This is a genomic window from Sphingobium sp. Ant17 (genome assembly GCF_000588875.1).
GTDB lineage: Bacteria > Pseudomonadota > Alphaproteobacteria > Sphingomonadales > Sphingomonadaceae > Sphingobium.
The window spans coordinates 1-54,580 of sequence record NZ_JEMV01000033.1 but is presented as its reverse complement, the minus strand read 5'-3'; the positions used below and the strand labels follow the sequence as shown (position 1 = coordinate 54,580).

Annotated in this window: 56 protein-coding genes and 5 pseudogenes; 29 read left to right on the top strand and 32 right to left on the bottom strand. The window is 63.5% G+C overall.

Annotation, left to right across the window (positions count from 1 at the left end; genetic code table 11):
- The 11 genes and pseudogenes from BF95_RS15320 to BF95_RS15270 form a co-directional block, all read left to right on the top strand.
- A pseudogene (locus tag BF95_RS15320) lies at window positions 1–744 on the top strand (TraB/VirB10 family protein); the annotation flags it as partial.
- 35 nt (window positions 745–779) lie between these two features.
- Window positions 780–1,412 (top strand): TraV family lipoprotein, encoded by a 633-nt coding sequence (locus tag BF95_RS15315; protein WP_043152280.1) that lies wholly within the window; start codon window positions 780–782, stop codon window positions 1,410–1,412.
- Window positions 1,409–3,906, top strand: a pseudogene (locus tag BF95_RS15310) (TraC family protein). Before BF95_RS15315 ends, BF95_RS15310 begins: the two are co-directional and overlap by 4 nt.
- Window positions 3,907–3,911: 5 nt before the next feature.
- Window positions 3,912–4,238, top strand: a complete 327-nt coding sequence (locus tag BF95_RS15305) for a hypothetical protein (protein WP_043152278.1) — start codon at window positions 3,912–3,914, stop codon at window positions 4,236–4,238.
- Window positions 4,235–4,468, top strand: a complete 234-nt coding sequence (locus tag BF95_RS15300; protein WP_043152277.1) for a hypothetical protein — start codon at window positions 4,235–4,237, stop codon at window positions 4,466–4,468. Before BF95_RS15305 ends, BF95_RS15300 begins: the two co-directional genes overlap by 4 nt.
- Window positions 4,458–5,147, top strand: coding sequence for a conjugal transfer protein TraW (locus BF95_RS15295; protein WP_043152276.1), 690 nt, complete (start codon window positions 4,458–4,460; stop codon window positions 5,145–5,147). The genes BF95_RS15300 and BF95_RS15295 overlap by 11 nt, the downstream gene beginning before the upstream one ends.
- A complete protein-coding gene (locus BF95_RS15290) occupies window positions 5,144–6,160 on the top strand; it encodes a TraU family protein (RefSeq protein WP_043152274.1) in 1,017 nt (338 codons plus the stop codon). The genes BF95_RS15295 and BF95_RS15290 overlap by 4 nt, the downstream gene beginning before the upstream one ends.
- 249 nt (window positions 6,161–6,409) lie before the next feature.
- Complete coding sequence (locus tag BF95_RS15285) at window positions 6,410–8,266, top strand: hypothetical protein (RefSeq protein ID WP_043152273.1); 1,857 nt, start codon at window positions 6,410–6,412, stop codon at window positions 8,264–8,266.
- Window positions 8,263–9,387 carry a conjugal transfer protein TraN gene (traN, locus tag BF95_RS15280; protein WP_051520053.1) on the top strand — a complete coding sequence of 375 codons (1,125 nt, stop codon included), beginning with the start codon at window positions 8,263–8,265 and terminating at the stop codon, window positions 9,385–9,387. Before BF95_RS15285 ends, traN begins: the two co-directional genes overlap by 4 nt.
- A gap of 115 nt (window positions 9,388–9,502) precedes the next feature.
- Entirely contained in the window at window positions 9,503–10,240 is a 738-nt protein-coding gene (locus BF95_RS15275) for a type-F conjugative transfer system pilin assembly protein TrbC (RefSeq protein WP_235209777.1), read from the top strand.
- Window positions 10,212–10,817, top strand: a complete 606-nt coding sequence (locus BF95_RS15270; protein ID WP_043152270.1) for a S26 family signal peptidase — start codon at window positions 10,212–10,214, stop codon at window positions 10,815–10,817. Before BF95_RS15275 ends, BF95_RS15270 begins: the two co-directional genes overlap by 29 nt.
- Before the next feature lie 101 nt (window positions 10,818–10,918).
- Here BF95_RS15270 and BF95_RS15265 read toward each other — a convergent pair whose 3' ends face one another.
- Together BF95_RS15265 and BF95_RS15260 are read right to left on the bottom strand one after the other, a co-directional pair.
- The gene (locus BF95_RS15265; protein ID WP_043152269.1) at window positions 10,919–11,434 is read right to left on the bottom strand and encodes a GNAT family N-acetyltransferase; all 516 of its coding nucleotides are present in this window, start codon (window positions 11,432–11,434) and stop codon (window positions 10,919–10,921) included.
- A 21-nt stretch (window positions 11,435–11,455) separates the two neighbouring features.
- Window positions 11,456–11,758, bottom strand: a complete 303-nt coding sequence (locus BF95_RS15260) for a type II toxin-antitoxin system TacA family antitoxin (protein WP_043152267.1) — start codon at window positions 11,756–11,758, stop codon at window positions 11,456–11,458.
- Window positions 11,759–11,800: 42 nt separating this feature from the next.
- Between BF95_RS15260 and BF95_RS15255 the strand changes: the two genes are divergently transcribed.
- The 4 genes from BF95_RS15255 to BF95_RS15240 are packed head-to-tail and all read left to right on the top strand — an operon-like array spanning window position 11,801 to window position 18,551.
- Window positions 11,801–12,721 (top strand): conjugal transfer protein TraF, encoded by a 921-nt coding sequence (locus BF95_RS15255; RefSeq protein WP_081764181.1) that lies wholly within the window; start codon window positions 11,801–11,803, stop codon window positions 12,719–12,721.
- Window positions 12,721–13,296 (top strand): hypothetical protein, encoded by a 576-nt coding sequence (locus BF95_RS15250; RefSeq protein ID WP_043152300.1) that lies wholly within the window; start codon window positions 12,721–12,723, stop codon window positions 13,294–13,296. Before BF95_RS15255 ends, BF95_RS15250 begins: the two co-directional genes overlap by 1 nt.
- Before the next feature lie 53 nt (window positions 13,297–13,349).
- Window positions 13,350–14,774, top strand: a complete 1,425-nt coding sequence (locus BF95_RS15245; RefSeq protein WP_043152265.1) for a conjugal transfer protein TraH — start codon at window positions 13,350–13,352, stop codon at window positions 14,772–14,774.
- A gap of 9 nt (window positions 14,775–14,783) precedes the next feature.
- Complete coding sequence (locus BF95_RS15240; protein WP_043152264.1) at window positions 14,784–18,551, top strand: conjugal transfer protein TraG N-terminal domain-containing protein; 3,768 nt, start codon at window positions 14,784–14,786, stop codon at window positions 18,549–18,551.
- Here BF95_RS15240 and BF95_RS15235 read toward each other — a convergent pair.
- From BF95_RS15235 to BF95_RS15225, 3 genes are all read right to left on the bottom strand, one after another.
- Window positions 18,548–19,021 carry a hypothetical protein gene (locus BF95_RS15235; RefSeq protein ID WP_043152260.1) on the bottom strand — a complete coding sequence of 158 codons (474 nt, stop codon included), beginning with the start codon at window positions 19,019–19,021 and terminating at the stop codon, window positions 18,548–18,550. The genes BF95_RS15240 and BF95_RS15235 overlap by 4 nt on opposite strands.
- Window positions 19,022–19,125: 104 nt before the next feature.
- Window positions 19,126–19,416: a type II toxin-antitoxin system VapC family toxin gene (locus BF95_RS15230; protein ID WP_235209776.1), complete on the bottom strand. Its 291-nt coding sequence runs from the start codon at window positions 19,414–19,416 to the stop codon at window positions 19,126–19,128.
- Between the two features lie 88 nt (window positions 19,417–19,504).
- On the bottom strand, window positions 19,505–19,750 hold the full coding sequence (locus BF95_RS15225) for a type II toxin-antitoxin system Phd/YefM family antitoxin (protein WP_235209775.1): 246 nt from the start codon (window positions 19,748–19,750) through the stop codon (window positions 19,505–19,507).
- 560 nt (window positions 19,751–20,310) lie between these two features.
- On the opposite strand from BF95_RS15225, the gene BF95_RS15220 reads away from it, so the two are divergent.
- From BF95_RS15220 to BF95_RS15200, 5 genes are all read left to right on the top strand, one after another.
- Complete coding sequence (locus tag BF95_RS15220) at window positions 20,311–20,607, top strand: type II toxin-antitoxin system Phd/YefM family antitoxin (protein ID WP_043152257.1); 297 nt, start codon at window positions 20,311–20,313, stop codon at window positions 20,605–20,607.
- Window positions 20,604–21,056, top strand: coding sequence for a type II toxin-antitoxin system VapC family toxin (locus BF95_RS15215; RefSeq protein ID WP_043152255.1), 453 nt, complete (start codon window positions 20,604–20,606; stop codon window positions 21,054–21,056). The genes BF95_RS15220 and BF95_RS15215 overlap by 4 nt, the downstream gene beginning before the upstream one ends.
- 19 nt (window positions 21,057–21,075) lie before the next feature.
- Window positions 21,076–21,990 (top strand): HEPN domain-containing protein, encoded by a 915-nt coding sequence (locus tag BF95_RS15210; RefSeq protein ID WP_043152254.1) that lies wholly within the window; start codon window positions 21,076–21,078, stop codon window positions 21,988–21,990.
- A 43-nt stretch (window positions 21,991–22,033) separates the two neighbouring features.
- Window positions 22,034–22,309 carry an HU family DNA-binding protein gene (locus BF95_RS15205; RefSeq protein ID WP_043152252.1) on the top strand — a complete coding sequence of 92 codons (276 nt, stop codon included), beginning with the start codon at window positions 22,034–22,036 and terminating at the stop codon, window positions 22,307–22,309.
- Between the two features lie 197 nt (window positions 22,310–22,506).
- The gene (locus BF95_RS15200; protein WP_051520052.1) at window positions 22,507–22,890 is read left to right on the top strand and encodes a hypothetical protein; all 384 of its coding nucleotides are present in this window, start codon (window positions 22,507–22,509) and stop codon (window positions 22,888–22,890) included.
- 29 nt (window positions 22,891–22,919) lie between these two features.
- On the opposite strand, the gene BF95_RS15195 is transcribed toward BF95_RS15200, so the two are convergent.
- The 13 genes from BF95_RS15195 to BF95_RS15140 all read right to left on the bottom strand — a co-directional run bounded on the left by BF95_RS15195 (window position 22,920) and on the right by BF95_RS15140 (window position 33,906).
- On the bottom strand, window positions 22,920–23,252 hold the full coding sequence (locus BF95_RS15195) for a helix-turn-helix domain-containing protein (RefSeq protein ID WP_043152295.1): 333 nt from the start codon (window positions 23,250–23,252) through the stop codon (window positions 22,920–22,922).
- A gap of 520 nt (window positions 23,253–23,772) precedes the next feature.
- Entirely contained in the window at window positions 23,773–24,063 is a 291-nt protein-coding gene (locus tag BF95_RS31100) for a GFA family protein (protein ID WP_443018375.1), read from the bottom strand.
- A gap of 218 nt (window positions 24,064–24,281) precedes the next feature.
- Window positions 24,282–24,863: an RNA polymerase sigma factor gene (locus BF95_RS15190; protein ID WP_043152251.1), complete on the bottom strand. Its 582-nt coding sequence runs from the start codon at window positions 24,861–24,863 to the stop codon at window positions 24,282–24,284.
- 151 nt (window positions 24,864–25,014) lie between these two features.
- Complete coding sequence (locus BF95_RS15185) at window positions 25,015–25,356, bottom strand: chaperone modulator CbpM (RefSeq protein WP_051520051.1); 342 nt, start codon at window positions 25,354–25,356, stop codon at window positions 25,015–25,017.
- Window positions 25,353–26,252 carry a DnaJ C-terminal domain-containing protein gene (locus tag BF95_RS15180; RefSeq protein WP_043152248.1) on the bottom strand — a complete coding sequence of 300 codons (900 nt, stop codon included), beginning with the start codon at window positions 26,250–26,252 and terminating at the stop codon, window positions 25,353–25,355. The genes BF95_RS15185 and BF95_RS15180 overlap by 4 nt, the downstream gene beginning before the upstream one ends.
- A gap of 97 nt (window positions 26,253–26,349) precedes the next feature.
- Complete coding sequence (locus BF95_RS15175) at window positions 26,350–26,955, bottom strand: HdeD family acid-resistance protein (RefSeq protein WP_235209774.1); 606 nt, start codon at window positions 26,953–26,955, stop codon at window positions 26,350–26,352.
- Window positions 26,956–27,009: 54 nt separating this feature from the next.
- Window positions 27,010–29,589: an ATP-dependent chaperone ClpB gene (gene clpB / locus BF95_RS15170; protein WP_043152246.1), complete on the bottom strand. Its 2,580-nt coding sequence runs from the start codon at window positions 29,587–29,589 to the stop codon at window positions 27,010–27,012.
- A 577-nt stretch (window positions 29,590–30,166) separates the two neighbouring features.
- Entirely contained in the window at window positions 30,167–30,907 is a 741-nt protein-coding gene (gene arsH, locus BF95_RS15165) for an arsenical resistance protein ArsH (RefSeq protein WP_043152244.1), read from the bottom strand.
- The gene (arsB, locus tag BF95_RS15160) at window positions 30,907–31,980 is read right to left on the bottom strand and encodes an ACR3 family arsenite efflux transporter (RefSeq protein ID WP_043152243.1); all 1,074 of its coding nucleotides are present in this window, start codon (window positions 31,978–31,980) and stop codon (window positions 30,907–30,909) included. Before arsB ends, arsH begins: the two co-directional genes overlap by 1 nt.
- Window positions 31,977–32,411: an arsenate reductase (glutaredoxin) gene (gene arsC / locus BF95_RS15155; RefSeq protein WP_043152241.1), complete on the bottom strand. Its 435-nt coding sequence runs from the start codon at window positions 32,409–32,411 to the stop codon at window positions 31,977–31,979. The genes arsB and arsC overlap by 4 nt, the downstream gene beginning before the upstream one ends.
- Entirely contained in the window at window positions 32,408–32,935 is a 528-nt protein-coding gene (locus tag BF95_RS15150) for an arsenate reductase ArsC (protein ID WP_043152291.1), read from the bottom strand. Before BF95_RS15150 ends, arsC begins: the two co-directional genes overlap by 4 nt.
- Before the next feature lie 11 nt (window positions 32,936–32,946).
- The gene (locus BF95_RS15145) at window positions 32,947–33,279 is read right to left on the bottom strand and encodes an ArsR/SmtB family transcription factor (RefSeq protein ID WP_043152239.1); all 333 of its coding nucleotides are present in this window, start codon (window positions 33,277–33,279) and stop codon (window positions 32,947–32,949) included.
- A gap of 246 nt (window positions 33,280–33,525) precedes the next feature.
- Entirely contained in the window at window positions 33,526–33,906 is a 381-nt protein-coding gene (locus BF95_RS15140) for a hypothetical protein (RefSeq protein WP_235209772.1), read from the bottom strand.
- Between the two features lie 760 nt (window positions 33,907–34,666).
- Here BF95_RS15140 and BF95_RS15135 point away from each other — a divergent pair.
- Together BF95_RS15135 and BF95_RS25665 are read left to right on the top strand one after the other, a co-directional pair.
- Window positions 34,667–34,966 (top strand): DUF5132 domain-containing protein, encoded by a 300-nt coding sequence (locus tag BF95_RS15135; RefSeq protein ID WP_043152238.1) that lies wholly within the window; start codon window positions 34,667–34,669, stop codon window positions 34,964–34,966.
- On the top strand, window positions 34,944–35,444 hold the full coding sequence (locus tag BF95_RS25665) for a hypothetical protein (RefSeq protein WP_152542745.1): 501 nt from the start codon (window positions 34,944–34,946) through the stop codon (window positions 35,442–35,444). Before BF95_RS15135 ends, BF95_RS25665 begins: the two co-directional genes overlap by 23 nt.
- Here BF95_RS25665 and BF95_RS29300 read toward each other — a convergent pair.
- The 3 genes and pseudogenes from BF95_RS29300 to BF95_RS15125 all read right to left on the bottom strand — a co-directional run.
- Entirely contained in the window at window positions 35,393–36,214 is an 822-nt protein-coding gene (locus BF95_RS29300; protein WP_152542743.1) for a cation transporting ATPase C-terminal domain-containing protein, read from the bottom strand. The genes BF95_RS25665 and BF95_RS29300 overlap by 52 nt on opposite strands.
- A 15-nt stretch (window positions 36,215–36,229) precedes the next feature.
- A pseudogene (locus BF95_RS31095) lies at window positions 36,230–36,310 on the bottom strand (hypothetical protein); the annotation flags it as partial.
- Window positions 36,311–36,429: 119 nt separating this feature from the next.
- A pseudogene (locus BF95_RS15125) lies at window positions 36,430–38,184 on the bottom strand (cation-translocating P-type ATPase); the annotation flags it as partial.
- Between the two features lie 512 nt (window positions 38,185–38,696).
- Here BF95_RS15125 and BF95_RS15115 point away from each other — a divergent pair.
- Together BF95_RS15115 and BF95_RS15110 are read left to right on the top strand one after the other, a co-directional pair.
- Entirely contained in the window at window positions 38,697–39,155 is a 459-nt protein-coding gene (locus BF95_RS15115; RefSeq protein ID WP_327195471.1) for a response regulator, read from the top strand.
- Complete coding sequence (locus BF95_RS15110; protein ID WP_051520046.1) at window positions 39,112–39,831, top strand: Crp/Fnr family transcriptional regulator; 720 nt, start codon at window positions 39,112–39,114, stop codon at window positions 39,829–39,831. Before BF95_RS15115 ends, BF95_RS15110 begins: the two co-directional genes overlap by 44 nt.
- 194 nt (window positions 39,832–40,025) lie before the next feature.
- Here the strand turns inward: BF95_RS15110 and BF95_RS15105 are convergent, their stop codons facing one another.
- The 4 genes from BF95_RS15105 to BF95_RS15090 all read right to left on the bottom strand — a co-directional run bounded on the left by BF95_RS15105 (window position 40,026) and on the right by BF95_RS15090 (window position 43,772).
- Complete coding sequence (locus BF95_RS15105) at window positions 40,026–40,382, bottom strand: hypothetical protein (protein ID WP_043152234.1); 357 nt, start codon at window positions 40,380–40,382, stop codon at window positions 40,026–40,028.
- Window positions 40,383–40,466: 84 nt separating this feature from the next.
- Window positions 40,467–40,919 (bottom strand): potassium channel family protein, encoded by a 453-nt coding sequence (locus BF95_RS15100; RefSeq protein ID WP_043152232.1) that lies wholly within the window; start codon window positions 40,917–40,919, stop codon window positions 40,467–40,469.
- A gap of 130 nt (window positions 40,920–41,049) precedes the next feature.
- Entirely contained in the window at window positions 41,050–42,507 is a 1,458-nt protein-coding gene (locus BF95_RS15095) for a CYTH and CHAD domain-containing protein (RefSeq protein ID WP_043152231.1), read from the bottom strand.
- A gap of 122 nt (window positions 42,508–42,629) precedes the next feature.
- Window positions 42,630–43,772: a L,D-transpeptidase family protein gene (locus BF95_RS15090; RefSeq protein ID WP_081764178.1), complete on the bottom strand. Its 1,143-nt coding sequence runs from the start codon at window positions 43,770–43,772 to the stop codon at window positions 42,630–42,632.
- A 207-nt stretch (window positions 43,773–43,979) separates the two neighbouring features.
- Between BF95_RS15090 and BF95_RS15085 the strand changes: the two genes are divergently transcribed.
- From BF95_RS15085 to BF95_RS15080, 3 genes are all read left to right on the top strand, one after another.
- Window positions 43,980–44,645 carry a 1-phosphofructokinase family hexose kinase gene (locus BF95_RS15085; RefSeq protein WP_327195470.1) on the top strand — a complete coding sequence of 222 codons (666 nt, stop codon included), beginning with the start codon at window positions 43,980–43,982 and terminating at the stop codon, window positions 44,643–44,645.
- 2 nt (window positions 44,646–44,647) lie between these two features.
- On the top strand, window positions 44,648–44,977 hold the full coding sequence (locus BF95_RS30740) for a PfkB family carbohydrate kinase (RefSeq protein ID WP_443018374.1): 330 nt from the start codon (window positions 44,648–44,650) through the stop codon (window positions 44,975–44,977).
- Window positions 44,978–45,038: 61 nt separating this feature from the next.
- Entirely contained in the window at window positions 45,039–45,455 is a 417-nt protein-coding gene (locus BF95_RS15080) for a CBS domain-containing protein (protein WP_043152282.1), read from the top strand.
- Window positions 45,456–45,605: 150 nt separating this feature from the next.
- Here the strand turns inward: BF95_RS15080 and BF95_RS28310 are convergent, their stop codons facing one another.
- The 4 genes from BF95_RS28310 to BF95_RS15065 all read right to left on the bottom strand — a co-directional run bounded on the left by BF95_RS28310 (window position 45,606) and on the right by BF95_RS15065 (window position 47,533).
- Window positions 45,606–45,773, bottom strand: coding sequence for a hypothetical protein (locus BF95_RS28310; protein WP_200866976.1), 168 nt, complete (start codon window positions 45,771–45,773; stop codon window positions 45,606–45,608).
- Window positions 45,774–45,838: 65 nt separating this feature from the next.
- Window positions 45,839–46,753, bottom strand: coding sequence for a class I fructose-bisphosphate aldolase (locus BF95_RS15075; protein ID WP_043152230.1), 915 nt, complete (start codon window positions 46,751–46,753; stop codon window positions 45,839–45,841).
- Between the two features lie 149 nt (window positions 46,754–46,902).
- Window positions 46,903–47,136, bottom strand: coding sequence for a hypothetical protein (locus BF95_RS15070; RefSeq protein ID WP_152542740.1), 234 nt, complete (start codon window positions 47,134–47,136; stop codon window positions 46,903–46,905).
- 217 nt (window positions 47,137–47,353) lie between these two features.
- Window positions 47,354–47,533, bottom strand: coding sequence for a hypothetical protein (locus tag BF95_RS15065; protein ID WP_043152227.1), 180 nt, complete (start codon window positions 47,531–47,533; stop codon window positions 47,354–47,356).
- A 181-nt stretch (window positions 47,534–47,714) separates the two neighbouring features.
- On the opposite strand from BF95_RS15065, the gene BF95_RS15060 reads away from it, so the two are divergent.
- Together BF95_RS15060 and BF95_RS15055 are read left to right on the top strand one after the other, a co-directional pair.
- The gene (locus BF95_RS15060) at window positions 47,715–49,067 is read left to right on the top strand and encodes an IS1380 family transposase (protein ID WP_043152225.1); all 1,353 of its coding nucleotides are present in this window, start codon (window positions 47,715–47,717) and stop codon (window positions 49,065–49,067) included.
- Between the two features lie 517 nt (window positions 49,068–49,584).
- Window positions 49,585–50,680, top strand: a pseudogene (locus BF95_RS15055) (IS630 family transposase).
- Between the two features lie 123 nt (window positions 50,681–50,803).
- Here BF95_RS15055 and BF95_RS15050 read toward each other — a convergent pair.
- The 3 genes from BF95_RS15050 to BF95_RS15040 form a co-directional block, all read right to left on the bottom strand.
- Entirely contained in the window at window positions 50,804–52,303 is a 1,500-nt protein-coding gene (locus BF95_RS15050) for an efflux transporter outer membrane subunit (protein ID WP_051520044.1), read from the bottom strand.
- Window positions 52,304–52,310: 7 nt separating this feature from the next.
- On the bottom strand, window positions 52,311–53,867 hold the full coding sequence (locus BF95_RS15045; protein ID WP_043152223.1) for an MDR family MFS transporter: 1,557 nt from the start codon (window positions 53,865–53,867) through the stop codon (window positions 52,311–52,313).
- Between the two features lie 2 nt (window positions 53,868–53,869).
- The coding region (locus tag BF95_RS15040) for an HlyD family secretion protein (protein WP_043152222.1) at window positions 53,870–54,580 on the bottom strand (711 nt) is incomplete at its 5' end.

Genomic DNA, 54,580 nt, shown 5'->3' with positions numbered 1-54,580 from the left:
CGCCGCCCACGGAACGGCAGTTGGCGCGATCGGCGCGGCGACCGCCACGCAAGCGGCGGAGGGAGGCGCGGGCGGCGGGGCCGCGTCAAAAAAAGCGAAGCGGACGATCTATTTGCCACCTGGTTTCATGAAGGCGCGGCTGCTGACCGGTATCGACGCGCTGGCAAGCCGGGACGCGACCAGTAATCCCGAGCCGATCATCGCCCGGGTCCAGGCGCCCGCCGTGCTTCCGAATGAGGTGAAGGCCAATCTCGCCGGCTGCTTCGTCATCGGCAACGCGACCGGCAGCCTCGCCAAGGAGCGGGTCGAGATCCAGCTCGTCTCGATCTCGTGCGTCGATTTCGAGAGCCACGCGGTGGTCGACCAGGCGATCAAGGGCTTCTTCGTCGATGCCGATGGAAAGAAGGGGCTGTCCGGGAAGGTCGTGACCCGCGCGGCGCGACGCTCGCGCGCTCGTTCATCGCCGGGACGATCGCCGGCATTTCGCAGTCGGTCGAAGGTACGTTCGGGAGCCTCTCGACCTCGGCGCTTGGCAGCGTGCGCAGTCTCGACGCGGGCGATGCCGTCAAGTCGGGCGTTGCCGGCGGGCTCTCCAAATCGTCGGACAAGCTCACCGATTTTTATCTCGATCTCGCCCGCCAGGCCGGCCCGGTGGTCGAAGTCGGCGCGGCCAAGGATGTCGTGGTCGTCATCCAGGAAGGCCTCGCCCTCGAGATCAAGCCGTCGGTCGGAGCCAAATTCTGATGCGATGCTCCCCCCATCTTACAGGAGGTTCCGCCATGCTCTTGCTGGCCCACCAGTCTCTCCATCGGTCTCTGCTCTCGCTCAGCCTGCTCGCGGGCTTGAGCGGATGCGCGACGGTCGGCTCGATGATGTCGCCCTATTCGGAGAAGTTCGACTGCAAGAACAGCGACCACGGCCAATGCATCCATCCCGATCGGGCCTATGCGGATGCGGTTGCCGGCGTCACCTCGAAGTCGGACCCCAAGGTTACCAATGACCGTGCCATGCTGCGCGGGCAGGACGCCGACCGAGCAGGCTCCCGATCGCCGGGAGGAAGCGCGGGCAACGCCTATGGCAGCTATCGCGACAGTGTTTATCGTGAACTGAAAGGCCTGATCGAAGCACCGGTCACGCCGATGCTCAAGCCCGCGCAGACCGTCCGGACGCTGATCCTTCCCTATGCCGATCGGCAGCGCCCGGATCGGCTCTACATGCCGCGCTATGTTTATTCGGTGGTCGACAAGCCGGTCTGGGTCGTGGGCGGCGCACTTGTCGCCGCCCCGGATCGTGCGGCTCAGGCACCGATCCTCGGCCAGGTGCGCGATATCGCCACACCCGATGGCGAGCCCGCACCGGCAGGGACGACTCCACCCGCACCGGCCATCGTGCCGCCGGCGCCGCAGCCATGAGTGGCCTGACTTTTAGCCGGCTGCGCAATGCCGTGCGGCGCGACAGCTTCTCCGACTATCTGCCGCTTGTGGCTGGGAGGAGGAAACCAACGCGTTTCTCTGTATCGACGACACTTGGGGCCATGCCTGGGAGCTGGTGCCCACCGCCTATATGTTCGCGCATGTCCAGAGTGCGCTGCAGGGGTTGCTCAATATCCACTTCCCCGACGGGACAGTCCTGCAGCTCCATACCTTCGCGGATCCGCTGATCGACGACGCCCTCGACGCGTTTCTCGATCTGAAGACCCGCGACGATCCGCTCATTCAGGCTTCCGCGCGTCACACCCACGCGTATCTCAGCGAAGGGCGTCATGGCCTGAAGGCCCTGCACGGCATCCCGGTCCGCAATTTCCGCACGCTGCTGTCGATCAAGACACGCCGGCCGCTGGGCGAGGATCTGCGTCGGCAGGTCGAGGAACAATTGTCAAAGCTCGGCATCCGCCGGCTCCCGCCAGAGGAGATGGTCGCCTTCTACCGGCGCGTCTTCAACGGCGTCGCGACGCAGGCCCCTGGCGTCTTCGCCGACGGCACCGCGACAGGCGCGCCGCCGATCGCCAAGCAGATCATCGATGCAGGCCCCGATCTCGTGTTCGAGGGCGCGGAGGTTTTCCTCGGCAACCAGGTTGCACGCTGCCTGACGCCCAAGGCGCCGGCCCGGCGCATCACCGCGGAGCGCGCCAACCGTCTGATGGGCGGGATGCGCGGCGCCTCGGAGGATAGCGACCAGATCGGCGGCCCCTTCCTCTATACGCTCAATATCCTGTTCGATCATTCCCAATTCGAGATCCACAAACGGGCGCAGATCCTCTCGGCGCAGAAGGCGGCGGGCAGTTTCGCCGTCGAGGTCGGCAAGCAGATCGAGGAGATCGGCTGGATCCTCGACGAGGCGGGGAACAGCAAGTTCGTCCGGGTCATTCCCACCATCTGGGTGTTCGGTCGCGACCGTGCCCATGCCCGCGATCTCGCCGCGCGCGCCAAGCGACTATGGGAGGGCGAACCCCTGCCCTTCTCGATGCAGGAGGAGAGCTATCTCAACCCGACCCTGCTGGTGATGAGCCTGCCGTTCGGGCTCTATCCCGACCGCGCGACGCTGCGCCTGCTCGAGCGCGACTTCCGCATGCCGGTCAAAGCGGCGGTAATGCTGGCGCCGATCCAGACCGACTTTCGCGGCGGCGGGCGTCCGGCGCTTCTCTACACGGGGCGCAAGGGCCAGCTTGTCACGCTCGATCTTTTCGACCCCAGGATCAACAACTACAATTTCATCGTCTCGGCGGAGAGCGGCGCGGGCAAGAGCTTCCTGCTCAACAATCTCTGCCAGCAATATTATGCCTGCGGCGCGCTCATCCGTATCATCGATATCGGCGGCAGCTACCGGAAACTCTGCACGCTCTGCTCGGGCCGCTATATCGACATCGGCGAAGAGCATCTGGTGCTCAACCCCTTCGACATGGGGCTGGCGCTCGACGGCGACGACAAGCAGTCGGCCATCACCATGGCGGTCGCCATCGTCGCCGAGATGGCCAACGCCTCAACGCGCAAGGGCGTCACCACCTCGGAATGGAACCTCCTCAAGTCCGCCGTTCAATGGACGATCGACACAGGGAGGGCCGATCATGGCATTGATGCCGTGCGCGAGTGGCTCGGCACCTATCCCTCACTCGTCGAGACCGATCTCGATCGCGTCGACCACCTCGTGCCGACGTCACGCGAACTGGCTTTCAATCTGCGGGATTTCGGCTCGGGCGGCGCCTATGGCCATTATTTCAACGGGCCGTCGACCCTCGACATCCGCAATGACGAATTCGTGGTGCTCGAGCTCGAACGCCTCAAAGCGATGCCCGACCTCTTCAACGTCATCGTCATGGTGGTGGTGAACGCGGTCACGCAGGAACTCTACCTGTCCGCGCGCGACCGTCCCCGCTTCGTGCTATGCGACGAAGCCGCGCAGTTCATGACCCGGACTGACGGGCAGGATCTCTCGCGCCTCGCCGAGGCATTCGGCCAGGGCTATCGGCGCGCGCGCAAATATCGCGGTTCGTTCGGCATCGTGCTGCAGTCGATGAACGACCTGACGCTGTTCGGCGGGACGGGTCAGGTCATCCTCGAAAATGCCGCGACGCGGTTCCTGCTTCAGGGCTCGACCTATGATCGGGCGGTTGACAACAAGATCCTCGACTATTCGGGGTTCGTCCTCGATCTCCTGAAGTCGGTCCGCAACTCGAAGCCCAACTACAGCGAGGTGTTCATCGACTCGCCCCTGGGTCTTGGCATCGCCCGGCTCGTGGTCGATCCCTTCTCCTACTGGATCAACACGTCCGCGCCCGACGAGGTGGCTGCGTTCGAGGCGCTGATGCGCCAGGGCCTCTCCCCGCTCGAAGCCGTGTGCCGCCTGGCCGGTGTCGACCCCTCGGAAATCCTGGGTACGCCGGCCGTGTCCGGCCTCGTGGGGGTATGAGGGTCATGGGACGCCATACTCCGCACCCCGATCAATTGCCGCTCAAATGGTCCGACAACGAAGCCATCGAGATAATTGTCGAGCAGCGCCTCGCCGAACGGTTCGAAGCGGAATCCTTCCAGTGGCGCTTCCGGCTCGTGATGATCGAGACGGCGATGATGGGTCTGCTGGTGCTCGTCGCCGGGCTGTTGCTCAAGCAGCCGACGATGATGGTGCTCCGCGCTTCGCTCATCATTGCCGCGTCGTGCCTGGCGACCGGTCTCCTTTTGCTCAGCCTGTCGGCGGGCACCGCGAGGGTCATGAGCCGCCTGCGCAGGAGAAGGGGCAAATGAACGGCCTTACCTCTTCCGCGCCATCACAATCGGCGATCCGGCTCACCGTCAGCGGCTTCCTGCTCTTGGCTGTCCAGAGCACGATGCTGCTCGTGTCGCCGTCGCTCGGCGGCGATGCCGGCACGCTGATCTGGATTCTGACGCCGCTCGCATTTTCCGCCTTCGTCGCGGCCCTCATCGGCATTCCCGAGCCTCCCGAGAGGCATTGGAGGCAGCGCCATGGCCGCTGATCCGCTCCGCCGTGTTCGTCGCGGTCCTCTTCTTGTGCTCGTCACGGGCAGCATGCTGGCCGTCGCGGCAACGCTGCCTGCGGCCGCGCCGATCGCGGGCAGCGCCCAATCGCGCAGCACGATCGGGCGAACCTGGCCGATCGCGGAGCCCGACGCGCTCGCCGAGATCGAGGCCAAGGTCGCGACTCTGCCCAGCGACATGAGCAAGGCGTTCGGCCCGCGCGACAAATGGAGCGCTCTGAAGGCGGCGCCGCTCGGCGTCGCCGGCGCCGATCGCGTGCGCAGCGTCGTCCCCTTCTACACGCTCGACTTCGACATCACGCTCCCGGGCGGCAAGACGCTCTACCCGAAGGGCTTCCCCTTCAACCCGCTGACCTATGTGAAGCTGCCGCAGCGCCTTGTCGTCGTGCATCGCCAAGACCTTGGCTGGGCGCTCCGTAGTGCCCGGGCGAGCGACTTCATCCTGCTCGCCGCGCTTGGGGCACAGAATGGCGACGCGATCGATCTGAGCGAAAAGACCGGCCGCCCGATTTACATTCTCGAGGAGCGGGTCAAGCAGCGTCTGGGACTCACCGTGGCTCCGGTCATCGTCGAGCAGTCCGGCACGCGCCTCGTCCTCACCGAATATGGCCCCAAGAGCCGGGCTGCCGCGACCGCGGCGAAAGGAGCGACGCGATGATCGGGCGTCTTCCCGTCTTCGTCGCGGGCCTCGTCATCGGGTTGCTGATGACGCTCGCCTGGCCGAGTCAGGCCCATGCCTCCAAATGCGAGGCCGGCACGGTCTTCAACCCCATCACCAAGGTGCGCTGGACCTGCATCTTTCCGATCACGGTCGGCGGCATCCGGGTGGGGAGTTTCGACAAGCTCGACAAGGCGCTTGACGCACAATCCTCGTCCAAGCCTCTGTGCGCCTGCCGCAAGGGACTCCAGTTCTGGTTCGGTGTCAAGGTCTCCTATTGGTCGCCGAACCGGATGGTCGACATCGTGACCGAACCCGGCTGCATGATGGCGCTTGGCGCCGATCTCCTGCCGACCGGCGGCAAGCTGCAAGGCAGCCAGTCGTCGATTTCGGACGGGACAAACACCCGCAAGATGTTCGCGCAGATGCACTATTACATCTCGCCGGTCTGGGCGATGCTCGACATGTTCACCGACCTGCCGTGCCTCGAGAATGACGGCTTCGACGTCGCCATGATCACCGAGGTTCTGCCGACCTGGCAGTCGGGCACGCTCGGCGCGATCATCCAGCCCGAAGGCATTCTTTTCGGCAATCCCGCCGCCGGTCTCGCCTGCATGGGCGACAGCGCCGCGGCAGCGGCGGGCAAGGTGATCGACCCCTTGTTCTGGTGCATGGGCTCTTGGGGCGCGACCTATCCGATCGCCGGCGACATCCATTTCGACGACAGCGTCGAGGCCTGGGCGGGGCTCGCGGCGCGCGGGGTCTTCATGATGGGGCGGCTGGGCGCGCTCACCATCAGTTCGGCGGACGGCTGCTCCTTCATCCCCCAGCCCGTCTGGACCAAGTCCCGCTACAAGCTCCAGATCATGGAGCCGGTAAAGGGCAGCAAGTGCGTCAATATCGGCAGGCCCGGCGCGCTCTGGTCTTCAGCCAAGCACGCGCCGGGCAAGGACAACGCCCAGTTCATGCTCTTCGAAAAGGTGATCTGCTGCGCCGGGATACCCGTGCCATGAACAGGTCGCTTCCGCCGTGTTCCGCGCGAGACAGCCGTCCATTCCGGAGGTCTGTTCGCCAAGGCCCCTACGGCCGATGGCTTCCGTGCGGAACCGGAGCGGCGTCGCCATGCCCCCCTGGCGGCGCCGCTCCACCCCGCCAGCGCGGCCGCAACGCTCCCCCGATGGGATCGGCGCTTCCTCTCCGCCTGTTCCGTCCTAGCGACCGCGCTGGCCATCCCGCTCACCGCGCCCGCAGCGGCGCAGACGATGGAAGAGCGCGCCCGGGCCGCAGCCGAAGCGTCGCGCGCAAAGAGCGGCGATAGCGACGCGCTTCAGCAAAATTATGTGACGCCGGGCCTGGCCGGGCAGCAGATTTCGACGGTCGACAACAGTCGCACGTTCGCGCCCAACATCGCCTGCCAGAAAACCGCGTCGATGCTGGAGGTGCTGGTGCAACCGGCAGGGACTGGCGATCTCGGCAAGGTCACGATCGCCCGCGACACCGATCTCGACGGAACGGTCGACAGCACGGCGAACCTTCCCGTCCCGGTATCGGGCATTTGCGCGAACGGGATCGTCTCCTGCCAGCCCGGCACCTGGAATGGGTGCAGCTTCTTCCGCTGGGATGTCGACGGGGGGCGAGCGCTCAAGCTGACCTCGGTCGACATGCCCAAGCTCGCCGGATGCTATTGCCTCAACAATAGCTGCGGCACCAACCTCGCCTGGGGCAATATGGCCTCGGTGCTGCGCGACCTTGGCGGCGGGATGATTGGCGCGCTCACCACCGCCGACCCGCGCTACGGCGTTGCCGAGGCTGTGATCGACGGCCCCTCCATCCGCTATGTGGGCGCCAGGTCGACCGCCTGCTCCGCCAATCCCGACCTTCCCCAGACCGCCTATCGCGCCAATCCCGCGACGATCGCGTCGGACGCCTATGCCGCGTCCACAAGCAATTCCGTGTTCCAGGCGCTCAAGGGGTCGGCGACCGGTACGGGCACCGCGCTCCAATATCGCCATTGCTCGATCGAGCGGCGGGTGACCGTGTTGAAGCCCGGCGCGGAGGATATCATCAGCCGAACCTCGGGCGGCTATTCCACGATACAGAACGGCTCGTCCTTCGATTTCCTGATGGGCTCACCGGCGGATAACAGCCTCGCCGGCGGAAGCTGCACGCTCATCGACTTCCGCATGACGTTGCATGTGAACGACCCCGACCGCATCGTCGACGCACGGCTTGCTCAGTTCTTTGCCGACGATTGGGCGCAGGTGCGGATCGATGGGCAGTTCATCGGCTCGGGCCCCTCCGCTTGGACTAGCCTTGGCCTTCCTCCGGGCAAATGCGAACTCAAGAAAACCTTCTACGCCTATCCGAACCTCGATCTGCGGCCTTATCTTACCGCAGGCGATCATGAGATCTGGCTGCGCGTCGCGGTCGCGGAGGGCGGCGAAGGCTTCGCGCAGGTCCATGTCGAGGTCGACAACAGCTGCAAGACGCTGGAGCAGGTCGTCGATGGTTGCGGCGCGATCGCTTCCGATCCGCAATGCAAACTCGACAGCGAGCTGGTCGATGGTGTCCAGACCTGGATCAACGGCGTCGTGACCGGGCTACGCCCCCTCCCCCAGACCCGTATATTGGGCGGGCCGAGCTGCCCGACACAACTCACGCGCGACTTCTTCCTGAAGGACCGCACCTATCGCTGCGCGGTCGATGACATCGCGAAACCCGACACGAGCCGCGGCGCCTATATCATCGACCATTCGACCGAGACGATGCTGGCCGACCGGACGCGCCAGAGCGACGGAAGCTATGCGACATCGACGCGCGCCTTCAGCCTTCCCGACCGGGGCTCGGTCGCGGCCTGCGAGCCCGTGTGCAAGACCCGCGCGGCCAAGGCCAACAGCGAGGCGGCGCCCGATGGCGTCGTGGGTGCGAAACAGAATGTGCCGACCGGCTACGACACCTTCTTCCACGCCTGCACTGCGGACAATCAATGCCCGGCAGGCCCCGGTGAGGAGGTCGTCTCCGCCTGCGGTTGCCTCGACGATTTTCCCGAAGCGGTCGTGATGATGCAGACCGTGCGCCTCGCCGGCGCCGACATGGTCTGCACGGGGAGCGTGCAATGAACGGCCTCCCGACAACGAGATATTGGTATCTCGATCCGCGCGGCGCCGCGCTCGCGCTGGTGCTCGGCATTGGTTTCGTTCTCGTCTGCCCCAGTGCCGCCAGGGCGCAGCAGATCTGCGCGGCGGATCTCAACAATAACGGCGATGCGGCCGATGAAGGTGAGCAGGCGAGCTGCCGTTCCACCACCAGCGGCGCTTGGGCTTGCCCGATCCAGGAGGTCGCCTGCGTCGCGGATGCGATGGGCCAATATAGCTGCCCGGTCGGCCCGCAATATGCTTGCCTCGTAAAGACTGAGGGTGGCGCGCCGGCCTGCTCGCCCAATCAGTGTGCCGATCTCGCGACCAATCCCATCGTGGATGAGCCGCCGATGGACGATCCAGGCACCGCGCCGGACGGCGGCGTCGATGCCGACGGCAATTGCCTGGGAAAGATCGAGATATTCTCGGGACGCGGAGTGCGGTGCCGGCCCGCCGGGCTTTCGACCACCTTCGCGAACTGCTGCAAGGACAAGGGCAAGATCGTGAAGGACGGGATGGGTTCTTCCATCTCGTCGATCGGTACCAAGATCGCGGTCGCGAAGGGCGTGTTCACGGGCATGAAGGCTGCCTATGTCGCCTTCAAGGCCGGTGCGACCGCGAGCCAGGCCGCGAGTGCCGGCGCCAACGCCCTGATCGTCGGCCTCGACCCCACCTCGATCGCCGTCAGCCTGGCGATCAACTTCATGATGGAGTTCCTGTTCGCGGGTTGCGACCAGCAGGACATGGAGACGGCGATGCTGCGCTCGTCAGGCATGTGCCACGAGATCGGCAGCTACTGCACCTCGAGCTTCCTTGGCGTCTGCCTGCAGCAGGCCCGTGGCCATTGCTGCTTCAACACCAAGCTCGGCCGAATCATCCAGGAACAGGGCCGTCCCCAGCTCAAGGCCTTCAACGGCAACCTGTGGGGCACGGCCAAGAAGCCGATGTGTCGCGGGTTCACGCCGGAGGAGTTCCAGGCGCTCGATTTCAGCAAGATGGATCTCTCCGAATATTATGCGGACATCGAAGCCCGCGCCCAATCCGAAATCCAAATCGACATGGGGGAGCGCATCGATGCGTATCTCAAAGCGGTCAATCCATAGCGCCTGCATGGGCCTGCTGTTGGGCGTGGCGACGGCCGCGCTCGCGCAGAGCGTCGCGAGTGACGCCCCTCGCGGCGCTGCGAGGCAGTCCGCCGCGGACCAAGGCCAAGCGAGCATGAACCGGCTGGAGCGCGCGGTCTCCCGCGGCAAGAACGATGCGGCGCAACTTCCCGAGCCCAGGCTTCCGCGGACCGACGACCCCGCCGATCGAAGGCGCGCGTTCGACGGCCTGCACAAGCGACTTCCCGAGCCGGACATGGAAGCACGCGCTCGCGCAGCGCAGGCGCGCGGCGAGGCAAGTCTCGCGGCCGAGCGTGAGCGGCAGGCCAAGGCGCTGCGTCGGGCGCTCGGGCTAGAGCCGGCGGAAGAGCTGGCGCTCGCCAAAGCTGCGCCGCCGGTGGCCGCAGCGGGATGGGTGCCGGTCCTGTTTGTGTCCTCGTCCATGCCGATTTCGACACTGCGCAATTATGCCGTCCAGCTCGAAAAGGTTCGAGGCGTCATGGCATTCCGCGGGGTGCCCGGCGGTCTCAGGAAGATGGGCCCGATGGCGAAGCTGACGGCGCAAATCCTTAGGCTTGACCCGGGTTGCGAGGGCCCGAACTGCGTGATGCGCGACGTGCAGATCATCATCGATCCGATCGTGTTTCGCCAACATGGGATCGCCCAGGTTCCGGCGCTCGCGATGATCCCGGGCGATCCGACCCAGGCCTATTGCGAGCGCGACGAGGAAAGCCCCCGCGCGACCCATGTCGTCTTCGGCGACAGCGCGCTTTCGGGAATGTTCGAAGAATATGCCCGTCTCGGGGGGAAGGAGGAGGTGAGCCATGCTCAGGCTCTTGCTCGCGCTCGCTAGGGCGATCGCCGGCCTGTGGCCGCGTCTGCGCCGATTGCCGCGCAAAGCGGCGGTGGCGCTGGGCGCACCCGGCCCTGACGCACCGGCGCGACCCGAACGCCTGTGGCTGGCAATGCTGGTCGTCCTGCCCCCTGCGCTGTTCGCGGCGCTCGTCGTCCCGCAGGTCACTCTGGTCATGTCGCCGTCGATCGAGGCTTTCGCGGTGCACAAGAGCCCGGGGCCGATTGCACGCGGCGACTATGTCATGTTCACGCTCCATCACCCGATCGCCGGGCCAAAGCCGGTGTCCGTCACCAAGCATGCACTCTGCATGGCCGGCGACCGGCTGACGATGTTCGAGACCCCCTCGCCCCTCATCCCTCGTAGCAGAGACGGTCATTATTATTGCAACGGCGTGCTCCTGGGCGTGAGCCTTCCGCAAGCCCATAACGGGATGAAGCTCGAGCATATGAGCTGGAGCGGAATCATTCCGCCCGGCATGGTCTATGTGGGTTCGACGCATCCGCGCGGATTCGACAGCCGTTATTTCGGATTGCTCCCGATCGCGCGTCTCACGCGCATGGAGCGCATCCTGTGACCGCGCGCGATCAACGGACGCTCGCCGAGCACATCCCGCAGCGGAGTGACTCTGGCGATCTTCAGGAGGCTGTGATCGCCCCTGCGCAATGCGGGGTGTCGTCAGTCTTGCAAGGCCCGGACGGCCTCGATGGGCATCAGGAGAACGCGCTCTCCCAACGGCGAGGCGATGAAACCATGCCGTTCGTAAAAGCCCACGGCATCGTCGTCGATCGCGTGTACGATGACGGCGCGAACGCCGGCGATCTCCGAGGCGGCCGCGCAGCGGCGGAGCGCGTCGGCGAGCAGATCGGGACCCAAGCCAAACCCCTGGAAGGCGGAATCGACGGCCAGCCTTGCAATGAGAAGGAGAGGCACCTTGTCCGGCATGCCCTTTCGCAGCTTTGCCGTGGGCAGCGCCGCACGCTCCTCCATCGCGGTCGTGATCGTATAATAGCCCACAACTTGACTGGGCCGGTCAGCACCGCACACGACGTAGGTGCGGGCCGAAGCGCCTTCACTGGCGAGCGCGCGCTCGTTGAGCCAAAGATCGAGCGAGGCGTGCCGTCCATTGCGGAACGCATCGACATCATGGTCGAAGTTCAATCGCTCAGGCGGCGTAACACGGCGCGTGGACATGGAAATGAGCGACGCGTCCGATCATCGATTCCAGAGCGGTTCGCGCTTCATCAGCTTTTCAAGGCTAGGCGACGGCACGGCCGGCGCATCGAGAAGGCTAAGAAACTGCTCATGGCTCTCGGCATCCAGAAAGAAGGTTCGCTGATCGAGGATGGCGGCCTCGGCTTCCCGCCGCGCGCTCGCAAGCATGAACTCGGACAGTTTCTGGCCTCGCAGAGAAGCGGCGCGGCTGAGCATCGCCTTGAGCTCGGCTGCAGCCCTGATCTGGATGACATCGTCCTTACGCGCAGAGGCGCTTCGGTCGGAACGGGCGTGCTGTGCCATATCGCTAAACTCCTTGCCGGCATTTGGCGATTTGCCACGACAATGTCAATACATTTGTACCTCCCTCGTCATCGGCTTCTCGTCGTGGGCTTGGCCGGAGCAGCCTTCTTCGCCGTTCCCCAATCTGTCGGTGCGCAAGGCGCGAGCCCGACTGCCGTGGCGTCCAAGCAGGGCTATTGGTGGTATCAGGCGCCGCCTGCGCCTCCCGAAAAGCCAGACGAGGCGGATGCGCTTGTGAAGCCGGTCATCCCGCCCATGGCGGAGCTGGCGACCTGGACGCCGCCGAAGATTCGCAAGCTCATCGAGCAGCAGCGGGACTATGCAGCGACGGTGCTGACGGTCGATGCCGTCGCGGATTTCTGGCGGCTTCAGGATTTTGCGCGGCGCAAGGCAAGAGCGTTCGCCGGCGTCACCCAGATCGCGATGCTGCAATATCCCGAACTCAACTCGAAGTCCGCTAATCCGATGGTGGGCGACGCGCGCTCCGAGCTGACCGCCGAGAAGGACGCCACTCGCCGGTCCTATCTGCGCGCCCATGCGGGCGAGTTCGCGCTCGTCATGTTCTCGCGTTCGACCTGCGGCTATTGCCGTGTCCAGTGGCCGATCATCCAGCGCTTCCAGGAAGAGATGGGCTGGCAGGTCACGCCCATGGATCTGGACAAGCGGCCCGACCTGAGGGAGCGGTTTGGAGTCGAGATCACACCGACGACGATGGTCATTCGCCGAGGAAGTCAGCAGCGCATGATCATCGCCTCGGGCGTCGAGGCTTATCCCAACCTCGCGCAGATGGCTTATCAAGCGGTCCGCCTGCTGCGCGGCGACATCCGGCCGGAACAGTTCATGACCGGTCCGGGGGAGGATGCGGGCTTCTTCGACGCGCTTGGCAACGGCCCGGTATCAGCGACCGATCCGCGAGCGCTCGGCGGCGATCTCGTGAAAACCTCCAGCGAGCCGAGGCCATGATGCGCGGTCTCATCCTCCTCGGCATCCCGGGCCTCGTCATCGGCATGGGCTCGGCATCCGCGCAGACCGTTAGCCGCGAGGACGCGATGCGAGCGGCGATCCACCCGGTCGACGATGCGAAGACCCTGCAGGCTTGGCTCTCGCGCGTTCCTGTCACGCGTGACTTTCCAGATGACTTCACGACAACGCTACGCGGACATGGCGCCGCCTTCATCATCGAGATGACGACAAGCCCCGGCTGCATACCGTGCGGCGACCTCTGGACAAAGCTGGCCGCGCTGGGCGCGCGCTATGGTTGGCAGGTACGCACCATCGGCAGTCAGGAGGCGATGATCCGGTCGGGACGCCTCGGTTTGCCCTGGGTCGGACATCCGGTCGCCTGGGTGCGGCCGATGGCGGACGATGCGCGTGTCGTGCCGGTGGCGATCGGCACCGACCATTCGCCCAATCTGGCCCGCAATCTCTATCTGGCCGCGAAGATGCTGACGGGGGTGAGGCCCGACGTCGGCGTCCGGGCCATGTCCAAGTTCACCGGCATCGTGGGGCTGTCGGCGAAGCGTGCAGGAAGGCGCTGAGCAATGGCGGCCTCGGTCCTTCCTTCGTCATCCCCAATCATCCGGAGTCCGCCATGTTCGCTTGCCACCGCGCCATCGTCCGTTCGCTGATCGCCCTTGCCCTCGCGACGATCGTTGCCGCAGTTCCCGCTCACGCGCAGAGCTGGGCCGAGAGCTGGTTTGACAATGTGACCTATACGTCGCCGGGCAGCTTCCAGGACCAGACGCGGGGCTACATCACGGCCGGTGGCATGTCGGGCCGCGTCGATGTCCACAACGACTATCTCATGTCGGTCAGCCTGCCCAAGGTCCGCGCCGGCTGCGGCGGGATCGACATGTTCCTTGGCGGTATGTCGTTCCTCGATCCGGACTATCTCGTCCAGAAGCTCGAAAGCATTCTCCAGGCAGCTCCCGCGGTCGCGTTCCAGTATCTCCTCGAGACGCTCGACGAGAAGATGGGGAACATCATCTCGAAGATGGAAGCGGCGACCAATTTCCTGAACTCGATCCAGGTCAACGATTGCCGGCTCGCCAACCGCATGGTGCAGATTGCCAAGGGCGACGACAATATGTCTGGGATCATCGAGGAGATGACCGGCTATCGCTCGGTCAAGCAAGGGTTCGCCAAGAGCTACCAGCAGAGCCGCGAGAAGATCGAGGCCAACAACAACAATCCCACCGAGGATTTGAAGGACGCGCTCGCCAACTGCCCGGCAGAGGTGACGGACATTTTCCGCACCGGCTCGCTCCTCGCCCACGCCGCGCAGCGGGTCGGCGCCGGCGACTGGGCGAGCGTGATGCGTGCCCGGGTCGGCGACGTGTACATGCGCTGGGACGATGGCGACCGAGTGCCGCTCTTCACGGCTATCCCCCAATGCCCCGCGCAGGACACGGAAAGCGCGCAGGATTTCCTGACGGGGCGCGTCCAGCGCCGCACGCTCAATTTCCCGCCCACCGGCGCCGACTGCGCGCAGGACGGCAGCGGACGCGGTGCGCTCGTCCTGGCGCGCGAGCGCATGCAGTCGATCGCCACCAAGATCCGCACGCGCGCTGCGCTGGCGGCCGAGGAACGGCAGTTCGTGGCCAATGTCCGGACGCTTCCCGTCTATCGCATGCTCGAATGGGGCGTGCGCCAGGGCGTCGTCGACTCGGTGATCGCCGACACGGACGAACTGGTCGCGCTCACCCTCGCCTACCAGATGCTCAACGATCTCACCCGCACCATCGACTTCACGGTGACCAATGCAGATCGAGGAGCCACGGTGGCGGGGTCGGCCGACAGCAACAACGCCAATGTCTGCCAGACGCGGATTCTGTCCAAGGGCATCGAGCAGCTACGGGATTTGAGAGACGAGGTGCTGCGCCAACGCGCGCAGATGCGCCAGAGCTATATGGCGGCCCTCAACCAGACCAACCTCTCCGCCAACTATGCCGGGCTCCTGCGCGAGCGCGATCGGGACGCCCGTGACGCCGCCGGCGCCGCGGCCCGCAACCAGTAGGATCCTGTCATGCGCCGGCTTCCAAGGCTTCTTGCCGCCCTTCCCGCCCTGCTCCTCGCTTCCCCCGCCCTGGCGGTCGACACGAGCTTCCACACCTATGACGGCTTTGCCGAGACGGTCGAGGCTTTCCGGCTGGTGTCGATGATCTTCGGCGATCCGCGTTACGAGACGCTGGTGATGATCGTCGCGACGGTCGGGATCGGCCTCGGCGCGATCATCGCCAGCGTGCGCGGGACTGGCATGGGGCTGGTCGCCTTCGGCTTCCAGATCCTCATCGGCGTCGGCCTGTTCGTCGGACTCGTCGCCACGACGGGAACGGTCCATGTCTACGACCGGGTGCGCAACGCCTATCAGCCGGTCGGCGGCGTTCCCAACCTGCTCGTGCTCGTCGCCGGCGCGACCAACATGATCGAGCGCGCGATGGTCGAGACGATAGACGACAACACGCTCGATCCCAATGCCAAGATCGAGTTCGGGGCCGGCGGACACAGCTTCGACTTGTTCCTGAACGCCGTTTCGCCGCGCGGGCCAATGACCGACGTCTTCCTGGACGCGACAATCAAAGACTATGTCCGGCAATGCTATCCGGTGGCGCGGGTGTCGGCTGCCTATGGCGTGGACGATGACCAGCTCTTCCGGACTTCGACCGACTTGCCGGCTTCCTTCGCGGCGATGGCAGGCCCCGCTACCTTCTCAACGGTCTATACCGAAGCCGACAAGGGCGGCACGACGGTCAGTTGCAGCGATGCCTGGGCGTATATCTCGGATCGCCTGTCCGACCCGGTCCTGTTCGACGGCTATACGAAGCAAATTTGCGCGCGAACCGGCTATGACACGGACAATGTCCAGCAGATGACACGATGCCGGCAACAAGTCGGAGAGATGGGCCAGATGATGCTCGGCCGGCCGCTGAGTGCGCAGGCCTTCCTGACGCACATTCTGCTCGGCAACACGGTGGGCGACGTGCTGTTCGAGGATTCACCGGCGAGTGCGGCGAGAGTCATGGCCAATCGGGCAGTCATCTCCAACGGCCTCGCGACCATGTCGGTGGCGAACGAATGGATGCCGACGATCCGCGCCACCGTGTTCGGCATCATGCTGTTCATGATCCCGATCGCGCTCCTGTTCATCCTGACGCCGATCAATCTGCGGGTCGCGAGCTTTGCGCTCGGCATGTTCGTCTTTGTGGCGCTCTGGGGCGTTATCGATGCGGGCATCTATCAGCTCACGCTCGGTCGCGCGACGGCGACGCTCGCGGAGTTGCGCTCGAACGCGCTTGCGGCCAACGCCTGGCTGCTCGCGCCTTCGGCGGCGATGAAGGCGCTGGCGATCTTCGGCAGCTTTCGTACGGCCGCCGCCGGCTTGGCCGGCGCGTTCGTCTTTACCGTGTTCCGCTTCAGCGGCAATGTGTTCACCTCCTTCACGTCGGGCTCCCTCGGCGTGGCGAGCCAAGGCACGGCCGCCGCCGCGCCCATGGGTACGGCCGAGGGACAAGCGTCTGCGCTGGAAGCGCAGGCCTCGGCTTTGGGCACCCGCTCCCGCGCCGCTGCGTCATCGAGCTTCGGCGATTTCGGGGAACGATCGACCTTCGGCGCCAACCGCGTCTTCGGTGAGGCAGGTCATATCCTTGGCCAGCGACCCGGCACCCCGGGCGGGACGGCGATGGCGCTTGGCGGCATCGAGGGCTCTCGTCAGCTTGGCAGCCTTGCGCCGGCGTTGGCTGGCCGGGATCTCGCCGACCCGGCGGTTGCGCGCGCCGTTCAGGCCAATGCCGCGACCACTGCGATCCACCAATTTGCCGAGAAGGATGCGCTCAGGAGCCTCGGGACGGGCTATTTCGGCCAGGGTGAGGCCGGCGAGAGGACGTTCGCGGCCTTCAGCCAGAACCTGGTGCAATGGCGCGCGTTCGGCGACAGCCGAGCTTACGGCATGATGATGCAGGCGGCCACGCGCCATTTTGAGCGGGCCGGCTATTCGGCGAGCGATGCCGAGCTCAAAGCCTCGGGCGTGATCGGAGAGGCCCAGGCCGATCCGACTTTCGCCAAGCTGATCGCCAACACGTTCGACCAGGAGCAGATGCTGAGGAACGATCTCACGTCGGCGCAGATCCAGGTCGGTGCGATGGAAGGGCGCCGCGACTATGCCGGCGATAATGTCGCGGGCGTCGAGCGCACCAATGTCGCGACCGAGCAGGGCTGGCGCAGCGGCAGCAATCACGGCCAGCGAGAGGCGGCTTCGATGCTCGGTCTCTCCGTCGACGAGACGGCGCGTCGGGTCGGGTTCATCAATGCGCTGTCTGGCGAGGCGAGAAGCACCGCCGTTACGCAGCTCGGGCGCGCGACGGGAAGGAACGAGGCGCAGGTCATGGCGGCCCTTGAGCGCTACAATATGGCGGTGCAGGTCGGAACCGCTGATGGCGCCACTGCCGAAGCGCGCCGCGAGGGCACCAGCGTCTACGGACGGACGGCCGAGGCGGCTGGGTACGACTTTGCCGAGCGCTCCGGCAAGCTCGATGCGCAGCGGGAAGTCGGAACCGCAGGCACGCGCGGCGCGGCGCGGATCGGCGAGCAGCGGCGTCAGGCGGAAAATTTCGGCTTTGCCGAGGGCGCGGAGGCAGCCGGCGTATCGACGCGCGAGGCAGCGCGGCTCGACAGCTTCATCCAGGCATTGAGCCGGACCGCGGGCAACCAGGTCGACATGGCCGAGGGCGGCGCCGAGGGCGTGGCCGACCGCGCGCGTAACGAGCGGCTCACCTCGATCGTCGATCGGGAGCGGCTCACCCGCATGCAAAGGCTTCTGGGCGACAACGGCATCCAGCTGACCAAACGACAAATCGCGATGGACCAGAATGGCGACCTTGGCCTCAATCTCACGCCTGAGACGGCGGCGGCCATGTGGAGAGCGGGGCTCATCAACGAAAGCCAGCTGGGAGCGATCGCCAATGGCGGGCACGCCCGCTTCAGCTTCGCGCACAACGATCTCCTCGTCTCCAGCGGAACGGATTTCAGCCGGTCGGCGCGCAGCGACACCAGCACCCGGTTCGAGGCCGGCAAGCAGGCGGGACCGGATACGATTGAGCATTTCATGGGCGGCGGCGCCGAAGGCCAGGCCATGCTCGCCAACTGGCTGCGCGGCGGGTTCGAGATGGACCGCAAGGGCGAATGGCGCCTGAAGCCGCAGGTCGCCGACACGCTCCAGCGCGATGTCCAGGCGATCATGGCGCAGACCGGCTGGCAGAGAACGCTGTCACGTTCGGCCCAAGATCAGACGACGATGGGTACCAGTGTCAACGTGGAACTCGGCCGTTCAGTCGGCGTATCCGAAAACGAAGACATCGGTGAACGCGGGCAAGGGGCCGGAAGAAGAACACAGGGCCGGCGTACTCAAGCCCCACAGAAGATGCAATCAACGTCGGGGCGCGTTGGCGCAAGCGTTGGGTTTAGCAGCAGAGACACAGGTTCCACGAGTGAGGCTGCGGGGTCAACGCTTGATATCGTCAACTATGACGTTCGCGAATCCATCGCCGCCGCAGAGCGCGCAGCAGCCCGTTCCAGCGACCCGGAAGCAGCATTCTCCCGCGAATTGTCAAACCGCGTCCTCGGTGACGAAGGCATACGCAATCGCTACCTCAAAAATGCAGATAATGGGCGCGCTACCTTCGATATCACCGGGCCGCTGACGTCACTGGAACAGAACTCGGTTCTTGCGAAAGGGAGCTTCTCAACTGATATCGAAAGCAGTCCGGGTGACGGCGACACCAGCTTCAAGAAGCGTTAAGAGTGCTTACCTGTGTGCGGATTGATGTACCCCGCATTGAGGGGGTTCAACGGGTTGCCGATCCAGAGTACTCCCGACCGCGGGTCGAACATGTCAGTTGTGGCGGCCAGATCTTTCATCGCGCGATCATGCTCCGCCCAAATGCGTTTCGTCACAGTCGAAGCTTCCTCATCGGACAGCGGCGTTCCATCACCTTGCCCCACAAAGTGGCCCAGACGCTCTCGGACGTAGCCGACGCCCAGCACCATAAGCGCCGTCATCGGGAAGAATAGGACATTCAGATAGCCCGCGAGTGCCCCACGATAGAATGCCGCGAGAAAGTCAACGCGTGTCGCCACTGCCATCCCGAGCCACCAGACGGGAATGGCGGACCACCAAAGCTTGGCATACCAAGGCCGCCAGAGCCACTTCGACAGCTTCGGCTGGTCAGCGGCGCTTTCCACCTGATGTTTGTCGATGGTAGTGCCCATCGGGAAATCCCTTCCACTGCCCCATATCACTGATCGGGCCAGATTTCCACGGTCTACATAGTCGTCTCAAGGCGAGATTCGGGCGGAGCGTGACCTTTCGCCGACTATATTGCGCTCTCGACATCGGTCTTGGTGAAGTCGTCCCCTACGAAGAGGAGAGGACATCCATGCTCCCTGGCGACTTCATAGGCGAAGCAGTCGCCAAAGTTGAGCCCGGCTGCATGAACGCCCTTTCCCCACTTGGAATAGGCCGAGGCAACGCGGCGCGCAGCGGCTGGGGTCACACTCACGATCTCGAAGCCAAGCCCGTCGATCAGGCTCACCATTTCCTCGGCGACGTTCCGTCGGGCCGAGACGATCAGAGTCTCGGCCACGGTCCCGGCGGAGATGATCAATTCATCCGCAGCTCGATCGCATCGCTACAGGTAGCCGCATGCGGTTCATCAAGGACGATCGCCATCAGTGCAGACGTATCGACCGCGATCACGCGGGCAAACCATCGTCGCCATAGAGGAAATCCTGGCTATGCGCAGCGTCAGGACCGGTGGTTGCCTTCGCCGCCCCAGCTATCCGAGCGGCGTCCAGGAGCTTGCGGCGCGCCGTTCCATCGCTCGCCGGACGGACGGGGACCAACCTCACTGCCGGTTGTCCATGTCGCGTCAGGACAATCTCGTCTCCAGCTTCGGCCCGCCGCACCAACTCGGTCAGCTGCGCCTTGGCGTCGCTCACAGAGACTCGCATGTTGAACTCCCACTGGCCGTCGGCTACATGAACATTTTTGGACTATTGAATGGTCCATGTCAAGATGTTTGCCCAATGCCGTGGCCACGTCAGGGCATAGCTCCCTGGTCAGCGGGTACCCTGCGACTGTCTGGATCAAGGTTCGTCATGTGGGCGGCTGCGCAGCAGAATGCGCCATAATCGGGCAAGCAGATGACGTTTCGGTCCGCGACGGACCCGAATGTGAAAGCTGGCAGGTGGCGGGTCTGAAGACAAATCGCCTTGAGTATCGGATCGGGAGGCAAGGCTGTTGCGCCTGGGTGAGGGCAAATCGCCTTCGCGGAACAGCGAGCCTTGGTACGAATCGTTCTTCGTGGACATCGCCGGAGTATAGTGGATGGATGTGCCGATAGAACACCTCCGCAGACCGACGCTCCCTGGCTGACATGGGAGGTCCACGGGCGGAGCTTGGACTTAGTCATATCAGCCGTTTGCTCGCGAAGGGGCGATTGGTCTTGCGATAGCGGCTAGAGCAGTCTATATCTGACTAGCTAGTCAGGAGATAATCAATGGGCACGGCAGTTGGCAAGACGGAAGGTGAGAAATCCGGTCCCCGCAGTACGTGGAAACTCGAAGATGCCAAGGCCCGCTTCAGCGAAGTGGTCCGGCGCGCCCAGAGCGAGGGACCGCAGCGGGTCACGGTCCGCGGCCGGGAGGCCGTGGTGGTGATGAGCGTGGACGAACTCGACCGGCTTCTGCCCAGGGATGCGGGCAAACCTGCGTTCGTTCCGTTCCTCGAGGGCCTCGGACTCGATGGCCTCGACCTTGAGCGCGAGATCGACCGCGGGCGGGACGTCGCCTTGTGAAAGGCTGGCTGCTGGACACGCATATCGTATCTGCGTTGGCCAGCCCGAACGGTGCGCCAAGCGTCAAGGCATGGGCGACAGCGCAACCCGAGCACCGGATGTTCCTGAGCGTCCTGGCGCTCGCGGAATTCGATAAAGGCATCCACAATCTCGAGCCGGAACATCCGGATCGTTCGCGCTATATAGCGGCCCGCGACGCCCTCGCTGAACGCTTCAGCGACCGGCTCCTCTCCGTTCACGACGCCATCGTCTATCGCTGGGGCGCAATTTCGGGTGAGGTGAAGCGGCGCACGGGGCAGTCCCCGCCGGTGATCGATACGCTGCTCGCGGCAACCGCGATCGAGCACGACCTCTTCCTCGTGACGCGAAACATCAAGGATACTCGCCACAGCGGCGCCGTGATCTTCAACCCGTGGGAAGACGAGCCTTCGCGCTTCCCTCTCACATGACCCGAATGACGATGAGACGATGAAAACCGAACTCGACCATCTTCCGGTAAACAAGCGGCGCGAACTCGATCGGGTCATCCGGATCCTCTTTGAGGAGTTCGAGGACGCGCTTGGCCAGCCGACTGGGCCGCGCAAGCTTGGCCGCATCCTCAAGATCATCCTCTACGGCTCCTATGCGACCGGACGGTGGGTGCATGAGCCGCATACCGAGAGGGGCTATCGATCGGATTTCGACCTTCTCATCATCGTCAACCAGAAGGAGCTGACGGACAGAGCCGAATATTGGGAGAAAGCGGAAGAACGCCTCGACCGGGAAACCATGATCCTCAACCGCCTGCGCACGCCGGTCAATTTCATCGTTCACACGCTGCAGGAAGTGAACGATGGGCTGGCTCATGGCCGCTATTTCTTTATGGACATCGCGCGCGATGGCATTGCGCTGTATCAAGTCGACAACAGCGAACTGCACGAGCCCAAGCCCAAGACCCCGCAGCAAGCCTATGACATGGCGAAGGGTTATTTCGACCAGTGGTTCGGCCTCGCTATATCGTCGCGGATGCTTTATCAGTTTGCCTACGACAACAAGCAATTTCCCGACGCAGCCTATAATCTTCAACAGGCGTGCGAACGTCTCTATTACTGCGTTCTTCTCGTCTACACCTTCTACACGCCCTATAGCCACAATATCAAATTCCTTCGGACGCGCGCTGAAGCGATTTCTGCGCGCCTCGTCGAGGCCTGGCCAAGGGAGACCCGCAAGCAGGAAGCGCACTTCAACAAGCTCAAGGATGCCTATGTGAAAGCCCGGCATTCCGAGCATTTCAAGATGACGGAGGAGGAATTCGCGTACCTCTCCGAGCGTGTCGAGGTGCTTGGCACGATCGTCAACGAACTCTGCCAGGAGAGGCTGTCAGAGCTGCGCGCCGAGCTATAGGCGCTTTATCCCATATTCAGACGAGCCTTGCAGGAGGAAATGAATGAACAACAGCGACTTGGCCGAAAAGCTGGCAGCGGTGATCGGCGTCACAAAGGCTGATGCCCGCAAGGCGGTTGATACGGTCTTTGCCGCAATCGCGGAATCCGCCTCGAACGGCGAGGAAATCTCGCTCAACGGCTTTGGCAAGTTCAAGGTCAAAGACACGCTGGCGCGGGAGGGACGCAATCCGGCTACGGGCGCAACCATCCAGATCGCCGCGTCGAAAAAGCTCACCTTCGCGCCAGCCAAGGCGATCAGGGATAAGCTGAACGGCTGAATTCCTAACGACCGGCGATTGATGAATCGCCGGTCAAGCCGTCATACGACCTCATCGTCTCCACAAACCTTCAGCATTCGCCTCTCCGCGTCGTATCATGGTGAGCATGAAGCGGCATGGCAGGCGTCTATCGATTGCCGCCCACTCTGCCAATGTCCAGCGAAACGGCATAAAGGGTTTCTATCCGGGAGAAAGTTGTGGCAGCTGAAGATATATCCGATGCCGCTGCGCGGTGGCTCGCGCTGGCCCTCGTTGAGAATTGTGTACGCAATTCTCAACTGGAGGATCTCCATGCTGGCACGACCCCAGGAACAGCGGTCGGCGATTTTAGCGATGTGAAGGTGGTTACGCCCTTTGGTGACATCCCATGGAACCAGCTTTCGCGGATCTCCGATGCAGAAATGATGGCGTTGATGATCGACATCGTCAACAAGGTCTACACGTTTCTCACGCATCTTGAGGATGTGGTGGTTCTGCGGGATTCTGCACGCTGGAATCGGCCTGAGCATGACCCTGCCCTGCTCGCCTTCGCCAATCGCCGTGCGGCTTCTCGAGGAGCGGAAGGCGAAAGGAAGGACTGAGAGATCAGCCTTGCCCGCGCTATGAAAGCTCAGCACGCGCAAATCTGACGGCGCCATTTTGCAGGCGTTATGCCGGATGCCTTGGCAAACGCTTTGGTGAAGTGGGCCTGGTCGGAGAATCCGCACTCGAGAGCGACTTGCACCAGGGGTAGCGCGGTATCGGCCAAGAGGCGTTTTGCGCACACGATGCGCTGCTGAACAAACCAGGCATAGGGTGCGATCCCAACCGTGTTCGTGAAAGCTCGCACAAAATAGCAGAGCGACAATCGGCACAGAGACGCGATTTCGGAGATCGAGATTGCGTTGCTGAGATTACACCGCATCGTGCGCATGGCCAGACTGACCTGCCAGGGGGCAAGCATCGGCCGACTGCTCGTCTCTCCTCTGGGTCCCCCGAAACCCTTCTGCCGTCCGGTCGGCACAGATTGTGTTTTAGTCTGCGCCAACCGCGCGCACGACGTCGCGCTCGCGCCCACACTTCCAAAAGCCGCCATGGCGACCCCCAACGGGTTGCGAGGCAGATTGCTTGCGCCGGGGACCTCAGCGCCCTGCCTCATCGGCCACCACCAGGAGACGCTAGGGCGCAAGCCGAGGCGCGTTCGAAGGAGGAAGCCCTACTATTCCCAATGGGGGGACACATTGGCGATCCAAAATGCGCCCCACTTTTTTGTCCGAGTTCAGCGCCGGGCCTCCCGTAGCCATCCGGTGAAGACCGCAGGCCGCCACCGAATGGCGGCTTCAGCGGACGCCCAGAGGAGCAATGATGTCGTGGGGACCGGAAAATCTGCTTTCTGGCGCGGAAGGCAGGTTAACGGCCAGCGATCCGTCTTATGACGATATGGCCCAAATCATTACAGTTGCGGCCTTGGGAGTCACCATACCTCACCAACTCGCGCCGTCGATGAACCGGCGGGGCAGCCCATTCCACAACGCCGGGTCAAATAGTCTGAGATTGATGCCCATCCGGTCGTACGTCGGATCGCGGGGGCTCCAGTGGGTGGTGACGCCACATGTCGCGCAATGCCACAACGTCAGGGTGGCGTCGCCCTGTACATAGCCTACGCCCATGCCCGCGACTTTCACTTGGCTGGGCGAGCGGTAGGTCCACAGTGCTCCGGTTCGCCGGCAGATCGAGCAATTGCACTCACCGGCATCGACAGGATCATCCTCAATCGCAACGCGGATTGTCCCGCAGTGCAGCTTCCCTCATGCTTCATGCCAGCATCTCCTGCACTCAACCGGACAAGCCTTGGTTTGTTAGATCTGCAACAAATACGATGACAAGGGAACGCCATACCAGGTTAAACCGGTACGGTAATGTCGTCCCCGTGCAACCGTTCGGTGGCACGGACGTGGGCCTCGACTAGCCTTTCGAGCGGCATCAGCGCCAGTCAGACCGGCCGCTTGGGACGACGTAAGACCTTCCTCAGATATATCTCCGCTCGAGTGAGCTCCTTTTGAACCGTGCGCTTGTGCAACCCGAACTCGGCGGCAATCTCGCTTTGCGATTTCTCGTCGCGCCACTTGGCCAGGAATATTGCCTGCCGCCGAGGCGGGAGGGTATGAAGCGCCTGCAAAGCTCGCGTCATTTCGTCCGTGGCCAAGGTGGCGGCTTCCTGACTCGGCGCATTGTCCGGAATATCGAGAAGCCCAGCATCCTCCATGTTGATCGCGCGCCAGTCGCTCCGCCTCCTGTTCTTTGCGAGATTGATGGCCATCCGGTAGAGGTAGAAGCGTGGGTTATGGAGATCGCCGATAGACGGGTCCGCCCTCAGCTTGACATAGACGTCGTGGAGCGCCTCAGCTGCAGCCTCGGAGGAACGCAGATGCGCCGAGAGGCGCATTTGCAGCGCCCCATATTCAATCTCAAGAAGGGCAAGAAGTTGCTCAACCGGGCTCTGGTTGGTCGCTTGGAACGAAGCGTCGAATTCGCTCGCCTGCGCAGGCTGGAGTGGTTCCGAGTCGTCAATCATTGCCTTCCAGACTTTAGCAGGGATCGGTTCGCCAATTCCGACGTGAACTCGTTGTTTGCTCTCACCGCAGCTGACCGAGTTCGGTGCGGATAGAAGCTGTGGCGCAGATGTTGTGAGGAGCTAGGCCCTTTCACCAAGACTCATGGCCCGGTTACGACCTGCGCCGCGGAGCCAGAATCGGACCAGGTTTGCGGCCTCGCGATCGCCGGATATCCCGGCGCCGCGCCGCCTGCGTTTCCGTTCGCATCTGTGCGAGCACCTGGCGAAGGCCATGCAGTTGATCCACGAGGTGGAGCACGATGTCGACGCCTTCGTCGTTCACGCCGAAGTCTCGCTTCAGATCATGTATGAGGCGCGCGCGGGCCGCGTCCATGTCGGTCAGGACGATGGTCGTGGATCTGCGCTCGCCAAGGAGCCATTCGCGATCGATCCACTGCTCGAGCGAGTGGAGTTCGATCCCCGAGTGGGATAGAAATTCGTCCAAGTCTATCATCGCAAGGCCTCACGAGGATTGAAATTCTTGCCGGCTTCCCAGGTCGAAACGAATTGTATGAGTTCCGGATCGGCCGGCTTGGGCAGCACGATCCTGAGCTTCACGAATTGATCGCCACGACCGCCGCCCAGCCGAGGGGCACCCTTGCCTTTGAGGCGCAGCGTGCTGCCACTGTTCGAATTGGCCGGCACGGTCATCGTCACATCACCGGTTGGCGTGGGAACGCGGATCTTGCCGCCGAGGACGGCTTCCCTCAGCGAGATCGGAACGTCGATCGTGATGTCGTCGCCATTGCGGAGGAAGCGTGGGTCGGATCGAACCTCGATCTCGATATATGCGTCTCCTGGGCCGCCCTTGCCGGCGCCAGGTGCGCCCTTGCCCTTGAGGCGCAGCGATTGACCATCAACGACGCCCGCCGGGATCGTCACGTCGAGCGTGCCGCCCGCTGGCAGGGTTATCCGCTGTGAACCGCCGGTGATCGACTCCACGAAGCTGACCGAAAGGCGATAGTGCAGGTCTTGCCCGCGGCGATTGGCGCGCGCCTGTGCGCTGCGACGGAAGAGTTCGGCGAACGGATCGTCGCCTGCGGCAAAATCCGCAAAGCCAGCGTTACTCGAATAATGGCCGGGGTCCGACCCGGCATAGTCACGATAATATTGCTGTTGGGGCCGCTCTGCGCCGGTCTCGTCGATCTCGCCCGTGTCGTAACGCCTGCGTTTCTCCGGGTTGCTCAGCAGATCGTAGGCGCCTGCGACTTGCTTGAACTTGTCCTCGGCCGACTTGTCGCCAGGGTTGAGGTCCGGATGGAGCTTCTTCGCGAGCTTGCGATACGCTTTCTGGATATCGTCCCCGCTCGCGGACGCGGCGACGCCGAGAACTTCATATGGATTGCTCACCTGCTACGCCTCCTGGCCGCGCTGAGGATCGGCGCGAACCCTTCCGCAGCATTCGCCGTCAGCCTCGGTATATCCATCTCCTGGCCGCATCCCCTCGTCACGCGGACTTCAGCCGCCTCAGGCCAAAGGCAAGTGAGATAAGGAAAACACCGCGGAAGAGAAAGCTGAAGCCGATGATCGCCGCCACGAAGGCAAGCCCTGCCAGCGGGCCGCTGATCACCAGATAGGTACCCAGCCCGATATCGACGACGCCGAGCAACAGCCTCCATCCCTTGTCATGCGTACCTTTCAGTCCATAGAAAAGCTGGGAAAATCCTGAGACGAACAGCCACAGCCCGATCGCCCAAGCGAGCGATGCGGCACCCTGGAATGGATCGAACAGCACGAAGAGGCCTGCGAGTACCGCCACGACGCCGAGGAGCAACTCCAGCACCTTCGATCGGGTGGAAAAGGCTGACAGTCCAGCGACTATCGCGATGACGCCATAGGCAAGCAATATCGCTCCGAAGATCACGCCGGCGGCAAAGCCCGTCGCGAGCGGGTTCAGGAAAGCCAGGATCCCGCCCAGGATCAGGAGCACGCCATAGGTCAGAACCCATCCCCAACCGGTGGATGCCGGAAACGGCGAACCCCAGACCCCCTTATTTGCTTCGTGCGCGCTCATAAGCTTTCTCCCTAATTCGTTCGGGCAATCCTTCGTCAACTGCTGCTGTCGCCCAATTCAGTCCCACGCTATTCCAGGCGGCCATCGTAACTCTTAGCCTATATTCAGCACGAGTACTCCGTCACCCTCATCGATATGGACGGTCGATCCGTCGCGGATCTCGCCCTGGAGGATCAAGTCGGCGAGCGGATCCTGGAGAAAGCGTTGCACCGCGCGTTTCAATGGCCGCGCGCCGTAGACCGGATCATAGCCGGCGCGGCCGAGCCAGGCGCGGGCCGCATCGGTGAGGTCGAGCGTGATCTTGCGGTCCTGGAGCAGCTTGCCGACGCGGGCGACCTGAATATCGACGATGGGCGCCATATGGTCGGCGCCCAGCCTGTGGAACAGAATAATCTCGTCGAGGCGGTTGAGGAATTCCGGTCGGAAATGGCCGCGGACGATTTCCATCACCTGGTCCTCGACCTTCTCGACCGATTCGTCGTCGGCGAGGCCCGCAATATACTGGCTGCCCAGATTGCTGGTCAGCACGATGATGGTGTTGGTGAAGTCGACCGTGCGGCCCTGGCCGTCGGTCAGCCGCCCGTCGTCGAGCACCTGCAGGAGAATGTTGAACACGTCGCCATGCGCCTTCTCGACCTCGTCGAAGAGGACGACCTGATAGGGGCGGCGGCGAACCGCTTCGGTCAGCACGCCGCCCTCTTCATAGCCGACGTAGCCCGGAGGGGCGCCGATCAGCCTGGCGACCGAGTGTTTCTCCATGAACTCGCTCATATCGATGCGAACCATCGCGTTGTCGTCGTCGAACAGGAAGCCGGCGAGCGCCTTGGTGAGCTCGGTCTTGCCGACGCCTGTGGGCCCTAGGAACAGGAATGAGCCCAGGGGCCGATTGGGATCCTGCAGACCGGCACGCGCGCGGCGCACGGCGGTCGACACGGCGCGGACCGCATCGGCCTGGCCGATGACGCGCTTGCCAATCGTCTCTTCCATGGCGAGCAGCTTCTCGCGTTCGCCGGTCATCATTCGCTCGACCGGAATGCCGGTCCAGCGCGCGACGACGCCGGCGATGTCCTCCGCTGTCACCTCCTCGCGCAGCATTGCGCCTTCGGCTGCGCCCGCCGCATCGGCCAGCTGCTTTTCGAGCGTGGGAATGGTGCCGTATTGCAGTTCGCCTGCCTTGGCGAGGTCGCCCGAGCGCTGCGCCTGGTCGAGCTCGATGCGTGCAGCGTCGAGCTGTTCCTTGATACGGCTCTCACCCGCGATCTTTTCCTTCTCGGCCTGCCAGCGCGAGGTGAGTTCAGCCGATTGCTGCTCGAGATTGGCGAGATCCTGCTCCAGCGTCTCCAGTCGGTCCTTCGACGCCTTGTCGGTCTCCTTTTTCAGCGCCTCCCGCTCGATCTTGAGCTGGATGATGCGCCGATCGAGATTCTCGATCTCCTCGGGCTTGGATTCGACTTCCATACGCAGGCGCGAGGCCGCCTCATCCATGAGGTCGATCGCCTTGTCCGGCAGGAAGCGGTCGGTGATGTAGCGGTGGGACAAGGTCGCCGCCGAGACCAGCGCGCCATCGGTGATGCGCACGCCATGGTGCAGCTCATATTTTTCCTTCAGGCCGCGCAGGATCGAGATGGTATCTTCGACCGTGGGCTCACCGACGAAGACGGGCTGGAAGCGCCGCTGGAGGGCTGGATCCTTCTCGACATGCTTGCGATATTCATCGAGCGTGGTCGCGCCGATGCAATGGAGTTCGCCGCGCGCGAGCGCGGGCTTGAGCAGGTTGGATGCGTCCATCGCGCCTTCGCCCTTGCCGGCGCCGATTAGCGTATGCATCTCGTCGATGAACAGGACGATATGGCCCTCGGCGGCCTTCACCTCATCGAGCACACCCTTCAGCCGCTCCTCGAACTCGCCGCGATATTTGGCCCCGGCGATCAGGCTGCCCATGTCGAGCGCCATCAGCGCGCGGTCCTTGAGCGTATCGGGCACGTCGCCATTGGCGATGCGCAGGGCGAGCCCTTCGGCGATCGCGGTCTTGCCGACGCCGGGTTCGCCGATGAGGACGGGATTGTTCTTCGTGCGCCTGGCAAGGATCTGGATGGTGCGACGGATCTCCTCATCGCGGCCGATGACCGGATCGAGCTTGCCTTCGCGGGCCGCTTCGGTGAGGTCGCGTGCGAACTTCTTGAGCGCGTCGTAGCGATCCTCGGCCGAGGCCGTGTCCGCAGTCTTTCCCTTGCGCAGCGCGCTGATCGCCGCATTCAGCGCTTCTGCCTTCAAGCCCGCTGAGGCCAGGGACTTGCCGGCCGCGGTGTTTGAGGCCAGCGCTAGCGCAAGAAGCAGCCGCTCGACGGTGACATAGCTGTCGCCCGCCTTCTGCGCGACCTGCTCGGCCTGATCGAGCACCAGCATAGCATCATTATCGAGGCTCGGGGCCGATTGCGCGCCGCTGCCTGAAACCGATGGCACCTTGGCGAGCGCGGCGTCGGTCTGCCGCGTCGCCACGGCGGGATCGCCGCCTGCCGCGCGGATGAGGCCGCTTGCCATGCCCTGCTCATCCTCGAGCAAAGCTTTCAGAAGATGTTCCGGGCTTATCCGCTGATGGCTCATGCGGATCGCGACGGTTTGCGCGCTCTGGAGGAAGCCCTTGGCGCGATCGGTGAATTTTTCGAGATTCATTGATTCCTCGTTTTTCCGTTTGGCGTGAGTACCGATCGCGTCTCACCCCATTGTCGGTTCGACGTCGCACGTGATGGCCAAGGGTTATCGAACCGATTCCAACACGGCCGATGAAGGCCCTATCGATTGGTTCGGCAAAGTCGGAGATTTCTTGGCATAGCGTGTTCCCCCTCTCTCGTTCGCTCAGAATTCTTGGCGCTTATCTTTCAAGCCGAAGCCCAGAAATATACGGGATGTTCCGATGGGCGCGGAATTCAGCCAAGTCCGGACCGGCGATGTTCATGGCTATCTGCCGATCGGCTGCCGCCGGACATGGCTGGAGAGAAGAGCGCTTGTGCTGCCCACCTCTGGCGAAATGGCTGCGACATGGCCGTGCCTCCTTTCTATGTCGCTCCTTTCCCATTGATGCGGACGCGCCGCAGGTGAAACCGGCCCGGCCCGGCCCGATCTGATCGTCGTTCCGATTATGGCGACTCGCAGCATCGCCCGGGGGACGGGGGGCAAATCCAGCGTCCGGCTGGCGGGAATAGAACAGCCATAAGGCGCCAGACCCGGCGTTCTGGCCCAATTGCGGGCCTCACGCTATCGATCGTGACGTCAGGTCGTTCGCGGCATCGCGCTTGGCGGTCTCGGACTTGCGCTCAGAATATCGATCGACAAGCTGCTCGGCATGGCCTCGGATCAGAATGGTGAACCGGATCAACTCTTCCATCACGTCGACAATGCGGTCGTAGTAGCTGGAGGGTCTCAAGCGGCCTGCCTCATCGAACTCCTTGAATGCCATTGCGATGCTCGATTGGTTCGGGATCGTGAACATCCTCATCCAGCGGCCGAGCAGACGCAGCGTGTTGACCGCGTTGAAAGACTGCGAGCCGCCTGAGACCTGCATCACCGCGAGCGTCCTTCCCTGGGTCGGGCGCATACCGCCAAACTCCAGCGGCAGATGGTCGATCTGCGCCTTCATGATGCCAGTGATCTGGCCATGACGCTCGGGACTGCACCACACCATGCCCTCGGACCAGAGCGCGTGCTGACGAAGTTCATGGACCGCCGGATGGTCGTCCCCCCTGATCTGATCCGGCAGCGGCAGGTCGCTCGGATCGAAGATCCGCACCTCGGCGCCGAACAGGATCAACAGGCGCGCCGCCTCCTCGACCGCGAGTCGACTGAATGATCGCTCCCGCAGGGATCCGTAAAGCAGCAAGATGCGGGGCGGATGTTCGAGCGAACCGAGGCCGACGGCGGGACTAGGTCTAACGAGCGACCGATCGAGCGCCGGCAGGTCATCAGGGTCGGCAAGGGAACGAAGGCGCGACATCAGGCTACCCGACGCTCATACCAAGGGCGTGTCGCCTTCACGATTCTGACCACGGACAGCATGACCGGAACTTCGACCAGCACGCCGACGACGGTAGCAAGCGCTGCGCCGGAGTTGAGACCGAACAGACTGATCGCGGCAGCGACCGCCAGCTCGAAGAAGTTGGACGCGCCGATCAATGCGGCGGGGGCGGCAACGCACCATGCCACGCCGAACCGACGGCTCAACCAATAGGCGAGCCCTGCGTTGAAATAGACCTGGATGAGAATCGGCACGGCGATCAGCGCGATCACCAGCGGATGGGCTATGATCGCCTGCCCCTGGAATCCGAACAGCAGCACCAGAGTCGTCAGCAACGCGACCAAAGATACTGGGCCAAGACGGCTGAGCAGCCGGTCAAGCGCGGGGTGTCCGCCCGACGAGAGCACGGCACCCCGAATGACCTGCGCGACGATCACCGGCACGACGATGTAGAGTAGGACCGAGATCAGCAGCGTGTCCCAGGGTACGGTGATCGATGCGACGCCGAGGAGAAGGCCGACCAGCGGGGCGAACGCGAACACCATGATGGTGTCGTTGAGCGCGACCTGGCTCAGCGTGTAGGTCGGGTCACCATCGCAGAGATTGGACCAGACGAACACCATCGCCGTGCAGGGCGCTGCGGCAAGCAGGATCAGTCCGGCGATATAGGAGCTGATCTCAGCCTCCGGCAACAGCGGCCGAAACAGCCAGCCCAGGAACAGGGTGCCGAGCAGCGCCATCGAGAAGGGCTTTACCGCCCAGTTGATGAACAGCGTTATGCCGACACCCTTCCAATGCTGCCTGACCGAACCAAGCGCGCCAAGATCGATCTTGAGCAGCATCGGGACGATCATCAGCCAGATCAGAACCGCAACGATGAGGTTGACCCGCGCAACCTCGGTCGACGCAATCACGCCGAACAGGCCGGGCAGTGCATAGCCGAGTGCGATGCCGACGATGATGCAAAGCGCTACCCAGACGCTGAGATAGCGTTCGAATGTGCTGATCGCCGGCCTGCCCGGCGCCAACGTTCCAGCAGCGGTGGCGTTCATGATGCGACCCGCTGGCCGCGGTCATCGACAATGCGTTCGCCATCTTCCTTCGCGAAGGCGCCACGCTGATCGCTCGGCAGCAGATCGAGCACCTCCTCGGAAGGGCGGCAGAGCTTGACGCCGAGCGGTGACACTACGATCGGGCGGTTGATCAAGATTGGATGCGCCATCATCGCATCGACAAGCTGCCCATCACTCAGCGACGGGTTATCGAGCCCCAACTCAGCGAAAGGCGTGCCCTTCTCGCGCAGCAAAGAGCGCGTGGTAATACCCATGCGCTCGATCAGCCACATGAGCATCGACCGCGACGGAGGAGCCTTCAGATAGTCGATCACATGCGGTTCGATTCCAGCATTGCGGATCATCGCCAGCGTGTTGCGGGAGGTGCCGCACTCGGGATTGTGGTAGATTATGATATCGACCGGCGTCAGGCTGCGTCCCCGCGACGGCTGCTCGCGCCTTCGCCATGCCCGATCTCACGGACACGGGCCCGCAAAGCCATGGCGTCGAGCCTGTCGAAGGGCAACGCCGCGAAGAGCTTGATGCGGTTCTCAAGATAGCGCAGCGCTGTCACGAACGCGCGCTCCCGCTCGATCTGCGAACCCTGGACGTGGCTTGGATCCTCGATCCCCCAATGGGCGGTGACAGGATGACCCGGCCAGATCGGGCAGACCTCGCCCGCCGCGTCGTCGCAGACCGTGAACACGAAATCCATCACGGGCGCGCCAGGCACGGCGAACTCGTCCCAGCTCTTCGAACGGAGACCTTCTGTAGGATATTCAATCCGCTCGAGCAGAGCGAGCGCGTCAGGGTTGATCGCGCCCTTGGGGTAGCTCCCGGCCGAAAAGGCACGGAAGCGACCGCCGCCCAGCTTGGTAAGGGCGCTCTCCGCAAGAATCGAGCGGGCCGAGTTACCGGTGCACAGGAAGAGGACGTTGAAGATGCGGTCGGACATGGCAGACTCCATCAGCAGCAGGGGGCGAGTTCGGCGATCAATGGCGCGCACAGCGCCGCGTTGCCGCCACAGCAATCCTTCACGAGAAACAGGGTCAGCGTCTTCAACTGGTCCAGCTCGGCGCGATAGTTGATGACCCGGCTGCGCCGCTCGGAACGGATCAATCCGGCTCGTGAGAGCGTGGCCAGGTGAACCGACATGGTGTTCTGGGGAACAGCCAATGCCTTGGCGATCTCGCCGGCAGCGAGCCCGTCGGGCTCATGCCGGACCAGAAGCCGGAAGGCGTCAAGGCGGGTGCCCTGCGCGAGAGCGCCTAAAGTGGCGATGGCCGAATCATTATCCATGTATCTATATTAACGGATATATGGATAATGATCAACGACGACATTCACAGCGATTTACATGCTTTTCCAACATCCCCAGCCGGATCGCGGCCCAGCCGGGAGAGCCGCTCGGGTCGCTCAAGCGGCGCGAATCTCTTCAGCAGCGGCCTTCCCGACGGTACGGTCGTCGGCAACCGTCGGGAAGGAGACCTTCTTTAGGATCGGTCGCCGCGACGTCCAGCCTCTTGAGGACGCGTTCCCGGCGCCTCAGAGCGGCGGACGGCAGCCTCTTGCCTGGTGGATGCCGCGCAGGAAGCCCCGTCGCGCAAAACCCGCATCGATCGCGGTGTTGAGGCGACGCTGCGCCGGCGCCGCGCCGGTCGCCTCCCGCACCAGTCCCCGGAAGGGAATGAGCGAGTTCACCACCATCTGGCCGCCGGCCTCTGCAAATTTTCCGGCGCTGTTCTCTTGCTGTTTCGCACCGACAATGAAGTCCGGTCCAAGCACCGCGCTCAGTTCGGTTACCGCACGGGCCAGTTCGGTGCAGGCTCTAAGGCCGTCGAGGTTGTAGGGGTTCTCGCTCGCTCTTTCCAACACCGGCGGAATATTGGTCGCGGCCACACCGACGTCGCGAACCGGCTGGGTCACGATCTCGCCCGCCCTCCTGCCCGTCTGGTCTACCTTTGCTTTCCGGCTGCGCGACGGGTGGCGCGGCTGCGCCGGTCTTGGGCGGCGGGCTATGGGGAATGCAGCCGGCCAGCAGAAGCGAAGCGATCAGCAGGGCGCAGAGCGGAACCCCGGCGGCTGCCGTCGACTTGCGTGGGCTGTAAGTGGGCAAGACCGTCATATCCGAAATATAGGGTTTTAGATGCGTCAGGCAGGTCCCTCTGTAAGGAATTCCCCTAAGTCCCAAGCGATGGGAGATTTCTGCCCACGATGAGGACCGGGCCATCGGTCCTTGCCAGAACCACTTCGTGCAGGACGTCATGTGGCGTTGGACGCAGCCCTCGGCATCGCCTTCCTGCCGCGGCTGGCCACCGGCTTTGCTGCATCGGGATCATCGGCTATTCCGAGTTCCTCCTATATGTGCGGTACGGTTGACCAGATCGTTGGGCATGCTGCCGGTCCCCAAGCGCTTCCACCGCGGCAAGGAACCTTCCGCGTCGGCACCTGGGCTTCTGGCTGAAGGACGACCGCTGCGACAAGATTGTCGCTTCGCTTCCAGTGGAAGGACTATGAGGGACGGTGATCGCCGGGACCTACGTATGTATACGAATTCGTCCGGTTAAGAGCATGAGGCAGGCTCGGATCAGCCACAGATTTTCATATTGCTCGTGCAGAGTCGGCTCAAGCCGAGCGAAAGGCACGGCTCGATTTGCCATGGCGGCAGGAAAATACGGGAACGATCATGCGCGGCAGCTTCTTCTGGGGAATGGTGGTCGGAGCGGGTGGCGCCCTGGTGGCGTCGATCCCGTGGGAAACGACGAGGCCTGCGGCCAAACGGGCGCTGCGGGCCGGTCTTGCCGGCTATGCAGCAGTTCGCGGCGCGGCCGCGCGTTTCGCTGAAGATGTCGAGGATCTGGTCGCCGAGGTCGCCCATGAGATGAAGCAAACACCGGCGCCAGAGGCCGCTTCCGCAACCGCAGCCACGCAAGGAGCAGCCAGCCAGGAGAAGGACGCCGTCGATGGATCGCAGTCCAAAAGCTGAAACGACGCGAGGTCATCTCAAGCACCGTATGCCCGGACGCGTCCGGATCGTGCTCGATCGTCCCCTGCCCCACCTCGAGCGGCTTGAGTCGCTTGCTACGGCATTGGCCGCGATTCCGGGCATAGACTCCGCCGAGATCAGGCCGACAAGCGGCAGCATCGTTATCAGACACCGCGGCGATTTTGATGAGTTGCGGGAGTCGATCGCCAGAGAAGGCATCCAGTTTGCTTCGTCCATCACGCATCTTCAGCCGATTGATCCGATGGGCGCCGCCGCACGGCAGCTTGGTACGGTCGACGGAGCGATAGCGCGCCTGACGGACGGCCGTGCGGATCTGTGGAGCCTGGCTTTCGCGGGGCTTGTGGCCGGGGGTGTGATCCAGCTCGCAAGAGGCAGGGTTGCCGGACCGGCGCTGACCCTCCTCGGTCAGGCCGCCACCCTGACGATGGCCCGGCCACTGCGAACGTTCATTCGCTGAGACCGTCGCAGTTCGCCGATGCCGAAAGAGGTCGCCGCCAGCCCGGCGGAGAGCGCCAAGTCGCCCGGACCGGGCACACCCAGCCCGAGCAGCGTTCGCAGTGGCCGGATCAGGAAAGGCGCGGCAAGCAGTCCGCAAGCCGCTGCCAATGCGCCGCCAAGCCGTATCTCCGATACCACTCGACCTGCGACCGATCCGGGCGTCCGGTCACGCAGCCCCCAGGCGTGGGCAAACTGCGCCAGCGACAATGTTATGAAGGTCGCCGCGCGTGCCTGTGGTCCGGCGCCCTTGCGCGCCAACAGGATGAGATGGGCGGTCAACGCCGACGCAGCGAGGTGCGCGCCGTCGAATCCAAGATCCCGAAGCTCGTCGTGGCCGAACAGCGGCGCATCCGCAGTGCGCGGGGGGCGTGTCATCACGTCGCCTCGCGGCTCGGCCATCGCCAGCCCCAGACCTGGCATGATGTCCGTCACCAGATTGAGCCAGAACAACTCCATCGGCGTTTCGAGCCCGCCCCGGCCATGCAGGGTTTCGCCGAGCATGAGGAGCACCTCCGACAGGTTCGTCGACAGGAAATAGCGGGTGGCCGCGCCGATGCTGTCATCGGTCGCGCGCCCGCGGGCGATCGCCCGTGCCAACGCCCGTAAATCATCGTCGGCGATCACGATGTCCGCCACCTCGAGCGCGACATCGGTTCCCTGCCTTCCCATGGCGACGCCTACCGCAGCAGCCCTGAGCGCGGGACCGTCGTTGACGCCATCCCCGATCATCGCCACGCGCCGGCCCGCGCCCTGAAGCGCGCGGACGATGCGCAGCTTGTCACTAGGCTGATACGGGCGAAGACCGACGTCCGGAGCGCCAAAGCGCCAAGCGCCTGATCGTCGAGATCCGCAAGGTTCGCGCCGTCCACGACGGGGATGATGCCGGTCCGTGACACGGCGACCGCTTCGGCGACCGAAAGCGCGGTGGCCGGCTGATCTCCGGTGATAATGATCGTTCGAATGCCGGCGCGGTGAAAGATCTCGACCGCTTCCTGCGCCTCCGCGCGGACAGGGTCAGCGAGCGCCACGAGGCCCAGCCAGACGAGGTCGTCCGGCAATCCGTCGCGAAGATCACCTTCCTTCCTCGCAACGCCGAGCACCCGCAAGCCTTCCCGGGCGAGCGTCTCATTGGTGGCAAGGATCCGGTAACGCCGTTCCTCGTCGAGCGGCCGAAGCCCATCCTCCGTCAGTTCGTGGGCGGCAAGCGCGAGCAATTCGTCCGGCGCGCCCTTGACCGCGACATAATCCGCGCCGTTGCGGCGATGCGCTGTCGCCATCCATCGATGCGCCTGATCCCGGCTCTGGAGGCCCACTATCGGCGACTGTTGTTGAACGGCATCGGGGTCGATGCCGACGTCGCTGGAAAAGCGAAGAAGCGCCAGCTCGGTGGAGGATCCCGTCTGCATAGCCAGATTTGCCTCATTGCACAGCGCTACGGCCTCGGCGATGGCCCGCAGCAAATCTGTGTCCGAGCCATGGCCATGTCCGTCCGCCGAAGTCCGCCGAACCTCTTCTCCGATGGCGACCGCCACGACCGCCATCCTGTTCTCGGTCAGGGTTCCCGTCTTGTCGAGGCAGATGGTGTCGATGGTGCCCAGGGCCTCGACCGCGGGCAGCGCCCGAACAAAAGCCTGCTCGCGCTCCATCGCCCTTGCGCCCAGCGCAAGTGTCGTGGTCGCGATGGCCGGAAGACCCTCGGGAATGGCAGCGACGGCGAGCGCGACCGCGCTTCGCGCCATGGCCAGCAGTGGCTCGCCGCGCAGTAGCCCGACCAGGAACACAACGCTCGATGCGCCGACGCAGAGCAATGCGAGACGGCCGCTGAGGGAAGTGAGCTCCTCCTCGATGACGGGTCGGGGCGGACGCGCCAGATCGATCAAGGCGCGGGTTCGTGCGGCCTCCGTGCCGCTGCCTGTACGAAAGACGACTGCGCGCCCGTCTCCACCGCTGACGATCGTTCCATCGTGGACGATATTGTGCCGGTCGGCGACTCCGGCCGGCGCCTGGTCCAGCACCTTGGCGTGCTTTCGAACTGGCAGGCTCTCGCCCGTCAGCGTCGATTCATCCACCGTCAGATCCCGGCATTCGAGAATTCGGGCATCGGCGGGCACGAACTGGCCCGGCGCGAGGACGAGGATATCGCCGGGCACGATCGTCGCGGCGAGCACCGTAAGGCGATTGCCGTCACGCTGGACCTCCGCCATATGCTCCGTCGGCCGCGACAGGCGGCGGATAAGGCGCTCCGTGGCATTTTCCGAAGAGAAGCCGATGGCGGCGTTGGCGAGTACGACGCCGATCGTCAAAGCGGCGTCCAGCAGGCCACCGGTGGCGAAGGAAAGAACCGCCGATCCGAACAGCAGCGCCACCGGCAAGCCCGTGAACTGCGCCGCGACCATATCCCGCTGCGAGCGGCCGAGCGGCGGCGGAGTCTGGTTCGGCCCGTAGACGGCGAGCCGGCGGCGCGCCTCGTTCGCAGAAAGACCGTCCGCCCCGCTACGCAACAGCTCGAGGATATCCTCACCCCGCGAACGGAAAATGGCGTCACTCTCCAGTGGCGGTTCGTCCAAAAGCCTCGGTCGCCGCGGACCGGAGCGGGAAAGCCGGTCATCTGGCTCGGCGGCCGCCTCGATCGGCGCCGATTCCTCCAACCAGGAGACGATGGCGGCAATGGTCACTGCGGGATCATGTTCGACAAGCATGCTGCCCAAGAAGGCATTGCCCTCCCCTACACGGCAACCGCGAGCCACCAATCTGCTTCGGAAACGCCGTAACGCGTCATCGGCAGGCCATGGAGAAAACCGCAATCGCGTTCGACCCGGAATGTGATGATGTATCGAAATCGCCACTGGTATTCGCGATCCTTTCATTCTTCCGGACGCTGCCCGGAAAGCATGACCAATCATATGTCCGCAGGCGTTACATCATCGAGAGACCGCAGCAGATTGGTATGTTCCCTCAACGTCGTCGCTTTGCGAGCCAGAGTTCACTGGTCCGCAGCCCCCGGCACCGCGCGGTAGAGTGGCGCGAGCAGATCGCCGCGGTCACATCCCCGGGGACGTGACCGCAGCACAAATTCCGACACAAGCGAGGTGGTCGCGGGCCATCACGAACTGAGCGTCTGGCGCCTGTCCGAAGTGGTGCGCGGGACTGATGACGCCCCATCCGGGGCTTTACGTAACGCACCGCGTAGGTGGGCCCGGTATCGGGAGCGATGCAATATCTCCTCTCCGAACGGAACGACATGCCATACCGAAACACTGTTTCGGATTCGGGACAGCCGAAGATCCTGCTTGCAGAGGACGATCCCGCCGTCAGGCGATCGCTTCAGCTGGTCTTGCAGGCGCGGGGCTATGACGTGAGGGCGCACGCGAGCGGAAAGACGCTGCTCGACGATCCGTTTTGCATAAGCGCTGCCTGCCTGGTGGCGGACTATCGGCTCGACGAACTCGACGGCTTCGAGATTTTGTCGCGCCTGCGTTCGCGGGATTGGAATGGACCCGCCATACTGATTACCGCCTACTCCACCCCAGACCTTCAGGAGCGAGCTGCCAGCCTCGGCTTTGGGGCGGTGATCGAGAAGCCGTTTCGCGAAGGAGCCGTCGGTGACACTATCGACCGTCTCTTGCATGCGCACCGTCAGTCAGGCGGAGCGCGTCACGATGGTCAGTGAAAGGGAGCCAATCACCAACCGCCTTTTGCTCGCGCTGCCTCCGGCAACGCTCGCCCGGCTGACGCCCGAGATGGAGCTTATTCGGACGGAGTCGGGGGCCGTCATCGATCATGTTAACGGGTTGATCCAGCATCTCTATTTCGTAAACCGGGGCATCGTCTCGATGGTCAAGGTGATGCGCGACGGCCGCTCCGTCGAAGTGGGCGCGATCGGCCTCGAGGGCATCACCGATTCCAATGCGCTGTTCGGCGTCGATGTCGCGATCACCGAGACGATGGTGCAGGTGCCGGGCAGCGCGCTGAAGATCAGCCGAACTTTCCTTTCGCGCGAGCTCGAGCGGGATCGCGATCTGAGGCGGATGATGGAGCGGTACTGGCGCTTCGCCTTTGGCCAGCTCGCGCAGACTGCGGCTTGTAACCGACTGCATACGCTCGAGGAGCGCTGCTGTCGTTGGCTGCTGACGAGCCATGACAGTGCGCTTGCCGACACCTTTCCGCTCACCCACGAATTCCTCGCGACGATGCTTGGAACCACCCGCTCCAGCGTCTCGCTGACCGCCAAGGTGCTCCATCGGGCGGGATACATCGACTATGTACGCGGGATCATTACGATCGTCGACCGGGCGGGTCTCGAGGAGACTCATGCGAATGCTACGCCGAGACCACCGCAGAGATGAATCGATTGTTCGGTCCGGAAACGCAGCCGGGCGGCTGATTTTTCGGGAAAGGTTCGGAAACGCTCATGCTATGTTCGACATCGAACAGACGCGTGCGCGAACGATCATCACTCTGTGCACTCCGACACGCTGAGTCGATAGGATAGCCGCCAGCGGCGCTCCGCTCACCCGTAGGCAGGTCGCTAACGGGAGCGTTACAAATGGCGCGTGAGGGCGGGAACGGTCGGAGCGACTTCGAGAAGCAATCCTGGGCGCACAACCAGAATATCCTGCGCTTCCAGGCGCTTCTCCACAATGCCGCCCATCGCGACAGGCATGATGAAATCCGCAAACTCCTTCGCGATGAGGAAGAGAAGCTGCGGTCGCTTGAGAAAGAAAGGTGACTGCAAAAAGGGGCAACGCGCAATGCCCAACGTCTGGGAGATAGCAGCGCCGAGCCTGACGATGTTCATCGCTTCGACGCCGTCCATTTCGGCGTCAATGAAGATTTTCCGGAACCGGTCGCGATCCAGGCTGGGCGACGTTCTGGATGCGGATCGGGTGGGAAGCATGACGGCCCGCTGGCGCCATGATGATGATGAGCGCCGACTTTGCGTCCCTTTCCATCAGGCGCGACCACGAATGACTGACCAAGGCTATTCTGCCCGATCATGCTCGAACCCTCGTTCAAGCAGCTTCAAACGATCAACGATGGAAAAGAAGAAGGCGGTGGACCAGCCGATCAGAATAATTCCGCTGGCGCCCTCGATCGCGCCCAGGATGCGACTGCCCGGGGGAAGAACCAGATCTCCGTAGCCTATTGTCACATAGGTCGAGGTGGAGAAGTAAAGCGCCTGCTCGAAATCAGGAAAAGCGTTGAGCCACCGGTATAGGCCCGCCCAGATCCAGATCTCGACCGAATGCAGCGCAAAGAGGCCGAACGCCGCTAAAAGGATCGCCGCTGTGTTGAACATCGCCGCCAGCATTCGGCTCGATGCGTGACGGTGTCGGCGCAGAATTGCGAGCAACGCCCCAAGCCCGACGAGGTGCACCAGCACCGTCAGGGCGACGACCGCTGTTGCGATACCCAGTTGCGTGGACAATGTCATGGCGGCCAGGTTGGCATAGACGGCCCGTCCCGCCCACTACAATCCATCCGATAAAGGCACGTTGGTTGGTGCAAGCAGGGCTTGCGCCGGCATCCGTTGCTACGCCAGCGACAAGAGCCGGAACTATCGGTCATCGCCAGAACCGCTTCGTGTCGATCAGCGCTTGATACGCATCGGCCGCAGCTTTCAGCAACGCCTTCTTCCTGCCGTCGGCCAACAACATTGACGCATCGTGATCGTCAGCGATTCCTAGCGTTTCCAGCAGGCGCGGCGCCGTCGCCAGATCGTTGAGCAGACCGAGCTGGTCCTGAAGCTCTTCCAGCACGGCAAGGAACCTTCGATACCGCTGCTTCTCGCGCTTGCGTTCGAACAGGGCGGCGAAGAACTCCGCGGCATAGCGCAGCTTCTTGGCGTCCTTGCGGACCTCGTGCCGGGCCGCATCGTCCGCATGAGCGAGATCACCTCCCCCCTTCTTCACTTTGCGGCGAAAGCGGCCGAGCGCGGCGACCGCGAATTCTCGCGCCGGCTGATGGCGATCCGCCTCGGTGGCGGACACATGTAGCCAGTCGCCGTTCACAGTCCACTCCGCAAGATCGAGCATCAGCTTCCGCGCGCGCGATGACGCCAATGCATCCGCGACCTCGCCATAGGCCGCTTGGCGCGCCGCCTCGATGCGATCGTATAGTGGACCCGATCGGGCGCGTTCGAGCAACACATCAAGGTTGCGGGCGTCGCCCAGCCTCGAAGCGAGGCACCGCAGCTCCTCGCCCAGCTTCGCTTTGCGGTCGCCACCGATCAGCGGCTTGAAGATTGAGAAGCTTGATCGCAGGCGGCGCAACGCCACGCGCGCCTGATGCAGCGCCTCGGTGTCCCGGCGGGCCAGCAGCAGCGTCTCGTTCAACCGGAACTGCCGCACGCAGCTCTGGACGATATGCTGGAACGCCTGGGCTGCCGTCATGTCGCTGGTTAGCGCTATCGGCTCGGCCTTGACCATCGTCGTGACCGGTCCGGTGAGCCGGTAGCCCCGCTCGGCCTTGGTCTGTACACTGAGCCGGACGGGCGCGACCGCATCGATGCGCCGGGCAAGCGTGAACAATGCGGCCGGATCGCCGGCCTTCAACTCCAGCTCGATCTCGCAGATCGGCGATGTTCGGTCCCCCGCCGCCGCCTCGCCGCGGTCCAGAACCACTTCGATCGTCGCGCCCTCCTGCCTCAGTATCCACGCGCGCCGCGCGATCCGCACCTCGAAGACCGAACCGACGCTATCGACCGCGCCGCCGATCATGGCCCGAACCGGCGTCGTATCATCGAGGATTGGCTTGTCGTCCTTGACGGCGCGTTCCCATTCGGAGCGCACGAACAGGCCCGCGGCACTGGCGCCATCCGCCTTCACGGTCTGCGTGCGCTTCCTGCCCGAACGGCGGATGCGAAGCGAAAACCCCTTCTTCGCCAGAGCATGATCCGGAGTGTCGAAATAGACCGACCCTTGCTCGATCTTTTCAGGATTGGCCGGCAGCAAAGCGGAAGCTTCGAACGCATCGGCGGCGTCCGGCGTCAGTTCGAGCTTCAGTTCGATTTCGTCCGCCATGCATGCCTTCTCTCACCGTTTCGTGATGTCATCTAGGAGCCGTCTGAACGCTAAGCCGCCTCGCGCAGATTCGGCCGATGGGCGTGGTCGATGTTCCCGCTGGGCACCGCAATTTGCAAAGGTTATCGGGGACAATTCTCCTCGCCCGGCACCGGCATGCCGCGGTCCCGATGGTAAACGTCGGGAAAATAGCGGATACCGCCTTCGCCGTCCGGTTCGGCCGTGAAATAGGCGACATAGACGGGAACCGGAGCAGCCATCGGTACGGTAGCCGTCCGCCCTGCCGCGACCATGGCATCCGTGCGCGCCCGGTCCCAGCCCGGCTCGGTCGCAAGAAGCGCCGTGGCGAGGCCGAGCGCGTCCCCGACCCGGACGCAGCCATGGCTGAAGGCGCGTACATCCTGCTCGAACAGACCCTTGCTCGGTGTGTCGTGAAGATAAACGCTGTAAGGATTGGGCATGACGAGTTTCATCCGCCCGAGTGCATTGGTTGCGCCCGGGCGCTGTCGATACCGGCCACCCTGCACGACATAGCCCTTGCGCGCCGCCTCGGCAGGACGGTTGCGCACCAAAGCGCCGACGCTTTCCGCGACGATGCTCGACGGAATCTCCCACCAGGGGTTGAACGTCACACCTGTCACTGTTGCGGCGAATACCGGTGTCGGCGAGCCGGTCTTGCCGACGATTACCGCCCAGCGGCCGATTTGCTTCCGGCCGTCCCACAGCGTCGCTTCGAAGGCCGCGGTGTTAACCAGCAGGTAGCGGGCTCCGAGCACGCGCGGCATCCAGCGCCAACGATCGAGATTGGCGGCGATTGTCGCGCGCCGCGCAGGATCCTGCTCGTGCGAATAGGCTTTGCGAAGCGAATAATAAAAGGGATGCGAGGGGCGCGCCGTGCCGAACAGCCGGTCGAGGTCGTCTCGCGCCAACGACGCCGCCACCGCAGCAGCCGGTTCGGCCCCAAGCGGCTCCCCCGCGATGCGCCAACCGGTGCGCAGGGACGCATTGCAGCAACCCGTCCGGTGAGCCTGCAACAGCCGGATCGCTGCCGCCGTCGCCGCCGTATCAAGGCGCACCTCTTCACCGGCCGCAATCGCCGCGCGGACCACGTGCGCTTCCTTGCTGACGGGCGCGAGGCCGTCGTCGGCAGCTGCGTCGAGCCATTCGACGAGGCGTTCGGCCTGCGCCTTGTGCCAATGCGGCGGGTTGGGGACGGATGCCGCGGGCAGGAAGCAGGCAAAGGCGAGAAGCAGGAATTTCTTCATGGCTTTTCCTGTCGAAAGCCGGGGCGTGACAACATAGGGAACAATACGGAGCCGTGTCCGCACCGAAGCCCACTCGATAGCTGCACAGGGGTATGGCGGTGACAGAGCCGTCGCGGTGGCCATGGCAGTCAAGCGAGCCGAACTGCGGAGCATCTCGGGACATATACTTATTCCGACGTCAAGGCTCGCGATGATAACCTCCCGGACATGAAGAGAATTGCGACCCTTACGATGAACCCGGCCATAGATGTGGCCTATGAGGCGGACCGCGTCTTTCACACTCACAAGATCCGGGCCCGCCAGGAACATTATGACCCGGGCGGCGGCGGCATCAATGTGGCGCGTGTCATCGCCCGGCTGGGTGGCACCGCGCGCGCGCACTATCTCGCGGGCGGCGCCACCGGCGCTACGCTCGATAGTCTTCTCGATCTTCACCAGATGGTTCGCTCCCGCATCCCGATCCAAGGCAACACCCGCATAAGCACGGCGGTCTATGAGCGGGAAACAGGCAAGGAATTCCGGTTCGTGCCGCGCGGCCCCGTCGTCACCGAGCAGGAATGGCAAGCATGCCTTGACCATCTCGACGGTATCGAATGTGATTATCTCGTCGCGAGCGGATCGCTGCCGCCGGGCGTGCCCGACGATTTCTACAGCCGCCTGCAGACGAAGACGCGGGCTCGCGGGATCGAGTTCATTCTAGACAGTTCGGGGGCCGCACTCCAGCAGGGCCTCGCCGCCGGCGGCATATTGCTGGTCAAGCCCAGTCTTGGCGAGCTTCAGCAGCTTGTAGGCCGTTCACTGGCAGATCGCAGCGACATCGCGACGCAGCGTCGGACATCGTCCACAAGGACCAGGCCCAATATGTGGCTGTGACCATGGGCCATGAAGGCGGCCTCCTCGCGCAGCGCTCCGGTGTCCTCTGGCTGCCCGCAGTGCCCGTTGAAGCGAAGAGCGCAGTCGGCGCCGGCGATAGCTTTCTTGCGGCAATGACATTCGCGCTGGCTTGCGGCCGGGATCCGGTGGACGCCTTTCGATATGGAATCGCGGCAGGCGCCGCCGCCGTCCTGACGCCGGGTACTGATCTTTGCCATCGGGATGAGGTGGAACGGCTGTACGTCCTTGTCGATCCGGGCGAAACGCCGGCGGAAGCTTCGATCAATATGGCAGCGCATAGCAGCCGGGCAGCGGAGGCACAGCGCGCGTGAGAGACAAGCGCCCTACCTTGCTGCAACGGCAGGCAAATGATCGAGCGGACGGAGAGAGAAGATGAAAGCAAGCGATGTTATGAGCCTCGGGGCGGCGACGATCACGCATGATGCTTCGCTTGCGCAGGCGATACGAACCATGGCCAACCACCACATCAGCGCCCTGCCCGTGGTCGATCGGGGCGGGCAACTCCAGGGCATTATCTCCGAGGGGGATTTCTTCCGGCGTGAAGAGCGGCCGGCTCGGCTGACCGCGCTCTTCGGCGCAGATGCCAACGCGCGCATCAACGCGCTAGAATCCCGGACCGTCGGCGAGATTATGTCGCGCGACCCGATCACGATCGGATCCGATGCATCCATGGAGGAAGCGATCGAGCTCATGGAATGCCATGCTGTCAAACGGCTTCCTGTAGTGACGGACGGTCGGGTTGTAGGCCTGATCAGCCGTGCCGACGTGCTGCATGCCTTGGTCGCATAAGCAAAGCCCTCCAGCTCGCAAATTCCTGCCGCGTACATCCGTGCCAACCTTAATCCTCTTGGCGCAGTGCTCAGGCCTCGGGCTGACACGCTGAACGGCAGATCATGCCGTTACCTCTCGCGGCCGGCTACCGCCCGGCGCGAAATGCCTTTACGCCGGGTCGTTCTCTCGGCCCGGATAATCCTGGTCGGGAACGTCTGGAATGATCTCCGGCGGCTCGGAAAAAGGATTTTCCGCCGGACCGGGGCCAGGCGGAGCCTCCGGTGGCGACTGGGGTTCGATGGTGTCTGGCGGCGGGAATTCCGGCTGGGTCGCCATGCTGTTTCTCCTCATTTCGATCTTTGCCCGCAACTCGGGATTGGGGTCAGAAGTGCCGGGGGCCATCAGCCTGTGCCGGAATAGATTCGCACGACCTCGTCCAGCATCGCCAGAGCCTCGGAGCGAGGCCGCTGGAAGCTGTTGCGGCCGATGATCGAGCCGCTGCCGCCGCCATCACGTATCGCGCGGGCGTCCCGATACAGCGACTCTGCGTCCCTAGCCGCGCCTCCCGAGAAGAGCACGAGGCGACGCCCGGAAAAAGCGGCCTGGACGACGTGCCTTATCCTCTCGACCGGGTCGGACCATTGCCGGTCGGCATAGGCAGGCCTGGCGGCGTCCTGTTCGATATGCTCGCTGGGCAGCTTCACCTTCACGATATGGGCGCCCAGCGCGACAGCGATGTGTGCGGCATAGGCGATGATATCGAGCGCGGTCTCGCCCTGTTCGGAAATCAGCCCGCCACGCGGATAGGACCAGACAAGCAATGGAAGGCCGGCGGCGCGGGCCTCCTGGCCCACGATGCGCAACTCCTCGGCCTGGTCGATAAAGGCATCCGAACCAGGGTAGAGCGTGAATCCTACAGCGGCGCAGTTGAGGCGCACCGCGTCGTCCACGGTCGCGACGACCGCTTGATCCTTGATCACCGTGAGGCTGTTGGCGGCGTTCAGCTTGAGGATCGTGGGGATCTGTCCGGCGAACGAGTCAGCCCCGGCCGCGAGCATGCCGGCCGGTGCTGCAAAGGCAGACAGGCCCGCATCGATCGCGAGCCGAAAATGGTAGTGGGGATCGTAGGCGGCTGGATTGGCGGCAAAGCTTCGCGCCGGGCCGTGCTCGATCCCCTGGTCGACGGGAAGGATGATCAGACGGCCGCTGCCTCCTACCCGGCCATGCATGAGAATGCGCGCCAGGTTCAGCTTGATCTCGGCCGACTCTCCTTCGTAGCGCGCGAGGATCTTGTGGACCGTGTCGGAAATATGCATCCGCACAGGGTGTTCACGCTGAATATCCGGCTCGGGGAGGTCGTCGCCGTCTTGCGTATCCGTGACACTGGCTGTGATCACCGCACCCTCCAGCGCCGGCCGCCGGCGTCCGTCCTGGCGCTCTCGTGATCTGCGTACGGCGCGGTCACCTACGGGGTCGCCCGGCTGACGACGTTGGCGGTCCCGTCCGGCAGAACCTGGATGAGGTGCGCGACGCCGTCCTCGCATTGAGCGCGCCACATCGGCGCCTTTTCGCCAGTCGCGATCTGCTCGGCGCCGGTCACATTCTGGCACGGCAGACCCGCGTCCCGGATCGCGCGGAAGAAGACCGCATTCCGCTGACGTTCGGGTAGAGCCACGACCTCTGCGACATAATTGGTCACATTTCCGGCTACTTCCCTCGGCTCTGTTACATTTTTTTCGGCCGCATCGCAGGCGCAGAGCGCGAGGAGCGCTATACTTGTCAGGATCGTGCGCATCATGCTTCTCCGTTGTTGGACGCAGGATGATCGTTCGCCAGCTGTGCGCCTATGCGTAATTGACCGGATCGGAACATCGCGCAGGTTACGGGTCCGGCGAGCGTCGCGGGACAGATCGATATCAGCTGCGAACCGGCGCAATCTGGTGCGCAGCGACGCCTGTCCCCTCGAAGCTGGAAAGGTTCTCAATCGTCGCCGCCGCAATCGCAGTCAGAGCCTCGCCCGTGAAGAAGCCCTGGTGCCCGGTGACGAGAACGTTGGGGAATGTCAGCAGGCGCGCGAAAATATCGTCCTGGATCATGTCTTGCGACAGGTTCTCGAAGAAGAGCCCGTCCTCCTCCTCGTAGACGTCGAGCCCTAGCCCGTCTTATGCACCGGGGGCACGGTTTTGGGTTGGCGATCGTAGCGTAACTATCTGATTTGGTTTAGAGAAGGGTTGCTGAGACCAATCCTCAAGCCGGACAGAAAGTGCCACGACCGCCATGGCAGACAATAGCGTACTCTCTTTCGCATTCCCAGCGGTTCATGGCCGCAAAGTCACGGCCGCCTTCGATGGCGGCAGGCTGACGTCGGACGGTGGCGTGCTGTTACTCGCTCAGGCTGAGCGACGTATGGGGATTGCCGGGCGGCTTGCCGCGTGCATCGCCGATCCTCGCGACCAGAGCCGCGTCACCCATGATCTCGATGATATTTTGCGCGCGCGCATATTGGCGATCGCCTGCGGCTACGAGGATGCCGACGACCTCGACACGCTGCGCCACGACCCCGGGTTCAAACTGGCGCTCGGCAAGCGACCCGACGGTCCGGTCGGGCTGGCGAGCCAACCGACGATGAGCCGTTGGGAGAACGCGCCGACCACGCGCGAGCTGGTCCGGCTGACCGGGACACTCATCGACATCTACTGCGCGAGCTATCCGACGCCGCCTGTGGCGGTCACGCTCGACATCGACGACACGGTCGATGTCGTTCACGGCATGCAGCAGCTGTCGTTCTGGAACGGTCATCACGCGGAGCGCTGCTTCCTGCCGATCCACGTCTACGATACCGCGACCGGGCGTCCGGTGGCGATGCTGCTGCGGACTGGCAAAACGCCCTCCGGCACCGAGGTCGCCGGCCATCTCCGGCGGCTCGTGCGGCATATCCGCCGCCATTGGCCCGACACCCGGATCACGCTGCGCGGCGATAGCCATTACGGCCGACCCGAGCCGATGGCGTGGTGCGAAGCGAACGGCATCGACTATGTCTTTGGCCTGGCTGGAAACGCTGCTCTTCACGCCAATCCGGTCATCGTGACCCAGAGCGATGCCTGCGCCACCGATCGCGCAACGCGCCAGCTTGTCGAGCTGCGCCGCTATGCCGAGATCCGCTATGCCGCGAAAAGCTGGGGCACGTGCAAGCGCCGGGTGGCGGCCCGTATCGAAGCGAGCGCGCTCGGCCTTGATGTCCGCTTCGTCGTCACCTCGCTCGCCGAGGGCAGCGCCGAATGGATTTACGACACGCTCTACTGCGCCCGCGGCCAGGCGGAGAATCTGATCAAGCTGCACAAAAGCCAGCTCAAAAGCGACCGCACCTCCTGCCGTTCGGCCAACGCCAACCAGATGCGGCTAATCCTCCACACCGCTGCCTACTGGCTGATGTGGGCGGTCCGCAACGCCATGCCAGCGACCGCCGCGCTGCGAACTGCCGAGTTCGCCACCATCCGTCTGCGCCTGCTCAAGGTCGCCGCACGGATCGTGGAAACCGCCAGCCGCATCCGTGTCGCGTTTGCGACCGGTTGCCCCGATGCCGCCCTCTTCCGATCCATCTCGCTCACCCTGCGCGCCGCCGGACCCTGAACAACGCGGCAGGCGCCGCTGAACAAACCCTGTCCTTCAACCCCGCAAACCACCCTCAACACGCGATGCAAAAGGCGCCTCGGCCAGCCGCGTCTTCGCCTCAAGCCAGCCCCCCAGCGCCACTGCCCTCAGGCCACCACTGAATAGGACGGGCTAAGTCCGCCGTCGGTCAAGGCGGAGGGCCAGACGTCGGCCTCCGACCTCAAACGCGCGCCTTGAAAAACGACGGTAACGAATGATTCCCTTCGCAGCTCCAAGGTTATACAGTGAAAATAATCACTTAGAACCTTGGCCGACGAGGCGAGTTGGGATTTGGTAGATTCTCGGGTAACGCTCGGGTAACTCCGAGTGGATCGCTAGAGAGCCAGCGATGAAGGTCGCCCCGATGGTCTGATCGCAATGATCAGTACGGTAATTCGCTTGCGCGGTCCTCACCAGGGCGGACTAGTGGTTCTCGCCTGACGGTTGAGTCCGATTAGGGATTCCCAGTCGGCTGCGGCCGTGCGAGTCAGCGGGCATGCGCAGTGGTATCGTCATCGACCTCACGTCCGCGGACCGCGAACGTCTCGAACGGATCTGCAAGGATCGTAACGCCCCTCAGAAGCACGTCTGGCGTGCCGAGATCGTTCTTCTGAGCGCCGATGGGGTCGGCACCAGCGAGATCATGCGCCGGACGGACACGTCCAAGACGTGCGTGTGGCGCTGGCAGGAGCGGTTCATGCAGGAAGGGGTTGAAGGTCTGTTGCGTGACAAGACCCGCCCTTCGCGCATCCCTCCGCTGACCCCGGAGGTGCTCGTTTGGGTTGCCACCGGGACGCGTGAGGAACCGCCGGGTGAGACGACCCATTGGACGGCCGCGCTGATGGCCCGCGAAGCGGGGATCAGCGCCAGTTCGGTTCACCGGATCTGGCGCGCCCATGGCCTGCAGCCTCACCGCGTTCGGCAGTTCAAGCTTTCCAATGATCCCGAGTTCATCGACAAGCTGCGCGACGTTGTCGGCCTTTATATCGCGCCACCCGCCCACGCGATCGTCCTGTCGTTCGACGAGAAGAGCCAGATCCAGGCCCTCGACCGATCCCAGCCCGGCCTGCCGCTCAAGAAGGGGCGAGCCGGCACCATGACCCATGATTACAAGCGCAACGGCACCACCACGCTGTTCGCGGCGCTCAACATACTCGACGGGACCGTGATCGGCCGCAACATGCAGCGGCATCGGCATCGGCACCAGGAATTCATCCGCTTTCTCAATCTGATCGAGGCGCAAGTCCCCGCCGGTAAGGCGATCCACGTGATCCTCGACAACTATGCCGCCCACAAGCACCCCAAGGTCCGCGAGTGGCTCGAGCGGCACCCGCGCTTCACCTTCCACTTTACGCCAACGTCCTGTTCGTGGCTCAACGCCGTCGAGGGCTTCTTCGCCAGGCTCACGACGCCTCAAACGAGGCGTATTCCACTCGCTCGTCGATCTTCAGGCCGCCATCAACCGCTTCCTCGCCGAGCACAACGAGAGCCCAAAACCCTTCGTCTGGACCGCCGATCCTGATAAAATCATCGCCGCCGTCAGGCGCGGGCACCAAGTGTTAGATTCGATCCGCTTGGGTATGAACTATTGATGATATCACATCTTGGAGAAAAGCCTCAATGATACTTCAACAGCGGCGAGGCTTTGTGCACAACCGTATTAAGTTAATTTGGGTAGTCAATAATAATAACCATCTTGTACTAAGCGATTACCATCAGTTTTTCGAAATTATTTCAGAAGTATTCAAGGGAGTAGAACCCAGGCTTGAATCGGTGGGTTCCCCCCACCCAAGCCCTAGCGACTTTTGAATGGCGACATAACTTGCCGTAAGAGCCGCAACAGCACTTTGAAGGTTTGATGCAGCAAGCACTTTCTGACGACCGGACTCAAGTGCGTCACTGCGGGAAATCACCTGTCGCTGGAAGCGTTGTTGTGTCAAAATGTCTGACTCATCGGCCGATCGCTTGATCTCGGCGAGCGCTGCCACATTGCGACGTTGCTGTGCAAAGCGCGCGAGCGAATTCTCGGCGTCCTGGAACGCACCTAGAACGACCTGTCGATACTGTGCCTCAGCTTCGTCTCGTCCAGCGCGCGCTTGCGTTATCTGGGCCGAAGTTCGTCCAAAATCGAGCAACCCCCATTGTAGCTGGGGCACGGCAATGTTGGAGATATTTCCCAGATCGACCAGGTCTCCGACAGACGTTCCGCCGATGCCTAGGATCCCCATAAAGCTGATCTTGGGAAAACGCGCTGCTTCAGCGACGCCAATCCGGGCGGTCGTGGCCGCCAGATTGCGCTCGGCGGCGCGTATGTCGGGTCGACGGCGAAGGAGAGAGGCGGGATCGCCGATGGCGACGACCTGTGGCGGCAAGGGGACGTCACGCGGGACAGCCAGCAAGGAATCGAGCCTCCCTGGCGCCTCCCCTGCAAGCACGGCGAGCGCATTGAGATAAATTCCGATCTCCGCCTCAGCCGTAGCGAGATCGCCGTTGGTAGCCTGAATGGCGCGGTTCGCCTGACCAATGGCAAAGGCCGGCACCGTGCCCTGCTGAAAGCGTTGCCGAGCGAGGCCTAGCTGCTGCTTCTGCAGGTCCAGCCCCCCACGAAGTGCAGCGGCGCGCTGCTGCCGGTCCCGCAGATTCGTATAACTTTGCGCAACGTCGGCTGTGAGTTGAACGTGTGCATCTGCCGCGTTGTAGGAAGCCGCTGCGGCTAGTGCGTTAGCGGATTCTATTTTTCGGATCTGGCCTCCTGCAAGATCGATTTCCCAATTTGCGTTCAGGCCGAGATTGAAAAACTGGAGAGAGGAATCCGCGTCCTGGGAAGGGGGCGTTGCGCCGTTCCCCTGAGCCGACTGCAGATCGATCCCGGGAAGGTCGGCGAAGATTCCGGTCGCTTGTGCCCCAGCTTTCGGAAAGCGGTTAGCGCGCTCCTGGCGCACGGATGCACGCGCCTGACGGAGTCGCGCCTGGGCGACATCGATCGACGGATTCGCTGCAAGTGCGCGTCGCTCAAGCTCGTTCAGGACCGGATCTTGAAGGGCCGTCCACCACTCAGCAACTGCGGGGTCAATGGTGCTCGTACTCGCGGTCTGGCGCACGAACTTGGATTGGGGGGCGGCGCGACCCAACCCCGGCGGTCCGGCGTAGTCCGGGCCAACGACACATCCGCCGAGCAGCAAGGGGGCGAGAACGAGACCTCTGAAGTTTGTCATCGCAGCCTCAATGCATCGCCATGGACTGCCCTTTGGGCAGCGGGCGCAGGAACAAAACGAGTGGAAGCGTGGCCAGTGTCGCAAGCGCCATCGCCAGGAAAATGTCATTGTACGTCATGATGAAGGCCTGCTGCTGAACGGTCCCGGCAAGCGACTGAAGGGCGGCGTCCATCTGGCCGAACGTCCTGGCCATGCCGGCGAGATAATCCTGCAAACTTGGGTCGTTTGCCCAAAGGGTCTCTTCCATCCGCCGGCTATGGAGCGACATTCGCTGGTCCTGAAAGGAGGCCAGGGCGGCCAAAGCGAACGACCCGCCGAGATTTCGTGCGGCATTGAAGATGCCTGATGCATCACCGGCATCCTCCTTGCTGACCGAAGCGATAGTGGCCTGGTTCAGGAACAGCATGGTGAGGATCATGCCGACACCACGCAGTAACTGTCCGGCGGTAAAGGCTTCTCCGGCAGATTCCGCGGTGAGGCTGGTGTTGACGAGGCAGCTGGCGGCCATGAGCGCAAGGCCTGTGCCGACGGCGAGCCTGATATCGACGACGCGGATAAGCAGCGGGATGACGGGCATCAGCAAGAAGGCAGGCACACCCATGAGGAAAATCACCTGACCCGTCTCAAGGGCGTTATAGTCAGCGATCAGCGCGAGGAATTGCGGGATGACGAAGGTCGAGCCGTACATCACCATGCCCAGCGCCAGCGCCATGACGACGACGCTGCCGAATTGTCGATTCATCACGATCCGCAGCTTAAGCACAGGCTTGGCGGCCCTGAATTGTCCGATACCCAACATGACAAACCCAATCAGGGTCATGATCGTCAGCCGGACGATGTACGTCGATTCAAACCATTCTTCACGGTGCCCTTCCTCAAGCACGACCGTCAGTCCTCCCAGGCCGAGGATCATGCCGACGATCCCGAACCAGTCCGCCTCGCGGAAATAGACCCAGTTCGTTTTCTCGTGCGGCAGGCCGAGAAGCAGCAGCAGCAAGAGCAGACCGCAGACCGGCACGTTGACGAAGAAGGCATAATGCCAGCTCAGATTTTCCGTGAGCCAGCCTCCGAGCAGGGGGCCAAGAACCGGACCCAGGATGACGGTCATTCCAAAAAGGGCCATGCCGATCGGCTGTTGCGATGGCGGGAGGCGCTTTGCGACGATCGTCATCGCTGTCGGGATGAGCACGCCGCCCGTGAACCCCTGACCCGCCCTTCCGACGATCATTGTCATCAGATCCGTAGCGGTGCCGCACAGGACCGAGAATCCTGTAAAAGAGGTCACCGAGATGAGGAGAAGTGTCCTCAACCCCAAAAGCCGTTCCAGCCACGCGCTCAGCGGTATGATGATGATCTCGGCAACGAGAAAAGCCGTGGCGATCCACGTTCCTTCCGTGCCGGTCGCTCCGATCTCCCCTTGGATAGTCGGCAGCGCCGAGTTGACGATCGAGATGTCGAGCGTCGCGAGCAGCGCGCCCAGCGCGCCGGCCGCGACCGCGATCCAGGCCGTCGAGTCGGCTCGCTCGGCGCGTAACGTCCCCGGAGATGCAGCAACCGTCGCCACGCTCAGCGCTTCCGACTTACGGCCTGCCGGATTCTCTCCAGGTCGCCTTTGGCCGAACGGGTATCGACAGTAATGCCGACCGACATTCCGGGAACCAGAAGGGGCCTGACTTCGGGCGGCGCATCGATCGCGATACGGACGGGCACGCGCTGAACGATCTTCGTGAAGTTGCCGGTCGCGTTCTGCGGCGGGAGCACGGAGAACTGGGCACCTGTGCCCGGTGCGAAGCTGGCAACCCGCCCTTTCAGCTCGACCCCGGGGAGCGCGTCGACGTCGATACTGACGGGCTGGCCGACTCGCATGAGACCTAGCTGCGTCTCTTTAAAATTGGCCTCGATGAAGAGGCGCTCCACCGGCACCAGCGTCATCAGGCGCGTTCCGGGCTGTACGAACTGCCCTACCCGGACAGCGAGATCGCCGACGCGACCATCGATCGCTGCCTTGAGCAACGTCGATTCGGTGTTCACACGCGCGGCGGAGAGCTGAGCACGAGCGGCTTCGGCCTGCGATTGCGCCTGTCGTACCTGGGCACCAAGCGTGCCAACGCGCCTTTCTGCTGCGGTAAGGCCGGCCTGAGCAGCATTGGCGCGCTCATCTGCCTGTCGTGCCTGCGTCTGAAGCTGGGCAAATCGCTCGCCTGGCTCTGCGCCAGACGCCGCCAGCGGCTGATAGCGCGCAACCTGCTGCCGCGCGAAGGCGGCCTCGGCGCGCGC

Coding starts and splice junctions, on each gene's coding strand:
- BF95_RS15315 (WP_043152280.1), top strand. CDS start 780: ATGCTCTTGCTGGCCCACCAGTCTCTCCATCGGTCTCTGCTCTCGCTC.
- BF95_RS15305 (WP_043152278.1), top strand. CDS start 3,912: ATGGGACGCCATACTCCGCACCCCGATCAATTGCCGCTCAAATGGTCC.
- BF95_RS15300 (WP_043152277.1), top strand. CDS start 4,235: ATGAACGGCCTTACCTCTTCCGCGCCATCACAATCGGCGATCCGGCTC.
- BF95_RS15295 (WP_043152276.1), top strand. CDS start 4,458: ATGGCCGCTGATCCGCTCCGCCGTGTTCGTCGCGGTCCTCTTCTTGTG.
- BF95_RS15290 (WP_043152274.1), top strand. CDS start 5,144: ATGATCGGGCGTCTTCCCGTCTTCGTCGCGGGCCTCGTCATCGGGTTG.
- BF95_RS15285 (WP_043152273.1), top strand. CDS start 6,410: ATGGAAGAGCGCGCCCGGGCCGCAGCCGAAGCGTCGCGCGCAAAGAGC.
- traN (WP_051520053.1), top strand. CDS start 8,263: ATGAACGGCCTCCCGACAACGAGATATTGGTATCTCGATCCGCGCGGC.
- BF95_RS15275 (WP_235209777.1), top strand. CDS start 9,503: ATGAACCGGCTGGAGCGCGCGGTCTCCCGCGGCAAGAACGATGCGGCG.
- BF95_RS15270 (WP_043152270.1), top strand. CDS start 10,212: ATGCTCAGGCTCTTGCTCGCGCTCGCTAGGGCGATCGCCGGCCTGTGG.
- BF95_RS15265 (WP_043152269.1), bottom strand. CDS start 11,434: ATGTCCACGCGCCGTGTTACGCCGCCTGAGCGATTGAACTTCGACCAT.
- BF95_RS15260 (WP_043152267.1), bottom strand. CDS start 11,758: ATGGCACAGCACGCCCGTTCCGACCGAAGCGCCTCTGCGCGTAAGGAC.
- BF95_RS15255 (WP_081764181.1), top strand. CDS start 11,801: ATGTCAATACATTTGTACCTCCCTCGTCATCGGCTTCTCGTCGTGGGC.
- BF95_RS15250 (WP_043152300.1), top strand. CDS start 12,721: ATGCGCGGTCTCATCCTCCTCGGCATCCCGGGCCTCGTCATCGGCATG.
- BF95_RS15245 (WP_043152265.1), top strand. CDS start 13,350: ATGTTCGCTTGCCACCGCGCCATCGTCCGTTCGCTGATCGCCCTTGCC.
- BF95_RS15240 (WP_043152264.1), top strand. CDS start 14,784: ATGCGCCGGCTTCCAAGGCTTCTTGCCGCCCTTCCCGCCCTGCTCCTC.
- BF95_RS15235 (WP_043152260.1), bottom strand. CDS start 19,021: ATGGGCACTACCATCGACAAACATCAGGTGGAAAGCGCCGCTGACCAG.
- BF95_RS15220 (WP_043152257.1), top strand. CDS start 20,311: ATGGGCACGGCAGTTGGCAAGACGGAAGGTGAGAAATCCGGTCCCCGC.
- BF95_RS15210 (WP_043152254.1), top strand. CDS start 21,076: ATGAAAACCGAACTCGACCATCTTCCGGTAAACAAGCGGCGCGAACTC.
- BF95_RS15205 (WP_043152252.1), top strand. CDS start 22,034: ATGAACAACAGCGACTTGGCCGAAAAGCTGGCAGCGGTGATCGGCGTC.
- BF95_RS15195 (WP_043152295.1), bottom strand. CDS start 23,252: ATGCTTGCCCCCTGGCAGGTCAGTCTGGCCATGCGCACGATGCGGTGT.
- BF95_RS15190 (WP_043152251.1), bottom strand. CDS start 24,863: ATGATTGACGACTCGGAACCACTCCAGCCTGCGCAGGCGAGCGAATTC.
- BF95_RS15185 (WP_051520051.1), bottom strand. CDS start 25,356: ATGATAGACTTGGACGAATTTCTATCCCACTCGGGGATCGAACTCCAC.
- clpB (WP_043152246.1), bottom strand. CDS start 29,589: ATGAATCTCGAAAAATTCACCGATCGCGCCAAGGGCTTCCTCCAGAGC.
- arsH (WP_043152244.1), bottom strand. CDS start 30,907: ATGTCGCGCCTTCGTTCCCTTGCCGACCCTGATGACCTGCCGGCGCTC.
- arsB (WP_043152243.1), bottom strand. CDS start 31,980: ATGAACGCCACCGCTGCTGGAACGTTGGCGCCGGGCAGGCCGGCGATC.
- BF95_RS15150 (WP_043152291.1), bottom strand. CDS start 32,935: ATGTCCGACCGCATCTTCAACGTCCTCTTCCTGTGCACCGGTAACTCG.
- BF95_RS15145 (WP_043152239.1), bottom strand. CDS start 33,279: ATGGATAATGATTCGGCCATCGCCACTTTAGGCGCTCTCGCGCAGGGC.
- BF95_RS15135 (WP_043152238.1), top strand. CDS start 34,667: ATGCGCGGCAGCTTCTTCTGGGGAATGGTGGTCGGAGCGGGTGGCGCC.
- BF95_RS25665 (WP_152542745.1), top strand. CDS start 34,944: ATGGATCGCAGTCCAAAAGCTGAAACGACGCGAGGTCATCTCAAGCAC.
- BF95_RS29300 (WP_152542743.1), bottom strand. CDS start 36,214: ATGATCGGGGATGGCGTCAACGACGGTCCCGCGCTCAGGGCTGCTGCG.
- BF95_RS15115 (WP_327195471.1), top strand. CDS start 38,697: ATGCAATATCTCCTCTCCGAACGGAACGACATGCCATACCGAAACACT.
- BF95_RS15110 (WP_051520046.1), top strand. CDS start 39,112: ATGCGCACCGTCAGTCAGGCGGAGCGCGTCACGATGGTCAGTGAAAGG.
- BF95_RS15105 (WP_043152234.1), bottom strand. CDS start 40,382: ATGCTTCCCACCCGATCCGCATCCAGAACGTCGCCCAGCCTGGATCGC.
- BF95_RS15100 (WP_043152232.1), bottom strand. CDS start 40,919: ATGACATTGTCCACGCAACTGGGTATCGCAACAGCGGTCGTCGCCCTG.
- BF95_RS15095 (WP_043152231.1), bottom strand. CDS start 42,507: ATGGCGGACGAAATCGAACTGAAGCTCGAACTGACGCCGGACGCCGCC.
- BF95_RS15090 (WP_081764178.1), bottom strand. CDS start 43,772: ATGAAGAAATTCCTGCTTCTCGCCTTTGCCTGCTTCCTGCCCGCGGCA.
- BF95_RS15085 (WP_327195470.1), top strand. CDS start 43,980: ATGAAGAGAATTGCGACCCTTACGATGAACCCGGCCATAGATGTGGCC.
- BF95_RS30740 (WP_443018374.1), top strand. CDS start 44,648: ATGGGCCATGAAGGCGGCCTCCTCGCGCAGCGCTCCGGTGTCCTCTGG.
- BF95_RS15080 (WP_043152282.1), top strand. CDS start 45,039: ATGAAAGCAAGCGATGTTATGAGCCTCGGGGCGGCGACGATCACGCAT.
- BF95_RS28310 (WP_200866976.1), bottom strand. CDS start 45,773: ATGGCGACCCAGCCGGAATTCCCGCCGCCAGACACCATCGAACCCCAG.
- BF95_RS15075 (WP_043152230.1), bottom strand. CDS start 46,753: ATGCATATTTCCGACACGGTCCACAAGATCCTCGCGCGCTACGAAGGA.
- BF95_RS15065 (WP_043152227.1), bottom strand. CDS start 47,533: ATGATCCAGGACGATATTTTCGCGCGCCTGCTGACATTCCCCAACGTT.
- BF95_RS15060 (WP_043152225.1), top strand. CDS start 47,715: ATGGCAGACAATAGCGTACTCTCTTTCGCATTCCCAGCGGTTCATGGC.
- BF95_RS15050 (WP_051520044.1), bottom strand. CDS start 52,303: ATGACAAACTTCAGAGGTCTCGTTCTCGCCCCCTTGCTGCTCGGCGGA.